The 55,800-nt window shown below is 72.6% G+C and carries 55 protein-coding genes (1 of these 55 only partly in view); 17 read left to right on the forward strand and 38 right to left on the reverse strand.

The features are described 5' to 3' along the window. Positions 1 to 75: 75 nt before the first annotated feature. The 7 genes from EBN88_RS00590 to EBN88_RS00620 form a co-directional block, all read right to left on the reverse strand. Positions 76 to 1,404 carry an ABC transporter substrate-binding protein gene (locus EBN88_RS00590; protein ID WP_122181771.1) on the reverse strand — a complete coding sequence of 443 codons (1,329 nt, stop codon included), beginning with the start codon at positions 1,402 to 1,404 and terminating at the stop codon, positions 76 to 78. 96 nt (positions 1,405 to 1,500) lie between these two features. Continuing rightward, positions 1,501 to 2,658 carry a Gfo/Idh/MocA family protein gene (locus EBN88_RS00595; protein WP_122181772.1) on the reverse strand — a complete coding sequence of 386 codons (1,158 nt, stop codon included), beginning with the start codon at positions 2,656 to 2,658 and terminating at the stop codon, positions 1,501 to 1,503. Beyond that, a complete protein-coding gene (locus EBN88_RS00600) occupies positions 2,655 to 3,548 on the reverse strand; it encodes a carbohydrate ABC transporter permease (RefSeq protein WP_122181773.1) in 894 nt (297 codons plus the stop codon). Before EBN88_RS00600 ends, EBN88_RS00595 begins: the two co-directional genes overlap by 4 nt. Continuing rightward, positions 3,545 to 4,471, reverse strand: a complete 927-nt coding sequence (locus EBN88_RS00605; RefSeq protein WP_122181774.1) for a carbohydrate ABC transporter permease — start codon at positions 4,469 to 4,471, stop codon at positions 3,545 to 3,547. The genes EBN88_RS00600 and EBN88_RS00605 overlap by 4 nt, the downstream gene beginning before the upstream one ends. 117 nt (positions 4,472 to 4,588) lie before the next feature. Further along, positions 4,589 to 6,409 carry an L-arabinonate dehydratase gene (gene araD, locus EBN88_RS00610; RefSeq protein WP_122181775.1) on the reverse strand — a complete coding sequence of 607 codons (1,821 nt, stop codon included), beginning with the start codon at positions 6,407 to 6,409 and terminating at the stop codon, positions 4,589 to 4,591. After that, positions 6,394 to 7,311, reverse strand: coding sequence for a dihydrodipicolinate synthase family protein (locus EBN88_RS00615; protein ID WP_122181776.1), 918 nt, complete (start codon positions 7,309 to 7,311; stop codon positions 6,394 to 6,396). Before EBN88_RS00615 ends, araD begins: the two co-directional genes overlap by 16 nt. Continuing rightward, on the reverse strand, positions 7,308 to 8,024 hold the full coding sequence (locus EBN88_RS00620) for a GntR family transcriptional regulator (RefSeq protein WP_122181777.1): 717 nt from the start codon (positions 8,022 to 8,024) through the stop codon (positions 7,308 to 7,310). Before EBN88_RS00620 ends, EBN88_RS00615 begins: the two co-directional genes overlap by 4 nt. Before the next feature lie 282 nt (positions 8,025 to 8,306). Here EBN88_RS00620 and EBN88_RS00625 point away from each other — a divergent pair, with 282 nt between their 5' ends. Further along, complete coding sequence (locus tag EBN88_RS00625) at positions 8,307 to 9,188, forward strand: sigma-70 family RNA polymerase sigma factor (protein ID WP_122181778.1); 882 nt, start codon at positions 8,307 to 8,309, stop codon at positions 9,186 to 9,188. Positions 9,189 to 9,283: 95 nt separating this feature from the next. Here the strand turns inward: EBN88_RS00625 and EBN88_RS00630 are convergent, their stop codons facing one another. Next, on the reverse strand, positions 9,284 to 10,252 hold the full coding sequence (locus EBN88_RS00630; RefSeq protein WP_233580354.1) for an aminoglycoside phosphotransferase family protein: 969 nt from the start codon (positions 10,250 to 10,252) through the stop codon (positions 9,284 to 9,286). Between the two features lie 240 nt (positions 10,253 to 10,492). Between EBN88_RS00630 and EBN88_RS00635 the strand changes: the two genes are divergently transcribed. Then, on the forward strand, positions 10,493 to 10,918 hold the full coding sequence (locus EBN88_RS00635; RefSeq protein ID WP_122181779.1) for an Hsp20/alpha crystallin family protein: 426 nt from the start codon (positions 10,493 to 10,495) through the stop codon (positions 10,916 to 10,918). A gap of 86 nt (positions 10,919 to 11,004) precedes the next feature. On the opposite strand, the gene EBN88_RS00640 is transcribed toward EBN88_RS00635, so the two are convergent. Next, complete coding sequence (locus EBN88_RS00640) at positions 11,005 to 11,643, reverse strand: SRPBCC family protein (protein WP_122181780.1); 639 nt, start codon at positions 11,641 to 11,643, stop codon at positions 11,005 to 11,007. Beyond that, on the reverse strand, positions 11,627 to 11,980 hold the full coding sequence (locus EBN88_RS00645; protein WP_122181781.1) for an ArsR/SmtB family transcription factor: 354 nt from the start codon (positions 11,978 to 11,980) through the stop codon (positions 11,627 to 11,629). The genes EBN88_RS00640 and EBN88_RS00645 overlap by 17 nt, the downstream gene beginning before the upstream one ends. A 396-nt stretch (positions 11,981 to 12,376) precedes the next feature. Between EBN88_RS00645 and EBN88_RS00655 the strand changes: the two genes are divergently transcribed. Next, positions 12,377 to 12,991: a TetR/AcrR family transcriptional regulator gene (locus EBN88_RS00655; RefSeq protein WP_122181783.1), complete on the forward strand. Its 615-nt coding sequence runs from the start codon at positions 12,377 to 12,379 to the stop codon at positions 12,989 to 12,991. A 90-nt stretch (positions 12,992 to 13,081) separates the two neighbouring features. On the opposite strand, the gene EBN88_RS00660 is transcribed toward EBN88_RS00655, so the two are convergent. Further along, positions 13,082 to 13,516, reverse strand: coding sequence for a MarR family winged helix-turn-helix transcriptional regulator (locus tag EBN88_RS00660; protein ID WP_122181784.1), 435 nt, complete (start codon positions 13,514 to 13,516; stop codon positions 13,082 to 13,084). A gap of 151 nt (positions 13,517 to 13,667) precedes the next feature. Between EBN88_RS00660 and EBN88_RS00665 the strand changes: the two genes are divergently transcribed. Further along, positions 13,668 to 14,219 carry a nitroreductase family deazaflavin-dependent oxidoreductase gene (locus EBN88_RS00665; RefSeq protein ID WP_122181785.1) on the forward strand — a complete coding sequence of 184 codons (552 nt, stop codon included), beginning with the start codon at positions 13,668 to 13,670 and terminating at the stop codon, positions 14,217 to 14,219. Here the strand turns inward: EBN88_RS00665 and EBN88_RS00670 are convergent. Continuing rightward, positions 14,179 to 15,066: an ArsR/SmtB family transcription factor gene (locus EBN88_RS00670; RefSeq protein ID WP_199742207.1), complete on the reverse strand. Its 888-nt coding sequence runs from the start codon at positions 15,064 to 15,066 to the stop codon at positions 14,179 to 14,181. The two genes, EBN88_RS00665 and EBN88_RS00670, sit on opposite strands and share 41 nt — an antisense overlap. A 294-nt stretch (positions 15,067 to 15,360) precedes the next feature. Then, positions 15,361 to 16,959 carry a hypothetical protein gene (locus EBN88_RS00675; protein WP_122181786.1) on the reverse strand — a complete coding sequence of 533 codons (1,599 nt, stop codon included), beginning with the start codon at positions 16,957 to 16,959 and terminating at the stop codon, positions 15,361 to 15,363. Between the two features lie 413 nt (positions 16,960 to 17,372). Here EBN88_RS00675 and EBN88_RS00680 point away from each other — a divergent pair, with 413 nt between their 5' ends. Then, complete coding sequence (locus EBN88_RS00680; RefSeq protein WP_407703358.1) at positions 17,373 to 19,247, forward strand: endonuclease/exonuclease/phosphatase family protein; 1,875 nt, start codon at positions 17,373 to 17,375, stop codon at positions 19,245 to 19,247. Between the two features lie 98 nt (positions 19,248 to 19,345). Then, a complete protein-coding gene (dapA, locus tag EBN88_RS00685) occupies positions 19,346 to 20,242 on the forward strand; it encodes a 4-hydroxy-tetrahydrodipicolinate synthase (protein ID WP_122181787.1) in 897 nt (298 codons plus the stop codon). A gap of 7 nt (positions 20,243 to 20,249) precedes the next feature. Here the strand turns inward: dapA and EBN88_RS00690 are convergent, their stop codons facing one another. Then, positions 20,250 to 21,374: a DNA polymerase III subunit beta family protein gene (locus EBN88_RS00690; RefSeq protein WP_122181788.1), complete on the reverse strand. Its 1,125-nt coding sequence runs from the start codon at positions 21,372 to 21,374 to the stop codon at positions 20,250 to 20,252. Between the two features lie 118 nt (positions 21,375 to 21,492). Here EBN88_RS00690 and EBN88_RS00695 point away from each other — a divergent pair, with 118 nt between their 5' ends. Next, on the forward strand, positions 21,493 to 22,857 hold the full coding sequence (locus tag EBN88_RS00695) for a serine/threonine-protein kinase (protein WP_122181789.1): 1,365 nt from the start codon (positions 21,493 to 21,495) through the stop codon (positions 22,855 to 22,857). 472 nt (positions 22,858 to 23,329) lie between these two features. Here the strand turns inward: EBN88_RS00695 and dapD are convergent, their stop codons facing one another. Genes dapD through EBN88_RS00710 form a run of 3 tightly spaced genes read right to left on the reverse strand, consistent with a single transcriptional unit; the run spans position 23,330 to position 25,243 of the window. Beyond that, on the reverse strand, positions 23,330 to 24,319 hold the full coding sequence (dapD, locus tag EBN88_RS00700; RefSeq protein ID WP_122181790.1) for a 2,3,4,5-tetrahydropyridine-2,6-dicarboxylate N-succinyltransferase: 990 nt from the start codon (positions 24,317 to 24,319) through the stop codon (positions 23,330 to 23,332). 10 nt (positions 24,320 to 24,329) lie between these two features. Continuing rightward, entirely contained in the window at positions 24,330 to 24,923 is a 594-nt protein-coding gene (locus EBN88_RS00705; RefSeq protein ID WP_122181791.1) for a TetR/AcrR family transcriptional regulator, read from the reverse strand. Further along, positions 24,923 to 25,243, reverse strand: a complete 321-nt coding sequence (locus EBN88_RS00710; protein ID WP_122181792.1) for a DMT family transporter — start codon at positions 25,241 to 25,243, stop codon at positions 24,923 to 24,925. Before EBN88_RS00710 ends, EBN88_RS00705 begins: the two co-directional genes overlap by 1 nt. Before the next feature lie 195 nt (positions 25,244 to 25,438). On the opposite strand from EBN88_RS00710, the gene EBN88_RS00715 reads away from it, so the two are divergent. Further along, entirely contained in the window at positions 25,439 to 25,675 is a 237-nt protein-coding gene (locus EBN88_RS00715) for a hypothetical protein (RefSeq protein ID WP_122181793.1), read from the forward strand. 123 nt (positions 25,676 to 25,798) lie between these two features. On the opposite strand, the gene EBN88_RS00720 is transcribed toward EBN88_RS00715, so the two are convergent. The 8 genes from EBN88_RS00720 to EBN88_RS00755 form a co-directional block, all read right to left on the reverse strand. Next, positions 25,799 to 26,134, reverse strand: coding sequence for a metal-sulfur cluster assembly factor (locus EBN88_RS00720; protein WP_122181794.1), 336 nt, complete (start codon positions 26,132 to 26,134; stop codon positions 25,799 to 25,801). A gap of 31 nt (positions 26,135 to 26,165) precedes the next feature. Further along, on the reverse strand, positions 26,166 to 26,636 hold the full coding sequence (sufU, locus tag EBN88_RS00725; protein ID WP_122181795.1) for a Fe-S cluster assembly sulfur transfer protein SufU: 471 nt from the start codon (positions 26,634 to 26,636) through the stop codon (positions 26,166 to 26,168). A gap of 48 nt (positions 26,637 to 26,684) precedes the next feature. Beyond that, the gene (locus EBN88_RS00730) at positions 26,685 to 27,941 is read right to left on the reverse strand and encodes a cysteine desulfurase (protein ID WP_122181852.1); all 1,257 of its coding nucleotides are present in this window, start codon (positions 27,939 to 27,941) and stop codon (positions 26,685 to 26,687) included. Between the two features lie 23 nt (positions 27,942 to 27,964). Continuing rightward, positions 27,965 to 28,726, reverse strand: a complete 762-nt coding sequence (gene sufC / locus EBN88_RS00735; protein ID WP_122181796.1) for a Fe-S cluster assembly ATPase SufC — start codon at positions 28,724 to 28,726, stop codon at positions 27,965 to 27,967. Between the two features lie 9 nt (positions 28,727 to 28,735). Then, complete coding sequence (locus tag EBN88_RS00740; protein WP_122181797.1) at positions 28,736 to 29,074, reverse strand: non-heme iron oxygenase ferredoxin subunit; 339 nt, start codon at positions 29,072 to 29,074, stop codon at positions 28,736 to 28,738. Then, positions 29,071 to 30,252 carry a Fe-S cluster assembly protein SufD gene (gene sufD, locus EBN88_RS00745; RefSeq protein ID WP_122181798.1) on the reverse strand — a complete coding sequence of 394 codons (1,182 nt, stop codon included), beginning with the start codon at positions 30,250 to 30,252 and terminating at the stop codon, positions 29,071 to 29,073. Before sufD ends, EBN88_RS00740 begins: the two co-directional genes overlap by 4 nt. Positions 30,253 to 30,348: 96 nt before the next feature. Continuing rightward, positions 30,349 to 31,770: a Fe-S cluster assembly protein SufB gene (gene sufB / locus EBN88_RS00750; protein WP_122181799.1), complete on the reverse strand. Its 1,422-nt coding sequence runs from the start codon at positions 31,768 to 31,770 to the stop codon at positions 30,349 to 30,351. Next, positions 31,767 to 32,648, reverse strand: a complete 882-nt coding sequence (locus EBN88_RS00755) for a helix-turn-helix transcriptional regulator (RefSeq protein ID WP_407703359.1) — start codon at positions 32,646 to 32,648, stop codon at positions 31,767 to 31,769. The genes sufB and EBN88_RS00755 overlap by 4 nt, the downstream gene beginning before the upstream one ends. 237 nt (positions 32,649 to 32,885) lie before the next feature. Here EBN88_RS00755 and EBN88_RS00760 point away from each other — a divergent pair, with 237 nt between their 5' ends. From EBN88_RS00760 to EBN88_RS00775, 4 genes are all read left to right on the forward strand, one after another. Then, positions 32,886 to 34,187, forward strand: coding sequence for a Gfo/Idh/MocA family oxidoreductase (locus EBN88_RS00760; protein WP_122181801.1), 1,302 nt, complete (start codon positions 32,886 to 32,888; stop codon positions 34,185 to 34,187). 78 nt (positions 34,188 to 34,265) lie between these two features. Next, positions 34,266 to 35,201, forward strand: coding sequence for an ABC transporter ATP-binding protein (locus EBN88_RS00765; protein WP_122181802.1), 936 nt, complete (start codon positions 34,266 to 34,268; stop codon positions 35,199 to 35,201). Beyond that, complete coding sequence (locus tag EBN88_RS00770; protein WP_122181803.1) at positions 35,198 to 35,971, forward strand: ABC transporter permease; 774 nt, start codon at positions 35,198 to 35,200, stop codon at positions 35,969 to 35,971. Before EBN88_RS00765 ends, EBN88_RS00770 begins: the two co-directional genes overlap by 4 nt. A gap of 86 nt (positions 35,972 to 36,057) precedes the next feature. Beyond that, a complete protein-coding gene (locus tag EBN88_RS00775) occupies positions 36,058 to 37,041 on the forward strand; it encodes a COX15/CtaA family protein (RefSeq protein WP_233580355.1) in 984 nt (327 codons plus the stop codon). A gap of 197 nt (positions 37,042 to 37,238) precedes the next feature. Here EBN88_RS00775 and EBN88_RS00780 read toward each other — a convergent pair whose 3' ends face one another. The 3 genes from EBN88_RS00780 to EBN88_RS00790 form a co-directional block, all read right to left on the reverse strand. Next, positions 37,239 to 37,619, reverse strand: a complete 381-nt coding sequence (locus EBN88_RS00780) for a glyoxalase superfamily protein (RefSeq protein WP_122181805.1) — start codon at positions 37,617 to 37,619, stop codon at positions 37,239 to 37,241. A gap of 46 nt (positions 37,620 to 37,665) precedes the next feature. Beyond that, positions 37,666 to 38,055 (reverse strand): hypothetical protein, encoded by a 390-nt coding sequence (locus EBN88_RS00785; protein WP_233580356.1) that lies wholly within the window; start codon positions 38,053 to 38,055, stop codon positions 37,666 to 37,668. A 74-nt stretch (positions 38,056 to 38,129) separates the two neighbouring features. Beyond that, positions 38,130 to 39,071 (reverse strand): heme o synthase, encoded by a 942-nt coding sequence (locus EBN88_RS00790; RefSeq protein ID WP_122181806.1) that lies wholly within the window; start codon positions 39,069 to 39,071, stop codon positions 38,130 to 38,132. A 384-nt stretch (positions 39,072 to 39,455) separates the two neighbouring features. On the opposite strand from EBN88_RS00790, the gene tkt reads away from it, so the two are divergent. From tkt to pgl, 5 genes are read left to right on the forward strand one after another with little or no spacing between them, the layout of a single operon-like run. Further along, positions 39,456 to 41,534 (forward strand): transketolase, encoded by a 2,079-nt coding sequence (gene tkt / locus EBN88_RS00795; protein WP_122181807.1) that lies wholly within the window; start codon positions 39,456 to 39,458, stop codon positions 41,532 to 41,534. 37 nt (positions 41,535 to 41,571) lie between these two features. Then, the gene (tal, locus tag EBN88_RS00800) at positions 41,572 to 42,690 is read left to right on the forward strand and encodes a transaldolase (protein ID WP_122181808.1); all 1,119 of its coding nucleotides are present in this window, start codon (positions 41,572 to 41,574) and stop codon (positions 42,688 to 42,690) included. A 16-nt stretch (positions 42,691 to 42,706) separates the two neighbouring features. Continuing rightward, positions 42,707 to 44,233, forward strand: coding sequence for a glucose-6-phosphate dehydrogenase (gene zwf / locus EBN88_RS00805; RefSeq protein ID WP_122181854.1), 1,527 nt, complete (start codon positions 42,707 to 42,709; stop codon positions 44,231 to 44,233). Further along, positions 44,230 to 45,252, forward strand: a complete 1,023-nt coding sequence (gene opcA / locus EBN88_RS00810; RefSeq protein ID WP_122181809.1) for a glucose-6-phosphate dehydrogenase assembly protein OpcA — start codon at positions 44,230 to 44,232, stop codon at positions 45,250 to 45,252. Before zwf ends, opcA begins: the two co-directional genes overlap by 4 nt. A 38-nt stretch (positions 45,253 to 45,290) precedes the next feature. Then, complete coding sequence (gene pgl, locus EBN88_RS00815) at positions 45,291 to 45,995, forward strand: 6-phosphogluconolactonase (protein ID WP_233580366.1); 705 nt, start codon at positions 45,291 to 45,293, stop codon at positions 45,993 to 45,995. 31 nt (positions 45,996 to 46,026) lie between these two features. Here pgl and pgi read toward each other — a convergent pair whose 3' ends face one another. The 10 genes from pgi to uvrC all read right to left on the reverse strand — a co-directional run. Beyond that, entirely contained in the window at positions 46,027 to 47,688 is a 1,662-nt protein-coding gene (pgi, locus tag EBN88_RS00820) for a glucose-6-phosphate isomerase (protein WP_122181811.1), read from the reverse strand. Positions 47,689 to 47,864: 176 nt separating this feature from the next. Beyond that, positions 47,865 to 48,200 (reverse strand): RNA polymerase-binding protein RbpA, encoded by a 336-nt coding sequence (locus EBN88_RS00825; RefSeq protein ID WP_122181812.1) that lies wholly within the window; start codon positions 48,198 to 48,200, stop codon positions 47,865 to 47,867. Positions 48,201 to 48,283: 83 nt separating this feature from the next. After that, positions 48,284 to 48,514 (reverse strand): preprotein translocase subunit SecG, encoded by a 231-nt coding sequence (gene secG, locus EBN88_RS00830; RefSeq protein ID WP_122181813.1) that lies wholly within the window; start codon positions 48,512 to 48,514, stop codon positions 48,284 to 48,286. Between the two features lie 139 nt (positions 48,515 to 48,653). Next, entirely contained in the window at positions 48,654 to 49,430 is a 777-nt protein-coding gene (gene tpiA / locus EBN88_RS00835; RefSeq protein WP_122181814.1) for a triose-phosphate isomerase, read from the reverse strand. A gap of 84 nt (positions 49,431 to 49,514) precedes the next feature. Next, entirely contained in the window at positions 49,515 to 50,717 is a 1,203-nt protein-coding gene (locus tag EBN88_RS00840; RefSeq protein ID WP_122181815.1) for a phosphoglycerate kinase, read from the reverse strand. A 158-nt stretch (positions 50,718 to 50,875) separates the two neighbouring features. Then, complete coding sequence (gene gap / locus EBN88_RS00845) at positions 50,876 to 51,880, reverse strand: type I glyceraldehyde-3-phosphate dehydrogenase (RefSeq protein WP_122181816.1); 1,005 nt, start codon at positions 51,878 to 51,880, stop codon at positions 50,876 to 50,878. A 162-nt stretch (positions 51,881 to 52,042) separates the two neighbouring features. After that, a complete protein-coding gene (gene whiA, locus EBN88_RS00850) occupies positions 52,043 to 53,020 on the reverse strand; it encodes a DNA-binding protein WhiA (protein ID WP_122181817.1) in 978 nt (325 codons plus the stop codon). After that, positions 53,011 to 54,093 (reverse strand): gluconeogenesis factor YvcK family protein, encoded by a 1,083-nt coding sequence (locus tag EBN88_RS00855; protein WP_122181818.1) that lies wholly within the window; start codon positions 54,091 to 54,093, stop codon positions 53,011 to 53,013. Before EBN88_RS00855 ends, whiA begins: the two co-directional genes overlap by 10 nt. A gap of 3 nt (positions 54,094 to 54,096) precedes the next feature. Then, entirely contained in the window at positions 54,097 to 55,017 is a 921-nt protein-coding gene (gene rapZ / locus EBN88_RS00860) for an RNase adapter RapZ (RefSeq protein WP_233580357.1), read from the reverse strand. Between the two features lie 66 nt (positions 55,018 to 55,083). After that, a protein-coding gene (gene uvrC, locus EBN88_RS00865; RefSeq protein WP_122181819.1) for an excinuclease ABC subunit UvrC crosses the window boundary here: on the reverse strand, positions 55,084 to 55,800 show its final stretch. 1,254 nt of this gene lie beyond the right edge of the window; only the last 717 of its 1,971 coding nucleotides appear in the window; its start codon lies beyond the right edge, outside the window; it ends in the stop codon at positions 55,084 to 55,086.

Raw genomic sequence — 55,800 nt, forward strand, 5'->3', positions numbered from 1 at the left:
CGGGGGGGGGGGGGGGGGGGTTGGGGGGGCCCGGCCCTGGAGCGGCCGGCCCCGGCGCCCCGCCCGTTCACGGGGTCAGCGCTGTTCCAGCCACTCCGCCTGCGCCTCGTTGAGCTGCTCGGCCAGGTCGTCGGCGAACTCCTGGGCGGTCATCTCGCCCAGCAACAGCCGCTGGAAGTTGGGCTCGCTGCCGGACTTGGTGATGTCGTTCCAGTCGGGCAGGTAGTAGGGCAGCTGCACGATGGTGGTGTTCTCGTCGTTGAGCGCCTCGACCGCGGCCTGGGTGGGCGGCGCCTCGGCGATCCACGGGTCGTCCAGCACGGCGGTGTTGGACGGTATCTGGCCGGCGGACTCGTTCCAGCGGCTGTTCATCTCGTGGGAGAGGGCGAACTCGATGAAGGTCCAGGCCGCCTCCTTGTTGTCGCTGGAGCGGAAGAGGCCCAGGCCGTCCACCGGGTTGGAGACGAAGGTGCGGCCGCCGCCCTCCTCGGAGGTCGGCATCGGCAGCCCGTCGACGACGCCCTCACCGAAGGCGGCGGTGTGGTCGCCGTAGGAGCCCAGGTTGTGCTGGAGCATCCCGACGGTGCCGCCGGTGAACGTGGCGACCATGTTGGTGAAGTCGCTGTTGAGGTCGGCCTCGGGCGTGACGCGGTTGTACAGGTCCACGTAGTTCTGCAACGCCTCGACGTTGGCCGGGTCGTTGACCGTGGTCTGGTCGCCGTCCCAGAAGCTGTCGATGCCGGACTGGGCGTACATCATGTCCAGGGCCTGGGCGATGGAGCCCTCGCCGCCCCTGAGGGTGAAGCCGAACGCGTTGTTGGCGCGGTCGGTCAGGGCCTCGGCGGCGGTGAAGAAGTTCTCCCAGGTGGTGGGGGGTTCCAGCCCGGCCTCGTCGAAGAGGTCGGTGCGGAACCAGATCACGCCCTGGTTGGCGGAGGTCGGCACGGAGTACGCCTCCTCGCCGTCGCCGACGGTGGAGCGCACGCTCTGGAGCATGTTGGGGATGAGCTGCTCCTCAAGTCCGCTCTCGGCGAGGCGGTCGTCCACCGGGTCGAGGGCGCCCTGGGCGACGAGGTTGGCCAGGTAGGAGGTGGAGACGCCGCCCACGTCGGGCAGCCCGTCGCCGCCGCCCTGGATGGCGGCGTCGTACTTGGACTGGACGTCGGCGATCGGGACGCCCACGTACTGCACCTCGATGTCGGGGTGCTCCTCGTGGAAGGCGTCGATGATCTCGTTCCAGATCTCGGTGCGGGCGCCGCCGTTGTTGTCCCAGAAGACGATCTTTCCGGTGCCGTCGCCCTCGGCTCCGGAGGAGGTGCCGTCGTCCCCGCACGCGGTCGCGGTCAGGGCCAGGACAAGCCCGGTGGCGGCGACGATGGCGCCCCGGGTCCGCTGTGTTCTCATCGGTGCTCCTCGGTGAAGGTGGTTGCGTGTGCGGTTGTTCATGGGGGTGCTTGCGGGGGTCTGGCGGCGGCCGGGAGGCGGCGCGGGCCGTCGTCCTCAGGTGGGGCGCGGGCGGCCGGGGGCGGCGGCCCAGGGGGCGCCCAACTCGGAGTAGAGGGCGAGCCGCTCGGCGCCCTCGGCGGTCAGCCGGTCGATGCCGCGCAGCACCCGGCGGACGCCGGCGGCGGTGCGTTCCTCGTGCCAGTGCGCGGGCGAGAGGGCCACCGGGTCGGGCGCGGTGCGCACCGCCTCGACCAGCCGCATGAAGCCGCCGGTGCGCTCGGGCGGCACCAACAGCTCGGCGCCTTCGCGGAGATGGGCGACCAGGTTGGCCAGCAGGTCGGTGCGGGGGTGCTCGGTGACCACCGGGTCGCGGCCCGGGCGCTCCAGCCGCACCCGGTCCTCCTTGTACCAGAACGTGATCCGGCCGGCCTCGCCGTGCACCACCACATAGGGCTCGCCCGGCCGTTCGGCGCAGAGCGTCACGGCGGTGACCAGCTCGGTGCCGTCGGCGGTGCGCAGCCGGGCGCAGGAGGTGTCGTCGGCGTCGATGGCGTTGACCCGGTACAGCTCCAGGTCGATCGCGGCCAGGTCCTCGGCGCGGTCGGCGCCCGCGATGCGCAGGGCGGTGGCGACGGCGTGCGCCAGCGGGTTGGTCAGCACGCCGTCCACCACGTCGCGCCCGTCGAGCCGGCGCAGCCCGCCCCACGGCGCGCGCCCCCAGTACGCCTCGTCGCGCACCCACGCGCCGGCGGCGCCCAGTCCGGTGACCCGGCCGATGACGCCGTCCCGCACCAGCTGCCTGATGTGCTCGATGGCGCCCGAGCCCAGCGACTGGAAGCCGATCTGGCAGGCGGTGCCGGCCCGTTGGATGCCGTCGGTCAGCTGCCGGAACGCGGCCAGCGAGGGGGTGGGCGGCTTCTCCAGCAGCAGGTGGACGCCCCGGGCGGCGGCGGCCAGGCCCAGCTCGGCGTGGGTGTGGATGGGGGTGCAGACGATGGCGACCTCGGCGCCGGTGCGCTCCAGCAGGGCGGGCAGGTCGGGTGACTGCTCGGGCTTCCCGAGGCCGGCCAGTTCCTCGTCGGCCAGCGGGGTCAGCTCGCAGACGCCGACCAGCCGCACCAGGCCGGCCGCCGTGAGCCGGCGAAGGTTGGCCAGGTGCCAGTGGCCGTGTCCCCTGGCCCCGGCCAGCACCACCGTGACGGGCTCGTTCATCCCTTGACCGCCCCCGCGCTGAAGCCGGTGATCAACCAGCGCTGGATGAACGCGAAGACGATCACCACCGGCACGGCGGCCACCACGCCGCCGGCCGCCAGCGCCCCCAGGTCCACGCTGTCGGAGCCGAGGAGGGTGTTGAGCCCGACCGGAATCGTCTGCCTGTCCTGGGAGTTGAGGAACATCAGCGCGAACAGGAAGTGGTTCCAGCTGTGCACGAAAGCGAACGAGCCGACGGCGACCAGCCCGGGGCGCAGCAGCGGCAGCACCACGGCGAGGAACGCCCGCAGCCGGGTGCAGCCGTCCACCCACGCCTGTTCCTCCAGGCTGGGTGGCACGTTCCTGATGAACCCGCTGATCAGGATCATCGACAGCGGCAGCTGGAAGACGGTCTCGGCGAGGATCACGGACCACAGCGAGTTGAGCAGCTGGAGTTCCCGGAAGATCTCGAAGAGCGGCACCAGCATCAGCGCCCCGGGAATGAACTGCGAGCAGAGCAGCGCCAGCATGAACGGCATCTTCAGCCGGAACCTGAACCGGGCCAGCGCATAGCCGCCGGAGAGCGCGACCAGCAGCGTCATCAGCATCGAGGCGATGCCCACATACATGCTGTTGACGAAGTAGGTGTCGAAGCCGCGTTCGTTCCACACCTTGGCGAAGTGCTCGCCGGTGATCGGCCAGGGCACCAGGGAGTCGGAGCCCGGCTCGCGGAGCGCGAACAGCAGCATCCAGTAGAAGGGGACCAGCGTGAACAGCAGGTACACGCCGAGCGGAACGTAGATCTGCCAGCGCGGCGGCTCGTCGTAGGAGCGGCGACGTTTCCTGGAGTCGCCGGGCGGTGCGGGGGGCGCGTCGAGCGCCGGCTGCGGCGTGGTGAGTGCGGCGGTCACTTGTCGTCGCCTCCGAACTTGCTCAGACGCAGATAGAGAATGGAGCAGAACAGCAGGATCACGAAGGCCACCGTGGTGAGCGCCGCCGCATAGCCGAACTCGTTTCCGTGGATTCCGGTCTGCGCGACATAGAGCGGCAGCGTGGTGGTCTGGCCGGCCGGGCCGCCGTTGGTCAACGTGTAGAGCAGGTCCACGTTGTTGAACTCCCAGACGGCGCGCAGCAGCGTGGAGAGCACGATGGCGTCGCGCAGGTGCGGCAGGGTGATGTGGAAGAACTGGCGCACCCGGCTGGCGCCGTCCACCGAGGCCGCCTCGTAGAGGTCCTTGGAGACGGACTGGAGGTCGGCGAGGATCAGAATCGCGAAGAACGGCACGCCGCGCCAGAGTTCGGCGATCACCGCGCCCCAGAAGACGGTTCCGGTGTTGGACAGCACCGACGTTCCGTACTCGCCTATTCCGGCGTCCGCGAGATAGCGGCTCAGACCGGTCGAGGGGTTGTAGAGCAGAATCCAGATGGTGCTGGTGAGCACCCCGGAGACCGCCCAGGGCGAGAAGACCAACGCGCGGGCGGCGGCCCTGCCGACAAAGGTCTGGTTGATGATCAGCGCCAGTGCCAGTCCGAAGACCAGCTGGAGCGAGACCTCGACAAAGACCCACTGGGCGCTGAAGGCCAGCGTCTCCCAGAAGAACGGGTCGTCGGTGAAGATCTCCCGGAAGTTCTCCAGGCCGGCGAAGCCGTTCCGCCAGGGTTTGGTGACGTTGTAGTCCTGGAGGCTGTAGTAGAGGACGCTGAACATGGGATACGCGATGAATCCCAGCATCAACAGCCCGGCGGGCGCGAGCAGCACATAGGGCAGCGAACGTGGGGAACGTCCGGCGCGGCGGCGCCTCGGCCGGGTCCGTTCCGTCGCGGCGTCGGCCATGACCGCTTCTCCGTTCTCGACGGGCGGGCGCGCGGTGTGGAAGCGCTCCCGCGAGGGGGTCGGTGGGACCCCTGGTCGGTTGGAAACTGGCGCGGATCGGGGCGATCCGGAGGCCACTCAGCCCGCGTGGGGCTCGGGGACCTCTCCCTCGCGGGAGAGGAAGGCGAAGTCGCAGCCGGTGTCGGCCTGGGTGATGTGCTCCTGGTAGAGCGCGCCGAAGCCTCGGCCGTAGCGCGGCTCGGGCGGGCGCCAGGCGGCGCGGCGGCGTTCCAGCTCGGCGTCGTCGACCTCGAGGCGCAGGGTGCGCGCGGCGACGTCGAGGGTGATCAGGTCGCCGTCGTTGACCAGCGCGAGGGGGCCGCCGACATGGGACTCGGGGGCGATGTGCAGCACGCAGGCGCCGTAGCTGGTGCCGCTCATCCGGGCGTCGGAGAGCCGCACCATGTCCGTGACGCCCTGCTTCAACAGGTAGTCGGGGATGGGCAGCATCCCGTACTCGGGCATCCCGGGGCCGCCCAGCGGGCCGGCGCCGCGCAGCACCAGCACGCTGTCCGGGGTGATCTCCAGGGCCGGCTCGTTGATGGTGGCCTGCATGGTGCGGTAGTCGTCGAAGACCACGGCCGGGCCGGTGTGCTTGAGCAGCCTGGGCTCGGCCGAGATGTGCTTGATCACCGCGCCGTCGGGCGCCAGGTTGCCCCGCAGGACCGCCAACCCGCCCTGTTCGGCGAGGGGTTGGTCCAGGGTGCGGATGACCTCGGTGTCGTGGGTGGCCGCGCCGGCCAGCTGCTCGCGGAGCGTGGCGTGCGCCACGGTCGGCCGGTCCAGGTGGAGATGGTCCTCGCCGAGCCGGGCCAGCAGCGCGGGCAGGCCACCGGCGTAGTAGAAGTCCTCCATCAGGAACCGGCCGCCCGGCCTGATGTCGGCGAGCACCGGCACCTCGCGGGCGATCCGGTCGAAGTCCGCCAGCTCCAGCGGCACCCGGGAGCGGCCGGCCATCGCGATCAGATGGATGACGGCGTTGGTCGAGCCGCCCAGCGCCAGCACGGTCGCCACCGCGTCCCGGTAGGCGTCGGCGGTCAGGAAGCGGGACAACCGGGCGTCGGTCCACACCAGTTCGACGATCCGCCGGCCGGCGGCGGCCGCCATCCTGCTGTGCGAGGAGTCCACGGCGGGGATGGCCGCCGCGCCCGGCATGGTCACGCCGAGCACCTCGGCCACCGAGGCCATGGTGGAGGCGGTGCCCATGGTCATGCAGGTGCCGGGGGAACGCGCCAGGCCGCACTCCAGTTCGGCCAGCTCCGCGTCGCCGATCCGTCCGGCGCGCCGCTCGTCCCAGTACTTCCACATGTCGGTGCCTGAGCCCAGGGTCTCCCCGCGCCAGTGGCCGCGCAGCATCGGCCCGGCCGGAACGAGGACCGCCGGCAGGTCGGCGCTGGCCGCGCCCATCAGCAGCGCCGGCGTCGTCTTGTCGCAGCCGCCCAACAGCACCGCGCCGTCCACCGGATAGGACCGCAGGAGTTCCTCGGTCTCCATCGACAGCAGGTTGCGGTAGAGCATCGGGGTCGGCTTCTGGAACGTCTCGGAGAGCGTCGCGACCGGGAACTCCAACGGGAAGCCGCCGGCCTGCCACACCCCGCGCTTGACGGCCTCGGCCCGTTCGCGGAGGTGCTGGTGGCAGGGGTTGATATCGGACCAGGTGTTCACGATCGCGATCACCGGCTTGCCGAGGTGCTCCTCGGGGAGATAGCCGAGCTGCCGGGTGCGCGCCCGGTGGCTGAACGAGCGCAGGCCCTCGGTGCCCCACCAGCGGTGGCTGCGCAACTCCTCGCTCGTCAGCCGCCGTTCGGCCGTCCCGTCCTGGTCGGCCGCCCGGTCCCGCCCGGTGGTCGGCTCCGGCGCGGAGCCCGTCGGGTGTTTCTCGGTCACGGCAGCTCCCATCCCTTCACCATCGTCGCGACGCGCTCCCGTTCGGCCGGCGGCAGCACCGTGCTGGGCGGGCGGATGTCGCGGCGGCACAGGCCCAGCGCGGCCAGCGCCTCCTTGACCACGGTCACGTTGTTGGCCGACTGCCGCTCGGCGCGCAGTTCCTCGAACGGGCGGATCAGCTCCCACACCCGCATCGCGGCCGGGTGGTCGCCGGCGCGCAGCGCGTCCCGCATGGCCAGGGAGACCTCGGGCGCCACGTTGACCAGCCCCGAGGTGAAGCCGGTGGCGCCCGAGGCGAAGTAGCTCGGCGCCCACAGCTCCGCCAGCCCGGCCACCCACACGAAGCGGTCGAGGCCGGCGTCCCTGGCCACGGAGGCGAAGCGCACGACGTCGGGCACCGCGTACTTGACGCCGATCACATTGGGGCAGGCGGCGCCCAGCCGGGCGATGGCGGCGCCGTCGATCGCGGGATTCCGCAGATAGGGCACCACGCCCAGGTCGGGGACGGCCTCGGCGATCGCGCGGTGGTAGTCCACCCAGCCGTCCAACGACACATAGGGGTGGACCGGTTGGTGCACCATCACCATCCGCGCCCCGGCGGCGCGCGCCTCCAGCGCCGAGGCGACGGCCGACGGCACGTCCTGGCCGACCCCGACGAGGATCTGGGCGTCGGAGCCGGCGGCGCCGACCTCGGCGAGCGTCAACTCGACCTCGATCCGCCGCTCCTCGGGGGTGAGGGCGTAGAACTCGCTGGTGTTGCCGTTGGGGGTAAGCGCTTGCACGCCGGACACGAGAAGACGACGGATCAGCGTGCGGTAACTCTCCTGATCCAGTTGGTCATTCTCGGTAAACGGGGTGACCGGAATCGCCACCACATCCGCCAACGCCGCTCGCTGCGGCGCGAAGTCGGTCATGCCGACGCCTTCCTCTCGCCCGTGTCGGTGGTCTCGTCGCCGGTTTCCGCGCCCTCGACGGTCTCCCCCGCAGGGAACGCCCGCTCGACGAAGCCCCTGATGTGCGCGGCCAGCAGCTCCCCCGCCCGGTCGGCCTCGCCGCCCTCGGCGGCGGCCAGGATCAGCCGGTGCTCCTCGGCCTCCCGCTCCCAGCTGGGCAGGGTCTGCCAGACGAACGACGACACCAGCGCGGCCTGGTCCCGCAGGTCGTCCAGCATCCGCACCAACAGCGGGTTGCCGCACGGCAGATAGAGCGCGCGGTGGAAGTCCCGGTTCGCCAGGGAGCGTTCCGCGCTGTCCTCGGCCTCGTCGGCCCGGCCCAGCGCGGTGTGCGCGGCGGCCAGCGCGGCGCCGTCCCGCACGGTGCGCCGCAGCGCCTCCGGCTCCAGGAGCAGCCGCACGTCGTAGACGGCGCGCGCCATGTCGGCGTCCACGGCCCGGACGGCCGCGCCCCGGTACTCGCTCATCACCACCAGCCCACGACCGGCCAGCGTCTTGAGCGCCTCCCTCACCGGGGTCTTCGACACCCCGAACCGCGCGGCCAGTTCGGTCTCGACCAGCGCGGTCCCCGGCGCCAGCCCACCGGTCAGGATCGCGTGCGTCAGATGCTCCAGGACGAACTGCGTCCGGGAGGGAATGGGCACCGGGGCGGCGCCGGACAGTGGTGCTTTCATGCGGGTTTGGCCCTCGGTTCTCGGGTCTCATCTCGGGGTTCGACGCTCGCATATGGCATCTCGTATATGACATATGGCGTACGACGCGCGGTCCGACGAACGGTAGGACCCGACCGGGCCGGCGTCAACGGATCGGACGGAACGAGGAGTTCGGAACCGGTTCCGGGTGCCGCCGGCGGGACGCCCAGGCGGGTCGGGCCGCCCTGTCGTCCCGGCGTGTCACATCGGGACGCCCCGGTGCGTCATCTCTGTGACCCCCGTCGAGCGAGAGAAAAGTCGCCCATGAACGAACGCGAGTATCTGGCCGAGCGTTTCGAGGAGCACCGACCCCGACTGCGGGCCGTGGCCTACCGGATGTTGGGCTCCCTGAGCGAGGCGGACGACGCCGTGCAGGAGGCGTGGCTGAAGCTCAGCCGCACCGGGCGGGAGGGCGTGGACAACCTCGGCGGCTGGCTGACCACGGTCGTCGGGCGGGTCTGCCTCACCATGCTGCGCTCGCGGACGCGGCGCGGCGAGCAGCCGCTCGACGGCCATGTGCCGGACCCCGTGGTGGACGGGCCCGACGGGATGGGCACCGGCGATCCCGAGGAACGGGCGCTGCTGGCCGACTCGGTCAGCCTCGCCCTGATGGTCGTGCTGGAGACGCTCAACCCGGCCGAGCGGCTGGCGTTCGTCCTGCACGACCTGTTCTCGCTGCCCTTCGACGACATCGCCCCGCTCATCGGCCGCGGCGTTCCGGCGACCCGGCAGCTCGCCAGCCGGGCCAGGCGGCGGGTCCGGGGCGCCGCGCCGCCCTCGGACACCGACCTGCCCACCCAACGCCGCGTCGTGGACGCCTTTCTGACCGCCGCCGCCGGCGGGGACCTGGAGGGGCTGATGGCGGTGTTGGACCCGGAGGTGGTGCTCAGGTCGGACGACGGCCCGGGGCGGCCCGGCACCGTGCTGCGCGGGGCGCGCGCGGTGGCCGGCGGGGCGTTGGCCTTCGCCCGGATGACCAGCGGCAGCCGTTCGCTGCTGGTCAACGGCGGCCCCGGCGCGATCGGCGTGACCGGGGGCCGGGTGACCTCCGTCGCGTCGTTCACCGTGTCCGGCGGCCGGATCGTGGCGATGACCGTCCTGGCCGACCCCGAGCGGATCGACGCCCTGGGACTGCGGCCGGTCTAGGGTGGCGCGCGGAGGGACGGCGGGAGGAACGCGGGGCCGCGCCGGGACGCCTCCGGCGCTGGAGGCCCCGCCGCACCACGGCGTCCGCCGCCGCGTCACGCGGGGTGCCGGTGCTCGTCAACGACCGCCTCGATCACCCCCCTTGTGCCGGCGGCGGCGCGCTCGTCGCCCCCGGCGAGCGCCGAGGCGTGGTCGACGAGCGCCTTCCACAGGGCCCAGCCGCGCCCCCGCGCCCAGGCGCCCTCGGCGACGGCGCCCCCGAGCCGCGCGCGGAAGGCGGCGCGTGAGTCCCCGGAGAACAGGGTCCAGGCGATCGCCAGATCGCAGGCCGGGTCCCCGACGCCGCAGGTGCCGAAGTCGATCACGCCGGCGAGCGCGCCGCCCTCCACCAGCAGGTTCCCCGGGGCGACATCGCCGTGGAACCAGGCGGGCCGCCCGTCCCAGGCGGCGTCGAGCGCCGCCCGCCAGATCCGCTCCGCCTCCCCGACGTCCAACCACCCGCCGGTCGGCCGCCCCTCCAGGGCGCGGAGGGCGTCCCGCACCTGACCGTCGTAGGTGGTCAACGGGCCGCCCCGGAACCAGTTGTGCCGCCCCGGGGCCGGCCCTCCGGCCGGATCGACCTCGCGCAGCGCCGCCAGGAAGGCGGCGAGATCGACGGCGAACCGCGTCGGGTCCGCCGGCGCGGAGCGGCTCGCCGGCTCCCCCGGCAGCCAGCGGTAGACCGACCACGGGTGCGGATATCCCTCGCCAGGACCGCCCCCGGCGAGCGGGACGGGCACCGGCTGCGGCAGCCGTCGCGCCAGCACCGGCAGCCAGCGGTGCTCCTTGGCGACGGCGAGCGCATAGGGCGCGGCGCTCGGCAGCCGCACCACCAGCTCCTCACCCAGCCGGAACGTGCGGTTGTCCCAGCCCTCGTCCGCCACCCGGCGCACCGGCAGCGCCGCCCACGCGGGGAACTGGGCGGCCAGCAGCCGCCGCACCAGCCCCTCGTCGGCGGGGAAACGCTCGGGCACCGGCCCGATCCCGGCCCCCTCGCCGCCCGCCCCGCCGTTCGTCCCGGTCAACTGCCGCTCCCCTCCCTGTCGTTCCCGGCCGGACCGCCCGCCCGTCCGGCCCGCCCCCACCGTCAGCCCACACCCTAGAGGCCGCCACTGACAGACACCCTCCACGACTCTCGGCGCCCACTCGCCCGCCACCTCTCCCCTCGGTCAGGAAAGTTGAGCCGAGACTTGGCAACTTTGCTGCCGATCGGCTATATAAGAAGAGACGCGACACACACCCTGTCGACACGGGAGGAGTGACCGATGATGCTCATGCGTACCGATCCCTTCCGGGAGTTGGACCGGCTCACGCAGCAGGTGTTCGGGACGGCGGCCAAGCCGGCGGCGATGCCGATGGACGCGTACCGCGACGGAGACACCTTCGTCGTCGAGCTGGACCTGCCGGGAGTCGAGCCGGAGTCCATCGACCTCGACATCGAGCGCAATGTGCTGACCGTCAGGGCCGAGCGGCGCCCCAGCGCCGGCGAGGGCACCGAGCCGGTGATCGCCGAGCGCCCGGTGGGCACGTTCAGCAGGCAGCTGTTCCTCGGCGAGACCCTGGACACCGACCGGATCGACGCCAGCTATGACAGCGGCGTGCTGCGCCTCCGCATCCCGGTGGCCGAGCAGGCCAAGCCCCGCAAGATCGCCATCTCCGGCGGGAAGCGCCCCAAGGCCCTGCGCGGCTGACCCCACACGGGCGGGCCGGCCCCCGGCGGCCGGCCCGCCGAGGCCCGGGACCGCGCCCGCCCAACGGGCCAGCGCAGCGGGCGCGTTCAGCCCTCCGGCGCGAAGAAGGCCGCCGTCGCCGCGGCGGCCCGCTCCGCCGCCTCGGCCGGCGCGCCCGAGGCGACATGCGCCGCGCGCCAACGCTGACTGACATCCGTCACAAAGCCTCGCCCCTCGGGCGCGGTGTGGAACTTCTCCTTGTCGGGCAGCGGCTCGCCGGCCAGATGGAGGGCGAGCCCCAGCAGGGACAGGTCCCAGCCGATGCCGGTGGCCCCGGGCCCGTACCGTTCCCAGAACTCCGGGTCGCCGACCGACGCGTGCTCCAGCGTCAGCCGGGTCGCCCCGTAGTCCTCGGCCGACAGTTTGAGGGTGACCTCGGAGACGTCGGCCTCCGTCACGTTCTCGCCGTAGACCCAGGTCACCCTGAGCAGGTGCGGGCGTTCGCAGGCGAGGATCTTGCCGCCGGCGTTCCCCTCCAGCTGGTAGCTGCCGCCCTCGCGGAGGTCCCCGGTGACCGGCGCCAGCCAGCGCGCCAGGCGTTCCGGGGTGGTGCAGGCGTTCCAGACGTCCTCCAGGGTGGCCTCGTAGCGGCGGCTGAGCACCACCGTGTGGCCGTCCCCGGCGGGGATGCGGCGCCGGCCCACCTCGCGGTGGACGGCGTTGATGTCGTCAATGAAGTCCGCCATCGTCGGCCTTCCTTCTCGCGTCTCGCTTGCCTCGGGCCAGCTCGGTGCCCAGCGCGTCCAGCCGTTGCTCCCAGAACCGGCCGAAGCGTTCCAGCCAGGCGTCCACCTCGCGGAACCGGTCGGGCGCCACCGCGTAGAGCCGGCGCGCGCCCTCGGGGCGAACGGTGGCGAAGCCCGACTCGCGCAGGACGCGGAGGTGTTGGGAGACGGCCGGCTGGGAGATGCCGAACTCGGCCCGGACGACCTCGGTGACGGCGCCGGCGGGTCGCTCGCCCTCGGCGAGGAGTTCGAGTATCCGCCGCCGGACCGGGTCGCCCAGCACATCCAGAGCGTGCATGGCGACCACCCTACAAGTTCTGCTTATATAAGCCAGAACTTAGGCGAGGTCGGAACGAGGACAGAGAGAACGGGGCCGCCCCCGGCCGGGGGCGGCCCCGTGGGTCACCGCGCACGGGCCTCAGGCGTCAACCGAAGCGGCGACCTCACCACTCCGCTCGACCCGGGACGACGACACGGCCACCGACCCCGCGCCCGGGGCCGGCCGACCCCTGCCGGGCGACCGGGAGACACCGTGCCGGATGCCGTGCCCGGCGTGCACCCCCTCCGCGAAATCCCTGAACGACCTGGGCAGTTGCCCTATGACGCGACGCATCACGGCCTCCTCCTATACTGGTCTGTAAAGCTGGATCCAGAGTAGGTATACAGATCTGTAAATGCAAGGGGATTACACGCCATGCCGACGGACTCATCCGAGGTGGACCCGCTGGAGCTGACACCGGGCGCGCAGCGCATCCTGGAGGTGGCCTCCGAGCTGTTCTACCGGCGCGGAATCCACGCCGTCGGGGTGGACACCATCGCCGCCGAGTCGGGCGTCACCAAGCGCACGCTCTACAACCGCTTCGGCTCCAAGGACAACCTGCTGCGCATCTACCTGGAGACCAGGGACCGCCGATGGCGTGAACTCATCGCCGACCGCCTGGCCAAGGAGGACAAGGAGGAAGGGGACCCGCTGCGGCGGGTGTTGACGCCGTTCGCCGTCCTGCCCGAGTGGCTGACCGAGTCCGACCGGGGATGCAGCTTCGTGAACGCCTTCGCCGAGCTGCCCGAGCGCGACCACCCGGGGAACCAGGTGATCAGGACCGAGAAGAAGTGGCTGCGGGAGTTCTTCCACGACCGGATCGTCGAGGCCGGGATCGCCGAGCCGACCGCGCGGACGCTCTCCGTCCAGCTGCTGGCCCTCCACGAGGGCGCCATCGTCAGCAACGCCATCGCGGAGGAGTCGGGCGCGGCCCGGGCCGTGACGGAGGCGGCCAGCGCGCTGGTCGGCGCCGCGCTCCCGGCTCGGTAGCCGACGCTCCCGCTCGTAGCCGCGCCCCCGGCGCGCCGGCCCGAGAACGCGCCTGGCGCGCCACCTCCCGGCGCGCGCCCGGCGCGGGCTTCAGCGCGCCTCGTCGAGGCCGGCCACCACCCGGCCGAGCGACTCGTGGAGCGCCCGCCGTTCCTCCTCCGGCAGGGCGAGGACCGGCGCGATGCCGGACCGATAGCTCTCGCCCAGCTCGGCCCTGCGGCGGCAGCCCTCATCGGTCAGCGCCACCAGCTTGACCCTGCGGTCCTTCGGGGCGGCGCGCCGTTCGACCAGGCCGCGCCGCTCCAGGCCGTCCACGATCCCGGTCACATGGGAGGCGTCGCAGGACAGCACCTCGGCCAGCGAGCGCATCGGCGTCGGCTCCTCCAGCCTGGCCAGCAACGCCGCCTGGGCGACGGGCAGTTCGAGGCGGCCGGCGGCCCGCCGGAACTCGGCCCGCAGCCGGTCGGCGACCTGTAGAACCAGCCGCGCCAGCTCGGGCGTCAGCGGATCGCTCTCCTGGCTCATGGCCTCATGCTAGCCCCTTACTTCACCAACTCAACCGTTGAGGAACTCAAGCTTTTGATCTAGTCTCACCCCAACTACTTGACTCACTCAACCTTCGATAGTGCCAAGGGCCCGGGACGAGCACGGGCCCGAGCACCGAGGAGCGCGCACCATGACCTCTGGACAGACCTCCGAACAGCACCCCGAGCGGACCTCCGAACGCCCCCTCGACCCCGCCGCCGAGCCGGTCAGCGACAGCCCCGTCGGCTGGGTCGCCAACCATGTGCGCGGCTATCTCGCCACGGACGGCCGGAAGGGCCACCGTTACCAGGGCTGGAACACCCTGCTGCTGACCACCCGGGGTCGCCGCTCAAGCCTGCTGCGCAGGACCGCGCTGATCTACGGGGAGCACGAGGGCCGCTATCTGCTCGTCGCCTCCAACGGCGGCTCCCCCCGCCACCCCGCCTGGTACCTCAACCTCGTCGCCCACCCCGAGGTCGGCGTCCAGGTCGGCGCCGAACGCTTCACCGCCCTCGCGCGCACCGCCGACCGACGGGAGAAGGCCCCGCTCTGGGCGCTGATGACGGAGATCTTCCCGCTCTACGACACCTACCAGAACGCCACCGAACGCCCGCTCCCGCTGGTCGTCCTGGAGCGCCGGGAACCCGGCGGGCTCAACGGGCTCAACGGGCTCGGCGAGACGGGCCCAGCTCCGGCTCCCTGACCCAGCCGCGCTCGGCGAGCGCGGCGCCCATCGGCGTGCGGGTGTGGAACGCGGTGCGGCCGCGCCGCACGGTGCGCACCAGCCCCGCCCTGCGCAGCACGCCCAGGTGCTGGCTCGCCGACGAGGGCAACACCCCGACGCGGTGGGCCAGTTCGCCGGTCGTCCCGTTCACCTCCAGCGCCTGGAGCACGGCGGCCCTGGTGTGCCCGAGCAGCGCGGCCAGCGACACCCGGTGGCACTCCTCCTCGCCCTCCGGCACCGCGAGGTCGTCCGGCGGCCGGTGCTCCACCGGGTAGACCAGCGTCGGGGCGTGGTGCTCGTTCAGCAGCGTGATCCCGGTCTCCAGGCAGAAGAACGAGGGCACGAGCAGCAGCCCCCGGCCGCCCAACACCAGGTCCTGGTCGACCGGATAGTCCACCTCAAGGGCCGGCGGGCGCCAGCGCAGCGCGGGCGGCAGCGTGCGCAGCAGCCCCTCCACGCCGTCGGCGAGCAACGCCGAGGCCCGCCGGGAACGGTCGCCTGCCGTCTGCGCCTCGATCCGTTCCCAGGACGGGGCGATCGCCGCCGCGTGGTAGGCGGTCAGCGCGGTGCCGAGCCGTTCGGCGGCGCCGGGCGCGCCCCGCCAGAGCGCCTGCGCGAACGGCGCCCGCGCCCGGCGCGCGTCGAGCGGTTCGAGATCCCGCCGCAGCTCCCGGCGCGGCGTCCCGGCCACCCGCTCGACGGCCGCCCGGACGTCGCGGTCGGGAACGGAGGGGGTCAGGAAGTCGGGGAAGTACCCCCGGGGCGGCACCAGCGTCGCCAACAGCCGCCAGTCGGGCGGCAGTCGGCCCGCACCCGACGCCGCCACGAGCGCACCAACGGGCCGCCGTCCCGCCGTTGGAAGCGGTGGAGGCTCAACACCGTCTCCCACAGCGGCGACGCCTCGGCCAGGCGGGTCCGCCCCAGATCCTCGCCCGTGAAATGGACACGCAGCACTGCACACCCCCCGATGCGCGACACTCACGGGCACCCAGTGAAGCACAAATCCGTCGATCCCCCCAGGGGCCGGACAGGCCCCCACCAGAGGGACCTTCCCCCCGGAACGGCAACGGGAGCGGGCCGGCCGGAACGGGAACGGCGCGACGGGAACGGACGCGGCGGCTCAGGCCCGGGAGCGCGCCTTGAACGCCGCCTTGCGGGCCTGCTTGGCCAGCTGCCGGTCCGGGTGCATCCGCCCCACGGCCTCCAACACCTCGGCGGTGGCCGGGTGTTCGGTGCGCCAGGCGCGGTCGAGGAAGGCGCTGTGCTGGTCCACCAGGCCGGTGACCAGCTCCCGCAGCTCCGGAACGCTCTCCTCGTCGGCCACGGTGCCGAGTTGGGCGGCGAGGGTGTCGATGGTCAGCCAGAAGACCATCTCCTCCGGCGGCGGCGGCACGTCCGCCGCGCTCCGCTCCACCAGCCAGACGCGGGCGAGGCCGCCCAACTCCGCGTCGTCCAGCACCTCGCGCAGCGCCGGCTCCGCCTCGGCGCCCAGCAGCGCCAAGGCCAGCTGGCAGCCGAGCCTGCGGGCCGGGCCCGCCGGGTCGTCGCCCCGCGCGGCCACCAGCAACTCCCGTGCGGCGGCGACCGGTTCGCGCTCGCCCAGCCACAGCTGGGCCTCCTCGGTCGCGTCCGACGGCGCGCGTTCGGTGAGGGCGTCGAGCAGCGCGCCGGCCGGCGCCCCGGCCAGGTCGCCGACCGCCGGCACCGCGACGCCGGCCGCCGCCATCCGGCCGCGCACACCGTGGAAGCCCAGCGGGGTCAACCGCACCTGGCCGTAGCGGGCCAGGTCGTCCACGTCGGCGTCGCCGATGTCCTCGAAGCCCTCGGGCGCCCCGTCCTCCCCGTCGTCGCCCAGCACCTCGTCATCGATCGGCCGGTACTCCACGATCCCGGTCCCGGCCAGCACTGGGAACCACTCGTCCAGCCGGACGACCAGCGCGGAGACGTCGGCCAGCGCCTCGTCGGTCAACTCCTCGGTCTCGTCGGGCAACAGCACGGCGGCGGCCAGCATGGGCAGCGGCAACGGGGTGACGCCCTGGCCCTCCTCGTCGGTGACGCCCAGCAGATAGAGGTGGCCCAGCACGCTGTCCAGCAGCCCGGACTCGGCCTCCGCGTCCCACTCCAGGGCGTCCAGGTCGATGGCGTCGGGGGCGAGTTGGCCGTTCTCGTCGAAGAGCCCGGCGAGATCCTCGCCCAGCAGCTCCTCGAAGCTGGGCGTGGCCACGTCGGCGAGCACGGCCTCAAGGCCCTCGCCCCACACGTCGAGGATCTCCTCGGGGTGGCCCTCGGCCAGGTCGGCCAACTCCGGGGCGCGCGCCGCGAGGCCGACGGCCGCGTCGTCCCCGATCGCCAGGGGCTCGTCGTCGTCGGCCTCGGCGCGGTCATCGGAGTCGGCCCCGCCGTCCTCGGCGAGTTCCTCGTCGTCCTCGGTCTCGGTGACGGTGACCAGGCCGGAGTCCACCGCGAAGTTCCACGCCTCGACGGTCTCCGCCTCGCCCTCCGGGGCGTCGCCCAGGCCGAGTTCCTCGATCGCCTCGGCGAGGCGGGGGCTCAGCAACTCGCCGCCGGCGCCCACCGGAACGCCCTCGCCGGCCCAGCCGGCGAGCCGCAGGGCGCGGGAGAACAGCGGCGAGGCGAGCGCCTGCCGGGCCAACTCGGCCTCGGACGGCAGCCGTACGGGCGGCATCATGGGACGGTCGTCCTTGGGGTCGAGCGACATGGTGAAACAGACTCCTCGGGCGGGTGGCTTCCCGCCGGCGGTCGGGGCGGTCGGGCAGGTCACCAGCGTAGACGGGATCGGCGGCCGGCCGTGGCGCATCCCGCGAGTTCCGCTCCTCGTGCCTCGCTCGTTCTCCCGGACGTTCACCTGGACGTTCCCCCGCACGTTTCTCTCCGGCGCCGGAACGGAGCCGCTCGGCCACGCGAACGGGAACGGGGCGGGGCGTCGACGTCACCGTGCCGGCACCGTGCTCACCCGTGGGTTAACAGTTGGTTGACGTGTGGCGGAAGCCCTGCCCAGCACGGCGTTACCCGCGTAGCGTTGGCGTGCCGCCGGGCCGCTCCCGGCCGTTGCGCGCCGCCGCCGCCCGTCCCGTCGCGGCGGCCCATGCCGTCTCCCCAGGAGGGTGTCCCGTGAAGTCCACTCGACCAGCCGACCGCGACCGTCCGTTCCGCCAACCGCCGCGCGGGGCCGTCGTGTTGGCCGCCGCCGTGGCGGGCGGGCTGTGCGTTCCGCTGCTGGCCTGGCCGAGTTCGGCGGCCGGGTCCGACGGGGTGCGGGTGGCCGAGATCCAGGGCGACACCCGGCTCTCGCCGCTGGTCGGCGAGCGGGTCACCGGGGTGACGGGCGTGGTCACCGGGGTGCGGGCCTTCGGCTCGCGGGGCTTCTGGATACAGGACCCGGTGGGCGACGGCAACCCGGCGACCAGCGAGGGTCTCTTCGTCTACACCGGCGAGGCGCCGACGGTCGCGGTCGGCGACGCGGTGGAGGTCGCCGGCACCGTCGGCGAGTACTACCCGGGCGGCGCCGAACGCGGCGGGCAGTCGGTCACCCAGCTGACCGGGCCCGAGGTGACGGTGGTCTCCTCGGGCAACGAGCTGCCGGCGCCGGTGGAGTTGACGGGCGACACGCTGCCGCGCCGCTATGCGCCGGCCGGTGAGGAGGCGGCCGGAGGCAGCATCGAGGGGCTGCCGCTGAACCCGCGCCGCCATGTGCTGGACCTCTACGAGTCGCTTGAGGGCATGGCGGTCTCGGTCGCCGACGCGCCGGTCGTGGGCCCGAGCACCGCGTACGGCGAACTGTGGGTGACGCTGCGGCCGCAGGACCACCCGACGCCGCGCGGCGGCACCCGCTACGCCTCCTACGAGGCGCACAACCCGGGGCGCCTGAAGGTCGAGTCACTGATCCCGTTCGCCGAGCGGCCGTTCCCCGAGGCCAACGTGGGCGACCTGCTCGGCGGGCGCACCACGGGCCCGCTGGACTACGACGAGTTCGGCGGATACACCCTGGCCGCACGGGAGTTGGGCGAGGTCGTCGACGGCGGCCTGGAGCGGGAGTCGACCAGGCCCCAGCGGCGCGGGGAGCTGGCGGTGGCGGCGTACAACGTCGAGAATCTCAACCCCGGTGACCCGGCCGAGAAGTTCGAGCGGCTGGCGACGGCCGTGGTCGACAACCTCGCGGCGCCCGACATCCTCGCCGTCGAGGAGATCCAGGACGACAGCGGGCCGACGGACGACGGGACGGTGTCCGCCGGGGAGACGCTGCGCCTGTTCACCGAGGCCGTGGTCGCCGCCGGCGGGCCGGCCTACGAGTGGCGCGGAATCGACCCCGTCGACGGCGCCGACGGCGGGCAGCCCGGCGGCAACATCCGCACGGTGCTGCTCTTCAACCCGGAACGGGTCTCCTTCGTCGACCGCCCGGGCGGGGACGCGACGACGGCGACCGAGGTGGTGGCGCGGCGCGGGGAGGCCACGTTGAGCCACTCCCCCGGGCGGATCGCGCCGGACGACGCGGCCTGGACGGACAGCCGCAAGCCGCTGGTCGGGGAGTTCACCTTCCGGGGCGAGACGGTGCTGGTGGTGGCCAACCACTTCGCGTCCAAGGGCGGCGATCAGCCGACGCACGGCCGTTTTCAGCCGCCGAACCGCAGTTCGGAGCGGCAGCGCGTGGCGCAGGCGCGGGCGGTCGCGGACTTCGTCCGGGAGACCCGCGACGCCCGGGGCGTGCGGCGGCCGGCGAACGTGGTGGTGCTGGGCGACCTCAACGACTTCACGTTCTCGGCGACGGCCGAGGCGCTGACCGCCGACGGGCTGCTGGAGAACGCGCTCAACTCGCTGCCGGCGCGGGAGCGTTACACCTATGTCTTCGACGGGCAGTCGCAGGTGTTGGACCAGACGCTGGTCTCGCCGGCGATCCGCCGCTACGAGTTGGACATCGTGCACATCAACGCCGAGTTCGCCGACCAGGCCAGCGACCACGACCCGCAGGTGCTGCGCTTCCGCCCCTGAGGCCGCCCGCCCCTCCGCCACCGGTAAGCAACGCTGAACGATGCCGCGCAGAACATCGAAGTGGACCGGAGGGGCCCCGGGGGCTCAGACTCCGTGCCATGCGTTCGGGACCCCTGGGCCGCTGTGCGGCGGCGATGATCACACCCTTCACCGAGGACGGCGCCCTCGACCCGGCGGGCGCCGAGAGGCTGGCCGCCCACCTGGTCCGCCGGGGCGGCTGCGACGCGCTGGTGGTCAACGGCACCACCGGCGAGTCGCCGACCACCAGCGACGCCGAGAAGGCGACCCTGCTCCGGGCGGTCAGGGGCGCGGTCGGCGGCGACGCGCTGGTGGTCGCCGGCGTCGGAACGGCCGACACCCGGCACACGATCGAACTGGCGCGCTCCGCCCAACAGGCCGGCGCGGACGGCCTGTTGGTGGTCACGCCCTACTACTCGCGGCCCACCCAGGAGGCGATCGCCCGGCATCTGCTGACCGTCGCCGACGCCACCGAGCTGCCGGTGATGCTCTACGACATCCCCGCGCGGACCGGCGAGGGCACCGCGTTGACCCTCGACACCCTGCGCCGGCTGGCCGAGCACCCCCGGATCGTCGCCGTCAAGGACTGCTCCTTCGACCTCCTCAAGGCCGGCCGGGCGCTCGCCGAGACGGACCTCGCCTACTACGCGGGCAGCGACGAGCTGAACCTGCCGCTGCTGTCGATCGGCGCCAGCGGGGTGGTCAGCACGGCGGCCAACGTGGTGGGCACGCAGGTCAGGGCGGTGCTGGACGCGTGCGCCGCCGGCGAGTTGGAGACGGCCGGCCGCCGCCACCGGGCGCTGCTGCCGCTGGTCGCGGCGCTGACCGGGCACGGGCCCGGCACGGTCGCGGTCAAGGCCCTCTTCCGGGCCGCCGGCCTCCCCGGCGGCCCGGTCCGCCCCCCGCTGCTGCCGGCCGACCCCGCGTTGACCACCCTCCTGGCCGGCGCGCTCCGCGCGGCGGTCGCCGAGGAGTGACCCGGCGTCAGTCGAGGCCCTCCAACGCCACGGGCATCAACAGCGACATCCGCTCGGCGCGGCCGCCCCCCGGGCCCGTGCTTTCAGGGCGGAACGTCAGCGGCGCGCTGGGGCCCGCGATCTCCACCTCCGCCCGGTCCGAGGCCAGCGCGGCCAGCGCCTCGGTGAGGAACTCCCGGTCCACGGCTACCCGTTGCCCCTCGCCCTCGCCCGGCCGCAGCGCGCCGTCCGCCGTGAGGGTGAGCACGCTCACCGCGCGGCGCGCGCCGTCCGTTCCGCGCCGCTCCTCCCGCACCGGGCCGGCCGCCACCTCGGCGCGCAGCGCCGCCGCGTCCACGACCACCCTGCGGCCGGCGGCCCCGCCGACCAGCCGGCGGTAGTCGGGATACGTCTCGTCGACGGCGGGGCCCGACGCCACCCGGCCACCGACCTCCAGCGCGACATCCACGGGCCGCACCGTCAGCCGCGCCGGCCAGGCGGCCCCCGTGAGCAGCGCCCGCATCGCGTCCACCACCGGCGTCGCCACCAGCGCCCGCGCCCGGTCGCCGCGCGCCGACAGCGGCACCCCGGCCACGGCCAGCCGGTAGCGGTCGGTGGCGACCAGCCGCAGCGTGCCGTCCTCGACGTCGAACAACACCCCGGCGAGCGCCGGGAGTTCCGGGTCGTGCCCGACGGCGAACCGCACCGCGTCCAAGGCGGCGGCCAGTTCCGCCCCCGCCAGCGTCAGCGTCACCACTCGGGACTCACTCGTGGTCATGGCGTTCTCCTTCTTCCCGGTGTGCTCGTTCTTCTCGACGGTGCCGCGCAGTCGGGAGAGTTCGGACCTGGCCTCGGCCACGCCCCGTTCCAGGCGGCGGACATGAGCCGCGAGCAGCCGCACCGGCAGCGTCGGGTCTCCACCGGCCCGGCCGGCCAGAGCCAGCCTGATGTCCGCCAGCGGCATCCCCACCCGGCGCAACACCGCCACCAGCCGCGCCTCGGCCACCTGCTCCCGGTCGTAACGCCGGTAGCCGGTCCCCCGGTCGACCACCGCCGGCACCAACACGCCGGCCCCGTCGTAGAACCGCAGCGCGCTCACCGGCAACCCACTCGCCCTGGCGACCTCGCCGATGCCCAACCGTTCGCTCTCCACGCCGCTCACTCTGCGCCCTGAAGCAGGTCGAGGGTCAAGCCACAGCGCCCGGCGGGGACCGCCGCGCTTCGGGTAGGGTCCAGGCCGCCAGACGCGACGCGGGGGAACGGTGAACGTCATGCGGGGTGCGGAGTTCGGCGAGGTCGGCGAGCCGCTGGGGCCGGACGACCCGACGACGGTGGGCGGGTACCGGCTGGCCGCGCGGCTCGGCTCGGGCGGGATGGGGCGGGTGTACCTCTCCCACACGCCGGGCGGTCGGCCGGTGGCGGTCAAGGTGATCCGCGCGGAGTTCGCGGAGGACCCGGCGTTCCGGGCCCGGTTCCGGCACGAGGTGGCGGCGGCCCGGCGCGTGCCGGCGCTGTGCACGGCGCCGGTCCTCGACGGCGACCCCGAGGCGGCGACGCCCTGGCTGGCGACGGCCTATGTCCCGGGTACCTCGCTGGCCGACGTTGTGAACCGACACGGCGGACTCCCGTTCCCCCCACTGCTGTTGCTGGTGGCCGGGGTGGCGGAGGCGCTGGGCGCGATCCACGGCGCGGGGGTCGTGCACCGCGACCTCAAGCCGGCCAACGTCCTGCTGTCCGCCGACGGGCCCCGCGTCATCGACTTCGGGATCGCCAGGGCCGCCGACGCCACGGCGCTGACACGCGGCGGTTCGGTGGTCGGCACCCCCACCTTCATGGCGCCCGAACAGGCGTTGGGCAGGCCGGTGGTGGCGGCCAGCGACATCTTCTCGCTCGGCCAGCTGACGGTCTTCGCGGCCACGGGGCGACCGGCGTTCGGGGAGGGCACCGCGCACGGGGTGCTCTACCGGATCGTTCACGAACAGCCGTCCCTGGACGGCGTTCCCGAACCGCTGCTGCCCCTGGTCGAACGCTGCCTGGCCAAGGACCCGACGGCCCGCCCCACACCCGCCGAGGTCATCGCCGCCTGCCAGGAACTCGCGCCGGGAACGGGCCCCCTGAGCCGGAGCCCCGACTGGCTGCCACCGACCCCACCCACCCCGCGCCGCCCCCGCCGCCGCCAACTCGCCCTGCTCGCCGGCGCGCTGGCCCTCCTCGCCTCGGGCGGCCACCTCCTCCTCCCGAACGACGAGCGGCCCCCGGCCGGCGAGGAGTACGGCACGATCGAACTCCCCGCCGGCGACCACCTCTTCCTCGGCGAGGACCCCGTGACGCCCCGCGCGTCGAACGCCTCCAACGCGCACCAGATCGACCTGCGCTACTTCACCGGCGGCGAAGAGCCCCTGCTCCGCACCGCCGAGGGCAACGAACTGGTCCGACTCCCCGCGAACGCCGCCCCCACGGCGGAGTCCTGCCGCGCGCAGGACTCCCCCACGGTGGCGCTGCCGCTGAACTCCTTCACCCCAGGCGACCGCCTCTGCGTCCGCACCCGCGCCGGCCACGTGGCCCTCATCACCCTCACCCACCCCGCCCCCGGCCCCCACATCACCCTCACCCTGACCCTCTGGCGCGCCCCCTGACCACCGAAGCCGCTGGCCCTGGGGGGCCAGCGGCAACGCCCCCCTGGCGGGTTCAGGCCGGACATCCCCTGCGGGCAGAACGGGTGGTACGCGGCAGCGCCACCCCCACGCGCAAAGCGAACCGAGGCCGGGGAGCGGCTTCGCTGGTGCGGGGTGCAAGCTGGGCGGCCGGAGCCGGACGAGCAGACCGTGGGGACATCCCCGCGCCCGCGGGGAGCAGCGCTTCTTGACGCTGGCGATGGCGCGCCAGCGGGGAACACCCCCGCGCCTGCGGGGACCACGGTTCGTGACCTGCGGTTCTTTCAACGACCGAGCCGGATTTTCCTCACTTCGCCAGACTTGCCAGACACTCCCTCCTCCACCAACCCCCAACCCGCACCACCCCACCCCGCGCCCCGCGCCCCGCGCCCGGTGGGCGGCCCGGGCGGCGCCGCCACCCGGGCGCGGGGCGCCTCCGGAACCCAGCGGAGCGTCAGTTGTGGGAGTGCAGCGCCGCGTTCAACCCGCCCCAGCTGCCGGTGCGGGTCAGCGCCTGGACCGTGCCGGTCGTCGAGTGGCGCCGGAACAGCAGGTTGTGCGCGCCGGACAGTTCCAGCGCCTTGACCACGTCCCCGTCGGGCAGCGTGACCCGGGTGCCGGCCGTGAGGTACAGCCCCGCCTCCACGATGCAGTCGTTCCCCAACGAGATGCCGAGGCCGGCCTGCGCGCCCAGCAGGCAGCGTTCCCCGATGGAGATGGTCTGCTTGCCGCCGCCGGAGAGGGTGCCCATGATCGAGGCGCCACCGCCGATGTCGGAGCCGTCGCCGACGACGACGCCCGCGCTGATCCGGCCCTCCACCATGGAGGTGCCGAGGGTGCCGGCGTTGAAGTTGCAGAAGCCCTCGTGCATCACCGTGGTGCCGGCGGCCAGGTGGGCGCCGAGCCGCACCCGGTCGGCGTCGCCGATGCGGACCCCGGTGGGCACCACGTAGTCGGTCATCCGGGGGAACTTGTCGACGCTGGTCACGGAGAACGTCTGCCCGGCGGCCCGAGCGGCGAGCTGCGCGCGGCCGACCTCGGCGGCCGGGACCGGGCCGATGGTGGTCCAGGCGACGTTGGCCAACAGGGCGAAGATCCCGTCCAGGTTGAGGCCGTGCGGCCGGACCAGCCGGTGGCTGAGCAGGTGGAGCCGCAGGTAGACGTCGTGGGCGTCGAGCGGCTTGTCGTCGATCGAGGAGATGACCGTGCGCACCGCGATCACCTCGACGTTCCGGCGCGGGTCGGGGCCCAGCGCCTCGGGGGTGTCGGGGCCGAGCAGCACGGCGGCGCGCTCGGGGGTGAGGCGTTCGGTGCCGGCGGGGCCGGGCTCCTCGGTCAGCTCGGGGTTGGGGAACCAGGTGTCGAGCACGGTGCCGTCGGCGGCCAGGGTGGCGAGCCCGGCGGCGACGGCGCCGGTTGCGGTGCGAGGGGTCTCGTCGGTCATGGTTCCGACGCTAACCGGTACCGGGGTCCGGCTGCGAACCCGTCTCGACCAGCAGGCGCGCGAGCGCGGCCCTGGTCTCCTCCGGGCGGTGTGGCCGGCCGGTGAGCAGCAGTTGGATGAGCAGCCCGTCGAGCAGCGCGACGGCCGCCCGCGCGGTGGCGGCGTCGCCGGTCAACGGCCGTGCCAGCCGCACCATTTCGTCGAGGCAGTGGGCGGCCAGCGGGCGGAGCACGGGGCGGTCGAGGCCGGCGAGGTAGAGCCCGTAGACGAGTTCGGTCACCGCCCTGCGGGGGCCGAGCCACTCGTCGACCAGTTCCACCACCCGGTCGCCGAGCGAGGCCGCCCCACCGCCCGAGCCGGACCCCGAGCCGGCCGACGCGACCCAGTCCCGGAACGCGGCGAGCCACTGGTCGTTCACCCGCTCCAGCGCCGCGACCAGCAGCGCGTCCCCGCTGTCGAAGTGGTACGTCGTGGAGCCGAGCGGAACGTCGGCCTCGGCGGCCACGGCGCGGTGGGTCAGCCCGTTGACCCCGCGTCGTTCCAGCACCCGCACGGCGGCGGCCACGATCCGCTCCCGCCGCTCGGGGTCGTGGCGGCGCGCCATCAGTGGGCCCCGCCGACGTTCAGCACCACCACGCCGGCGACCACCAGCAGCACCCCGGCGATCCTGGCGAGCGTCGGCGGCTCGTCGAGGAAGACCATGCCGATGGTCGCGACCAGCGCGGTCCCGACGCCGGCCCAGATCGCGTAGGCGGTGCCCACGTCGAGGGTCTTCAGCGCCTGGGCGAGCAGCGCGAACGCCAGGACGTAGCCGGTCAACGAGCCGACCGTGGGCCACAGCCTGGTGTAGCCGTCGCTGAGCTTCATCAGGGTGGTCGCCGCGATCTCCAGCAGGATCGCGCCGGCCAGGATCAGATAGGCCATATGGACGAGCGTACACAGCGTTCTGGACACCTGTACACATCGGCGGGATCGACATCCGGCGGGCCCCTGGCCGGCTTCGAGCGGCTCCGGACGGGTGAGCCGGGCCGCCCGCCCGGGGAGCCGTGGGCCGCCGGGACGCCGCTGCGGCGAGGGTGATCCGGACGGCTTGTCGGACAAGCGAGAGGAAGCAACGAGATGGCTCAGTGTGAGGTCTGCGGCAACGACTACCGCATGGCCTTCGAGGTGCGGGCCGCCGGCCAGGTTCACGTCTTCGACAGCCTGGAGTGCGCGGCCCAGCGCATGGCCCCGATCTGCGAGAACTGTCAGTGCCGCATCCTGGGCCACGGGCTGGAGACCGAGGAGGGCCAGTTCTACTGCTGCGCCCACTGCGCCCGCACCCAGGGGCACGCCCAACTGGTCGACCACGCCTGACCGTTCACCGGCCACGGCGCGGCGACCGTTCACCGAACCCTCGGGAAGGCGGACAGCGGAAAGGGGGCGCCCACACCGGGCGCCCCCTGCCACGGGACCGTCGGCCCCTCGCGACGGGAACCGTCAGACGTTGAACCCCAGCGCGCGCAGCTGGTCGCGCCCGTCGTCCGTGATCTTGTCGGGGCCCCACGGCGGCATCCAGACCCAGTTGATCTTCAGCTCGCTCACCAGCCCCTCGGTCGCCGACTTCGCCTGGTCCTCGATGACATCCGTCAGCGGGCAGGCCGCCGAGGTCAGCGTCATGTCGACGGTCGCCACATTGCTCTCGTCAACGTGCACGCCGTAGATCAGCCCCAGATTGACCACGTCGATCCCCAGCTCGGGGTCGACCACGTCCATCATGGCCTCGCGGATCTCCTCCTCGCTCGCCGGGCTGGCGACCGTCTCGGTCTCGCTCATGCGACAGCACCTCTCTCGTTCGCCTCGCCTGTCATGACTGCTCGCCCCGCGCCGTGGCCTCGTCGCCCAACGCCTGCGCCGTGGCGTCCTTCCACGCCATCCAGCTCAGCAGGGCGCACTTGACCCGCGCCGGGTACTTGGAGACGCCGGCGAACGCCACCGCGTCCTGGAGCAGCTCCTCCATCGCGTCGTCCGGGGTGATCTGGCCGCGCGACTGCATCAGCTCCAGGAAGGTCCGCTGGATCTCCAGGGCCTCGGGCAACTCCCTGTCCACCAGCAGCTCGTTGAGCACCGAGGCGCTGGCCTGGCTGATCGAGCAGCCCTGCCCCTCGTAGGAGACGTCCGCGATCCGCTCCCCGTCGTACCGCACCCGCAGGGTGATCTCGTCACCGCAGGTCGGATTGACGTGGTGGACCTCGGCGTCGCCCGCGCGCAGGCCGTGGCCGTGCGGGTTCTTGTAGTGGTCCAGGATCACTTCCTGGTACATCGATTGCAGCTGCACACCCTCGTCCGTTCCGTCTCACCCGTCGCCGTCGTCATCCCCGGCCGGTCACCCGAAGAAGCCACGCACGTACTCCAGCCCGTCGGCCAGGGCGTCCACCTCGGCCGGCGTGGAGTACAGATAGAACGACGCCCGCGTGGTCGCCGGAATTCCGTACCGCAGACAGACCGGCCGCGCGCAGTGGTGGCCGACCCGGACCGCGATGCCCTGCTCGTCCAGCACCTGGCCCACGTCGTGCGGGTGTATGTCGCCGAGCGTGAACGAGATCGTCGCGCCCCGGTCCTCCGGGGTCACCGGGCCGATGATCCGCAGCCCCTCCACCCGGGAGAGCCGCTCCAGCGCATAGCCCGTGATCGCCCGCTCGTGGGCGGCGATCCGCTCCATGCCGATGGCGGTGAGATAGTCCACGGCCGCGCCGAGGCCGACCGCCTGGGCGATCGGCGGGGTGCCGGCCTCGAACTTGTGCGGGGCCGGCGCATAGGTGGACGAACTCATGGTGACGGTCTCGATCATCTCGCCACCGCCAAGGAACGGCGGGAGGTCCTCCAGCAGCTCCTGCCGGCCCCAGAGCACGCCGATCCCGGTCGGGCCGCACATCTTGTGGCCGGTGAACGCAACGAAGTCGGCCTGCAACGACTGCACGTCCATCGGCATGTGCGGCGCCGCCTGCGAGGCGTCGATCAGCACCAGCGCGCCGACCTCCTGGGCGCGGCGCACGATGGCCTCGACCGGGTTGTGCGTGCCGAGCACGTTGGAGACCAGGACGAACGACACGATCTTGGTGCGCTCGGTGATCACCTCGTCGATCCGGGACAGGTCGAGCCGGCCCTCGTCGGTGAGCCCGAACCACTTCAGCTTCGCGCCGGTGCGCTGCGCCAGCAACTGCCAGGGCACGATGTTGGAGTGGTGCTCCATCTCCGTGATGACGATCTCGGTCCCGGAGTCCACCCGGTAGGGCTCGTCGGCCAGGCCCAGCATGTTGGCGACCAGGTTGAGCGACTCCGAGGCGTTCTTGGTGAAGACCACCTCGTCCCGGCTGGGCGCGTTGATGAACGCCGCGACCTTGTCCCTGGCGCCCTCGTAGAGCGCGGTGGCCTCCTCGGCCAGGACGTGGACGCCCCGGTGGACGTTGGCGTGGTGGCGCTCGTAGTAGTCGGCGAGCGCGTCCAGCACCTGCCGGGGCTTCTGCGAGCTGGCCGCGTTGTCCAGGTAGACCAGCGGCCTGCCCTCGTGGACGGTGCGGTCCAGGATCGGGAAGTCCTTGCGGATGGCTTCGGTGTCCAACAGGCCCGGCAGGCCGGACACGTCGGACACCGGGTGCCCTTCGGTCATGAGGCAGCCCCCTTGGTGTACTGCTCGTAGCCCTCGGCCTCCAGCTTGTCGGCCAGCTCGGCGCCGCCGGACTCGACGATCCGGCCGCCGGCGAAGACATGCACGTGGTCGGGCTTGATGTAGCGCAGGATGCGCGTGTAGTGGGTGATCAGCAGGGTGCCGACCTCGCCGGTCTCCCGGACGCGGTTGACGCCGGAGGAGACGATCCGCAGCGCGTCGATGTCCAGGCCCGAGTCGGTCTCGTCGAGGATCGCGATCTTGGGGCGGAGCAGCTCCAGCTGGAGGATCTCGTGGCGCTTCTTCTCGCCGCCGGAGAAGCCCTCGTTGACGTTGCGGTCGGCGAAGGACGGGTCCATCTCCAGCCGTTCCATCGCCTCCTTGACCTCCTTGACCCAGGTACGCAGGCGCGGCGCCTCGCCCCTGATCGCGGTGGCCGAGGTGCGCAGGAAGTTGGAGACGGAGACGCCGGGGACCTCCACCGGGTACTGCATGGCGAGGAAGACGCCGGCCCTGGCCCGCTCGTCGACGGACATCTCCAGGACGTCCTCGCCGTCGAGCGTCACGGTGCCGCCGGTGACGGTGTACTTGGGGTGGCCGGCGAGCGAGTAGGCGAGGGTGGACTTGCCGGAGCCGTTGGGGCCCATGATGGCGTGCGTCTCGCCCTGCTTCACGGTCAGGTCGACACCGCGCAGGATCTCGGTGGAGCCGGTCTCGGTCTCGACGGAGACGTGCAGGTCGTGGATCTCAAGCGTTGCCATGGGGATGCCTCAGGACTCCTGGGTGAGGGAGACGAGCACGGTCGCCGCCGGGCCCTCTCCTTCGATCTTGACGGGGTAGGTGGGGATGGGACGGGTGGCCGGCGGGCCCGAGGGCTTGCCGGTGCGCAGGTCGAAGCTGGAGCCGTGCAGCCAGCACTCGATCTGGCAGTTGTCGACCTCGCCCTCGGAGAGCGAGACGTTCGCGTGCGAGCAGATGTCGTTGACGGCGAACACCTCGCCCTCGGTGCGGACCACGGCGACCGGGGTGCCGTCGATCTCGACCCGGTGCGGGGTGTCCTCGGACAGGTCGCCCAGCGTGCAGGCCGGCTGGTAGGTCGCGCCGCTCATGCGATGGACTCCGCCAGCTCGGCCTCCAGCTTGGCCAGCAGCCGCTCCTCGACGTCCTTGACGCCGATCTGCTGGACCAGTTCGGCGAAGAAGCCGCGCACCACGAGGCGGCGGGCCTCCTCGGCCGGGATGCCCCTGGCCATCAGGTAGAACAGCTGCTCGTCCTCGAAGCGGCCGGTCGCCGAGGCGTGGCCGGCGCCCTGGATCTCGCCGGTCTCGATCTCCAGGTTCGGCACCGAGTGGACCCGGGCGCCATCGGTGAGGACCAGGTTCCGGTTCAGCTCGTAGGTGTCGGTCCCGGTGGCCTGGGCGCGGATCACCACGTCGCCGATCCACACCGCGCGGGCCGTCTCGCCCTGGAGCGCGCCCTTGTAGGCGACGTTGCTGCGGCAGTTGGGGGCGTTGTGGTCGACGAGCAGCCGGTGCTCGTGGTGCTGGCCCTCGTCGGTGAAGTACAGCCCGTACAGTTCGGCCTCGCCGCCGGGGCCCGCGTAGCTGACCCGGGGGTGCACGCGGACCACGTCGCCACCGAAGGTGACGACGATCGACTTGACCGAGGCGTCCCGGCCGACCAGCACGTTGTGCTGGGTGACATGGACGGCCGTGTCGTCCCAGTCCTGGACCGAGACCACGGTGAGCTTGGCGCCGTCGCCGACCAGGAACTCGACGTTGGCGCCCCGGACGGTGTCGCCGGTGTGGTCCAGCACGAGGACCGCCTCGGCGAAGGCGCCGATGTCGAAGATCGTGTGCCCGAAGGTGACGCCGCCCTCGCCGTGCAGGCTCAGCCGCACCGGCTCGGGCAGCACCGCGTCCCTGGGCACCGCGACCACGGTGGCCTTCTCCACCGAGCTGAACGCCTGCGCCGCGACCCGGTCCACCGGCGTGCCGGCGCGGCCGACCCTGGGGTCGTCCAGGCCGACGGTCTCGACGGTGACGCCCTCGGGCGCGGACAGCTCGACCTTCATCGAGCCGTTCGCCGTCGCCGTGCCGTCGTGCAGGCCGCGCAGCCGGTCGAGCGGGGTGAACCGCCACTCCTCCTCGCGGCCGTGCGGCACCGGGAAGTCCGCCACGTCGAACGACGGCGGGGCGCTGGTGCGGGTGACCACGGAGGACTCGACGGCCGCCGCGACCGCCTCCCCCGCACTGTCGGCGCCGGGCATACTCTGGGCCTCAGCCATGGGTCTCGTCGTGCTCGCTCTCTTGGGTTCAGGGCCGGGGCCGTGGAAGACGCACGACACCAGGCCACGTCGGGTGGCTCGGTCGGGGGCGGGCGGTCAGCCGACCGCGCCCTCCATCTGAAGCTCGATCAGCCGGTTCAGCTCCAGGGCGTACTCCATCGGCAGCTCCTTGGCGATCGGCTCGACGAAGCCGCGCACGATCATCGCCATCGCCTCGTCCTCCGACAGGCCCCGGCTCATCAGGTAGAACAGCTGGTCGTCGCTGACCTTGGAGACCGTCGCCTCGTGGCCCATGGTCACGTCGTCCTCGCGGACGTCCGTGTACGGGTAGGTGTCGGAACGGGAGATCGTGTCGACGAGCAGCGCGTCGCACAGCACGTTGGACTTCGAGCCCTCGGCGCCCTCGGCGATCTCGATCAGGCCACGGTAGGAGGTCCGACCGCCGCCCCTGGCCACCGACTTGGAGACGATGTTGGACGAGGTCCTGGGCGCCATGTGCACCATCTTGGCGCCGGCGTCCTGGTGCTGGCCCTCGCCGGCGAAGGCGATGGAGAGCGTCTCGCCCTTGGCGTGCTCGCCCATCAGGTAGATCGCCGGGTACTTCATGGTGACCTTGGAGCCGATGTTGCCGTCGACCCACTCCATGGTGGCGCCCTCGTGCGCGACGGCGCGCTTGGTCACCAGGTTGTACACGTTGTTCGACCAGTTCTGGATGGTCGTGTAGCGGCAGCGGCCGCCCTTCTTGACGATGATCTCCACGACCGCCGAGTGCAGCGAGTCCGACTGGTAGATCGGCGCGGTGCAGCCCTCGACGTAGTGCACGTAGGCGTTCTCGTCGACGATGATCAGCGTCCGCTCGAACTGGCCCATGTTCTCCGTGTTGATCCGGAAGTAGGCCTGGAGCGGGATGTCGACGTGCACGCCCGGCGGGACGTAGATGAACGATCCGCCGGACCAGACGGCCGTGTTGAGCGCGGCGAACTTGTTGTCGCCGGCCGGGATCACGGTGCCGAAGTGCTCCTGGAAGATCTCCGGGTGCTCGCGCAGCGCGGTGTCCGTGTCCAGGAAGATCACGCCCTGCTTCTCCAGGTCCTCACGGATCTGGTGGTACACGACCTCCGACTCGTACTGCGCGGCCACGCCCGCGACCAGCCGCTGCTTCTCCGCCTCGGGGATGCCCAGCTTGTCGTAGGTGTTCTTGATGTCCTCCGGCAGGTCCTCCCAGCTCTGGGCCTGCTTCTCGGTGGAGCGCACGAAGTACTTGATGTTGTCGAAGTCGATGCCGCTGAGGTCGGAGCCCCAGGTGGGCATGGGCTTCTTGCCGAAGAGCTTGAGCGCCTTCAGCCGCATCCGCAGCATCCACTCGGGCTCGGACTTCTTGGCCGAGATGTCGCGGACGACCTCCTCGGACAGGCCACGCCTGGCGGCGGCGCCGGCGGCGTCCGGGTCGGCCCAGCCGTACTCGTAGGTGCCCAGGCCATCCAGCTCGGGGTGGGCGGTCTCCGTAGGGGACGTCATGCGGGGTTCCTCCCGGCGGTGCGTGCGTGTGCGGTGGTCTTGGGGGGTGTGACGGTGCTGCGGTGGGTGCCGTCGGCCGGTGTGCCTCGGGGCCGGGGCCCGCCGGCCGGCCGCCGGCTCTCCGCCCCACCGTCCGCCGGGGCGGCGGCCGAGGTGTCGGGGACGAAGGTGGTGCAGACGCCATCGCCGTGCGCGATGGTCGCCAGCCGCTGTACGTGGCTGCCCAGCAGCTCGGAGAAGACCTCGGTCTCCGCCTCGCAGAGCTGGGGAAAGGACGCCGCCGCGTGCGCGACCGGACAGTGGTGCTGGCAGAGCTGCTGCCCGGCGGGCGCCGCGACACCGCGCGTGGCGGCGGCGTAGCCGTCCCGCGACAGCGCCTCGGCCAGCGCCCTGGCCCGCTCCTCGGGGGGCACCCGCTCCACCAGCGAACGATACCGCTCGGCCTGGGAGGCGGCCCGCGCCCTGGCGAAGGCCAGCACGGCGGCGGCGCCGCGCTCCCCGCCGCCGGCGGCGCGCTCGATCCAGCGCAGCGCCTCGACGGCCAGCTCGTCGTACGCCTGGTCGAAGGCGTCCCGGCCGAGGTCGGTGATCGCGAAGACCTTGGCGGGCCGGCCCCGGCCGCGCGAGCCATAGACCCGCTTCTCGCGGGGCTCCACCAGCGCGTCGGCCACCAGCGCGTCCAGATGGCGCCGGACGGCGGCCTGCGTCAGGCCCAGCCGGTCGGCCAGCTGCGCGGCCGTGGAGGGGCCGTGGTCGAGGATGGAACGGGCGACCCGACGGCGCGTGTTCGACTGCTCGTCGGGGGCGTGCGGCAGGGCGGACACACCGGTGGCCCGATGGGCCGTCGGTGTCTCGTTCCGGTCGCTCCCGTTTTTCACAACGTCATTGTTGCGTAATTCCGGCGAGCCGAGCAAGCCGCGTTCTGACCAGCCGGGATGCAGTACATCACGTAAGGCGAACCTAACCTCGCGCCGGGGCTCCCGCTCGCGGCCGACCACCCCTTGACGCGCGTCAGGCGACGGGAAAGGGTGGACCAGGCGCCGGGGGTAAGCGCTTTCTCTGAGCGGTGGTCCCGCGCGCCCGCACGGCCCCGCCCCCTCTCGGGAGAAGCTTCCATGACACGCCGCTACGCCCTGGTCGGCCTCGGCAGCCGCGCCCACCTCTACGCGGACGCGCTGCTCGGCGACTGGCGCGACGCAGGAGAGATCATCGCCCTCTGCGACACCAACCGGACCCGGATGAACCACCACAACGCGCGGATCGAGGCCGCCGGCCTGCCGCCCGTTCCCACCTTCCACCCGGACGCGTTCGACCGGGTGCTCGCGCTGGCCGACGCCGTGATCGTCACCACCGTGGACGCCACCCACGCCCGCTATGTGGTGGCCGCGCTCCAGGCCGGCCGCGACGTGGTGGTCGAGAAGCCGATGACCACCGACGCCGCCGGCTGCGCCGCCATCGCCGAGGCCGCCGAGCGCGGCCCAGGACGGCTGGTCGTGACCTTCAACTACCGCTACTCGCCCCGCAACTCGGCCGTCCGCCGGGTGCTCGCCGAGGGCGCCATCGGGCGGGTGACCGCCGTGCACTTCGAGTGGGCGCTCGACACCCTGCACGGCGCCGACTACTTCCGCCGCTGGCACCGCGAGGCGCGCAACTCCGGCGGGCTGCTGGTCCACAAGTCCACCCACCACTTCGACCTGGTCAACTGGTGGCTGGACGCCGGCCCCGAGCTGGTCTTCGCCCAGCAGGGACTCCGCTTCTACGGGGACGCCAACCCGCCGGCCGCCGAACTCGGCCCCCGCCCGGAGCGCGGGCGGGGCGCGCCGGGCCTGGGCAGCGACCCGTTCCTGCTGGACCTGGCCGCCGACCCCACCCTCAAGGCGCTCTACCTGGACGCCGAGCACGAGGACGGCTACCTGCGGGACCGGGACGTCTTCGGCCCCGGCATCGACATCGCCGACACCATGTCGCTGCTGGTCCGCTACGACAACGGGGTCCAACTCACCTACGCGCTGCACGCCTACGCCCCCTGGGAGGGGTACCGGGTGGTCTTCAACGGCACCGGCGGGCGGCTGGAGCTGGCGGTGACCGAACGGGCCTGGGCGTCCAGGGAGGCGGCGATCGACCCCAGCGCCAAGGGACACGGCGACGACGACGGCTACGCGGAGCGCCTCACCCTGCACCGGCACTGGCAGCCGCCCGAGGATGTGCCCATCGAGCAGGGCACCGGCGGGCACGGCGGCGGCGACCGACTGCTGCTGGACGACGTCTTCCGGGGCGCGAGCGAGGACCCGCTGCGCCGGCAGGCCGGGTATCTGGCCGGCATCCGCAGCGTGCTGACCGGGGTCGCCGGCAACGAGTCGGCCCGCACCGGGCAGCCGGTGCGGCTCCTCGACGGGGGCACCAGGCTGGCCGACTGAACGGGGCCGGGCCCGGGCGCGGGTCGGCCGGCGCACCCGGGCGGCGGCCCGGCGCGCCGGCCGACCTAGACTCGCCCCATGCGCAGCGCGGGGGTTCCACCGGCGGTCGAGGCGGCCGGCCTGGTCAAGCGGTACGGCGAACGGATCGCCGTGGACAACCTCGACCTCACCGTTCCCGCGCACCAGGTGACCGCCGTGCTCGGGCCCAACGGCGCGGGCAAGACCACCACCATCGAGGCGTGCGAGGGCTACCGCCGGATGGACGCCGGGCGGCTTCGGGTGCTCGGGCTCGACCCGGTCGCGGACGGCCGACGGCTCCGATCGCGGATCGGTGTGATGTTGCAGGAGGGGGGCGTGTACCCGGGCGCGCGCGCCGGGGAGATGCTCCGCCATGTCGCGAGCCTCTACGCGCACCCCCTCGACGTGGCCGCGCTCGGCGAGCGGCTGGGGCTCGGCTCCTGCGGGCGGACGCCCTACCGGCGGCTCTCCGGCGGGCAGCGGCAGCGGCTGGCCCTCGCCATGGCCGTGGTGGGCCGGCCCGAGCTGGTCTTCCTCGACGAGCCGACCGCCGGGCTCGACCCACAGGCCCGCCAGGCGACCTGGGAACTGGTGCGGGAGCTGCGGAACGACGGGGTCACCGTCGTGCTGAGCACCCATCTGATGGACGAGGCCGAGGAGTTGGCGGACCGGGTCGCCATCCTGGACGGCGGTCGGGTGATCGCCGACGGCAGCCCGGCCGAGCTGTGCCGGGGCGGCGGGGCCGACGTGCTGCGCTTCGCCGGGCGGCCCGGGCTCGACCTGGCCTCGCTGCGCGCCGCGCTGCCCGCCGACGCCGAGGTCACGGAGCCGACGCCGGGGAACTACCGGATCACCGGCGACGTGGGCCCCAGGCTGCTGGCGACGGTGACCGCCTGGTGCGCCCAACACGGCGTGCTGGCCGACCGGATCACCACCCGGCGGCACACGCTGGAGGACGTCTTCCTCGAACTGACGGGCAGGGAACTTCGCGCATGACCGCCGCCACCGGCCGCTACTCCCCCGCCCCCGGCGCCGCCCCGCTGCCGCGTATGATCCTGGCGCAGACCGCGCTTGAGGCGCGGATGCTGTTGCGGCACGGGGAGCAGCTGCTGCTCACCATGATCATCCCGGCGCTGCTGCTGGCCCTCTTCAGCTCGGTCGACCTGATCGACACCGGCCCGGGCGAGCGGGTCGACTTCCTGGCGCCGGGAGTGCTGGCGCTGGCCGTGCTCTCCACCGCGTTCACCGGGCAGGCCATCGCCACCGGCTACGAGCGGCGGTACGGGGTGCTCAAGCGGCTGGGCGTCTCGCCGTTGCCACGCTGGGCGCTGCTGGTGGGGAAGACAGGCGCGGTGCTGGTCACGCTCGTGTTCCAGACCCTGCTGCTGGTGGTGGTCGCGCTGGCGCTGGGCTGGTCGCCGAGGGGGAACCCGCTCGCCGTCGCCGGGCTGATGCTGCTGGGCACGGCCGCGCTCTCCGGTCTCGGGCTGCTGATGGCCGGCACCCTGCGGGCCGAGGCGACGCTGGCCGCCGCCAACCTGGTCTTCGTGCTGCTGCTGTTCTTCGGCGGGGTGATCGTGCCGCTGACCGAGTATCCGGACGGGGTGCGCTCGGTGTTGGAGCTGCTGCCGGTGCCGGCCCTGGCGGACGGGCTGCGGGAGGTGCTGCGCGAGGGCGGCTGGCCGGCGGCCTCGGACGTGGCGGTGCTGGCCGGCTGGTCGGTGGCGGGCCTGGGCCTGGCGGCGCGCTTCTTCCGCTGGGAGTGACGCGCTCCGCCGGGAGTGACGCGCCGCACGGCCCGTCGGGCGGGGGCTCGTGAATCCGCGCACAAGCCGGGGCCTACGATGAGCGGGTGCTCAAGGAAGTCGTGCGAAACCCCCTCGCCTCCGTCGCCGCCCGCTGGACGCCCCGGCCCGAGACCGTGCGGCGCGCGGCGCTGGCCGCCCTGGTGATGAGCGTGGTCATCGTGGTGACCGGGGGCGCGGTCCGGCTGACCGGCTCGGGCCTCGGCTGCGACACCTGGCCCAAGTGCAGCGACGAGAGCCTCGTCGCCACCACGGAGATGGGCTTCCACGGCGCCATAGAGTTCGGCAACCGGCTGATGACCTATGTGGTCTCGGCGGCCGTCGGCTGGTTCATCGTCGCGGCCAGGTCGGCCAAGCCCCGGCGCCGCTCGCTGACCAGGCTGGGCTGGGCCCAGTTCTGGGTGATCGCCTTCAACGGGGTGCTCGGCGGGATCACCGTGCTCACCGAGCTGAACCCGTTCATCGTCGCCGCCCACTTCCTCGCCGCCACGGCGCTGGTGACCGTGACCACGGTGAGCTGGGTGCGCGCCCGCGAAGGCGACGGGCCGCCCCGCCCGCTGGTGGGCGTCCCGGTCCGCCGCGCGGTCGCCGGGCTGACGGTGCTGGCCGCCGCGCTGGTGGTCGTGGGCACCGGGGTGACCGGCTCGGGCAAGCACGCGGGGGACGACAGCGAGATCGAGCGGATGCCGTTCGACTGGGACACCATCACCCGGGTCCACTCGGCCCTGGCCTGGCTGGTGGTGCTGGGCACCCTGGCCATCTGGCTGGGCCTGCGGGTGGTGGACGCCCCGCCGGCGGTGCTGGCCAGGGCGCGGGAGCTGCTGCTGGTGCTGCTCGCCCAGGGCGTGATCGGCTATGTCCAGTACTTCCTCGACGAGCCGGAACTCCTCGTCGGAATCCACCTGTTGGGCGCCACCCTGGTCTGGATCGCCACGCTGCGGCTGCTGCTGTCCACCCGCGAGCGCGAAGGCGCGCCCCCCACGGACGAGCCGCCGGCCCGCGCGACCCCGCCGCTGACCACGGTCTCCTGACCGGGCCAGCCCCGGCGCCCAGCCGTAGGCCGGCTCCCGAGGGGCGCCCGGCGACCTCCCGCACCGGCCGAGCCCGCCCGGTCTTCCGCCGATCCCGGCGGGCCGCCGCCCCGGAAGCCCTGCGGCTCGAAACTCCCGGCTCGCCCCGGGGAACGAGCGGCCCCGGACGCCCGGAGGTCCCTCGGGGAGACCCCCGGTCACGCCTGCGGGCGGGCTCCCTCCCCGGCCCCCTCGGAGAGGGCGTCCGATATCCGCAGGCGGTTGCCGTCGGGGTCGGTCAGCTCGATCTCCCGGCCCCAGGGCTCGTCCCTCGGCACGACCCCGAACTCCTCGGCCACCGCGTCCAGATCGGCCAGCCGCAGATACACCAGCCCGCCGGGGCGGGCGTCCCCCTCGTGCTCGGAGAGAAAGAGGCGCAGGGCACCCCGCGCGACCTCGGCGAAGACAGGGAAGCCCGGCTCGAAGCGGTGCTCCCAGCGCAGCCCGAACCCCAGCCGCAGGTACCAGCCGAGCGCGGCGGCCACCTCCCGCACCCGCAGGATCGGGATGGCCTCCTCGACGGCGACGTTCTCGTTCATGCCCGCATGATGGCCCATGCCACTGACAGTCGGCCGAAGCCGCAGGTCAACGGCCGTTCGACGGGCCCCCGTTCGACGGGCCGCCGATCTGGAGGCCGGCCATCCGGGACCACTCGTAGGGCCCGGTGCGCACCCGGGCCGCCAACTCCCCGTCGAAGGACTCCCGCAGCGTGATCCCGGCCCGCTCCGCCGCCCGGACGAGGATCTCCCGCCCCGGCGCGACCTGGTCCCCGAAGGCGCCGTCCCGACCGACCAGCACCAGCCGGTAGCCGCGCTCCCCCAGATAGCTGATCTGCCCCTCGGTCTCCGCCCCGTGGCGGGCGACGAAGCCGCGCAGCCGACGGGTCACCCGCGCGGTCCGGCGCTCGGTCGCGCGGTCCGGGACGACTTCCTCGGGGACCGAGCCGTTCTCGGCGTTCTCTGCGGTGTCAGTCATGCCCCGTATGCTACCCGCCGGTAAGCCTCGGAAGCCGGGAGAGCCGGCGGCCCGGGGAAGAGGCCCGGCGGGCCTCAGCGGAGGAAGGGATCGATGGCCACCGCGAGGAAGAGCAACGAGACATAGGTGATGGACCAGTGGAAGAGCCGCATCTCCTTCAGCTTGGCCCCGGTCACCCCGGCCCGGGCGCGCGCGTGCAGCGCGTGCGCCTCCCAGAGCCACCAGCCGCCGGCCAGCACGGCCACCACGGGGTAGAACCAGCCGGTGTAGCCCAGCGGCCACAGCAGCAGCGAGATCGCGACCATCACCCAGCTGTAGACGACGATCTGCCGGGCCACCGCGCGGTTCCCCGCGACAACGGGCAGCATCGGCACGCCGACCCGGGCGTAGTCGTCCTTGACCTTCATCGACAGCGGCCAGTAGTGCGGCGGCGTCCAGAAGAACATCACCAGGAAGAGGATCACGGCCGCCCAGGAGACCTCGCCCGTCACCGAGGACCAGCCGATCAGCACCGGCATACAGCCGGCGATGCCGCCCCAGACGATGTTCTGCCTGGTCCGCCGCTTCAACAGCATCGTGTAGACCAGCACATAGAACAGCAGCGCCCCCAACGCCAGCCAGGCGGAGACCCAGTTGACGGTCACGCCGAGCCACGCGGTGGAGACCACGGCCAGCACCAGACCGAAGGTGAGGCACTCCCCCGGCGAGACGATCCCCGTCACCAGCGGGCGGTTGCGGGTGCGCTCCATCAGGGCGTCGATGTCCCGGTCGAACCACATGTTCAACGCGTTGGCGCCGCCGGCCGAGAGATACCCGCCAACGCAGGTCGCCAGGACCAGCCACAGGTCCGGCACGTCGCCGGCCGCGAGGAACATCACCGGGACCGTGGTGATCAGCAGCAGCTCGATGATGCGGGGCTTCGTCAGTGCGATGAACGCCTTGACCCGGTCTCCCGCCGACCAAGGGTCGGAGCCCGAAGCGGACCCTGCCACAGGGCGGGAATCAACGGCCGTCACGGGCACCTCTGGATGTGCGACATCAGCGATCGAAGGGCGTCCGCCCACCCGTGGGGGCAGGTGGAGCCGGGGGCGGGCTGGGCGGACCCCGGTCGGCGTCGGGCCGGATGGTGAGGTCCGCACATACCCCGCCACTGTAGTCGCCCGTCTCCCGCCACCCGCCCCGGGGGGTGCCGTGTTGGCGCCGGCGCCCCTCCCGGCCCCGACGCGGGGCGCCCACGGCGGCGGCCCACGTCCAGAAGCTGTCAGTCGGATGCTGTCAGCGCCCGGAGGCGGCCCCTTGGCCAGAGGTAGGCTCGACTCGGCCGGGTGAGCCGACTCCGCCGCCAGGCGGAAACGTCATGTCACCAGCTACACATTGCCGGAGAGGAGCCCTGACGCAGGGTGAGCAGCAAGCCGACGACCTCAGATCTCGAATGGACCGAACTGGACCAACGGGCCGTTGACACCGCCCGCGTCCTGGCCATGGACTCCGTGCAGAAGGTCGGCAACGGCCATCCCGGCACGGCCATGAGCCTGGCCCCCGCCGCCTATCTGCTCTTCCAGAAGCTGATGCGGCACGACCCGTCCACCCCCGACTGGGCCGGCAGGGACCGCTTCGTGCTGTCCGTCGGCCACTCCAGCCTGACCCTCTACATCCAGCTGTACCTTGCCGGTTACGGGTTGGAGCTGGACGACCTGAAGGCGTTCCGCACCTGGGGCTCGCGCACCCCCGGCCACCCCGAGTACGGGCACACGGTCGGCGTGGAGACCACCACCGGTCCGCTGGGCCAGGGCGTGGCGAATGCCGTGGGCATGGCGATGGCCGTCCGTTACGAGCGGGGCCTCTTCGACCCCGAGGCGGCCCCCGGCACCTCCCCGTTCGACCACACGATCTGGGCCATCGCCGGCGACGGCTGCCTCCAGGAGGGCGTGGCCGCCGAGGCCGCCTCGCTGGCCGGGCACCAGAAGCTGGGGAACCTGGTCCTGCTCTACGACGACAACCACATCTCCATCGAGGGCGACACCCAGACCGCGTTCTCCGAGGACGTGCTGGCCCGCTTCGAGTCCTACGGCTGGCACGTCCAGCGGGTCGCGCCCCGGGAGAACGGCGACCTGGACCCGGCGGCGCTGCACGAGGCGTTCCTCGCGGCGCGGGCCGTCGCCGACCGGCCGTCGATCATCGCGGCCCGTTCGATCATCGCCTGGCCGGCGCCCAACGCGCAGAACACCGAGGCCGCGCACGGCTCGGCGCTCGGCGCCGACGAGGTCGCCGCCACGAAGAGGGTGCTGGGCTTCGACCCCGAGGCGCACTTCGCCGTGGAGCCCGAGGTGCTCGCCCACGCCAGGGCGGCCGTCGAGCGCGGTCAGACCGCGCGCGCCGACTGGGAGAAGCGGCTGGTCGACTGGCGCGAGGCCAACCCGGAGCGGGCCGCGCTCTTCGACCGGGTCAGCGCGGGCGAGCTGCCCGAGGGCTGGGAGGACGCGCTGCCCACCTTCGAGGCGGGCACCGACGTCGCCACCCGCAAGGCGTCCGGCCAGGTGCTCAAGCGCCTCGGCGGCGTGCTGCCCGAGCTGTGGGGCGGCTCCGCCGACCTGGCCGGCTCCAACAACACGACGATCGACGCCACCTCGTCGTTCCTGCCGGCGGACAACCCGCTGAGCGAGGCCCAACCCTACGGCCGCACCGTGCACTTCGGCATCCGCGAGCACGCGATGGGCTCGGCGATGAACGGTGTGGCGCTGCACGGCAACACCCGGATCTACGGCGGCACCTTCCTGGTCTTCTCGGACTACATGCGCCCGGCCGTGCGGCTGGCCGCCCTGATGAGGCTGCCCGTCACCTACGTCTGGACGCACGACTCGATCGGCCTGGGCGAGGACGGGCCGACCCACCAGCCGGTGGAGCACCTGGCGGCGCTGCGCGCCATCCCCGGGCTCAACATCGTGCGCCCGGCCGACGCCAACGAGACCAGCATCGCCTGGCGGGAGATCCTGCGCCGCCACGGCAGCGCGCCCGCGCCGCACGGCCTGGCCCTGACCCGGCAGAACGTGCCGACCTACGCGCCCAACGAGGAGGCCGCCAGGGGCGGCTACGTCCACACCGAGGCCGAGGGCGGGGCGCCCCGGGTGATCCTGATCGCCACCGGCTCCGAGGTGCACCTCGCGGTCGCCGCCCGCGAGGCCCTCCAGGCCGAGGGGGTGCCCACTCGGGTGGTGTCGATGCCGTGCGCCGAGTGGTTCGAGGAGCAGGACCAGGCGTACCGGGATCATGTGCTGTTGCCCGGCGTGCACGCCAGGGTCGCGGTCGAGGCGGGTGTCGGCCTCACCTGGCACCGCTACGTCGGGCAGGCGGGCCGGGTGGTCTCACTTGAGCACTTCGGTGCCTCGGCCGACTACCAGACCCTCTACCGGGAGTTCGGCATCACCCCGGAGGCCGTCGCCCGGGCGGCCCGGGAATCCCTGGCCGCCGCCGAGCGCTGACACCGACACACACGAAACGCAGGAGACGCGAAATTCCATGACTGACGCACTGAAGCGCCTCTCCGAGGAGGGTGTCGCGATCTGGCTGGACGACCTGTCCCGCAAGCGGATCTCGTCCGGCGACCTCGCCGAGTTGCTCGACCAGCAGCATGTGGTGGGCGTGACGACCAACCCGACCATCTTCCAGAAGGCCATCTCCCAGGGCGACGGCTACGAGGAGCAGTTGGCCGACCTGGCGGCCCGCCGGGTGACGGTCGAGGAGGCGGTGCGCATGATCACCACCGCCGACGTGCGGGACGCGGCCGACGTGCTGCGCCCGGTGCACGAGGCGACCGGCGGCCGGGACGGCCGGGTGTCGATCGAGGTGGACCCGCGCCTGGCGCACAACACCCGCGCGACCATCGCCGAGGCCAAGCAGCTGGCCTGGCTGGTCGACCGGCCCAACACGTTCATCAAGATCCCGGCGACCAGGGCCGGGCTGCCGGCCATCACCGAGACGATCGGGCGGGGCATCAGCGTCAACGTGACGCTGATCTTCTCGCTGGAGCGCTACCGCGAGGTGATGGACGCCTACCAGAAGGGTCTTGAGCAGGCGAAGGCCAGGGGCCTTGAGCTGGACAAGATCTACTCGGTGGCCTCGTTCTTCGTCTCCCGGGTGGACACCGAGATCGACAAGCGGCTGGACGCCATCGGCACCGACGAGGCCCGCGAGCTGCGCGGCAGGGCGGCTCTCGCCAACGCGCGGCTGGCGTTCCAGGCGTTCGAGGAGGTCATCGCCGCCGACCGCTGGCAGACGCTGGAGCGCGCCGGGGCCAATGTGCAGCGTCCGCTGTGGGCCTCGACCGGCGTGAAGGACCCGAACCTGCCGGACACGCTCTACGTCACCGAGCTGGTCGCCCCCGGCACCGTCAACACCATGCCGGAGGCCACCCTGAGGGCGACCGAGGACCACGGCGAGATCACCGGGAACACCGTCGCCGGCACCTACGAGCAGGCGCGCGCCGACCTGGACGCGCTGGCCAAGGTCGGCGTGGACTACGACGACGTCGTCCAGGTGCTGGAGGACGAGGGCGTGGAGAAGTTCGAGACCGCCTGGGTCGGTCTTCTTGAGTCCACCAAGGCGGAGCTGGAGCGCCTGGTGGGCGAGGAGGGTTGAGACCCCGGTGAGCGGTATCGGGAACCAGACAAACCCGCTACGCGACGCCCAGGACCGCCGGCTGCCCCGCATCGCGGGGCCGTCGGGCCTGGTCATCTTCGGGGTTACCGGCGACCTCTCCCGCAAGAAGCTGATGCCGGCCGTCTACGACCTGTCCAACCGCGGGCTGCTGCCGCCGGGTTTCTCCCTGGTGGGCTTCGCCCGCAGGGACTGGGCGGACGAGGACTTCGCCCGGGTGGTGCACGACTCGGTCAAGCAGCACGCCAGGACGCCGTTCCGCGAGGAGGTCTGGCGGCAGCTGTCCGAGGGGATGCGCTTCGTCCAGGGCACCTTCGACGACGATGACGCGTTCGTCCGACTGCGGGGCACCATCGATGAGTTGGACAAGGCGCGGGGCACCGGGGGGAACTTCGCGTTCTACCTGTCGGTGCCGCCGAAGTTCTTCCCCACCGTGGTGCGGCAGTTGAAGAAGCACCAGCTCTCCGAGGGCTCGGGCGACAGCTGGCGGCGGGCGGTGATCGAGAAGCCCTTCGGGCACGACCTGGCCTCGGCGCGCGAGCTGAACCGGGTGGTGCACGACGTCTTCCCGGCGCACGAGGTGTTCCGGATCGACCACTACCTGGGCAAGGAGACGGTCCAGAACATTCTGGCGCTGCGCTTCGCCAACACCATGTTCGAGCCGCTGTGGAACCGCTCGTTCGTGGACCATGTCCAGATCACGATGGCCGAGGACATCGGCATCGGCGGCCGGGCCGGGTACTACGACGGGATCGGCTCGGCCAGGGACGTCATCCAGAACCACCTGCTCCAACTCCTCGCGCTGACGGCCATGGAGGAGCCCTCCTCGTTCGACGCCGACACCCTGGTCACCGAGAAGCTCAAGGTGTTGAACGCCGTGAAGCTGCCGGCCGACCTGGGCGCCCACACGGTGCGCGGGCAGTACGCGGCGGGCTGGCAGGGCGGCGAGAAGGTCGCCGGCTATCTGGAGGAGGACGGGATCGACCCGGCCTCGGTCACCGACACCTACGCGGCCATAAAGCTGGAGATCGACAACCGCCGCTGGGCCGGCGTCCCGTTCTACCTGCGGACCGGCAAGCGGCTCGGCCGGCGGGTCACGGAGATCGCGGTGGTCTTCCAGCGCGCCCCCTACTCGCCGTTCAACACCACGGACACCCAGGAGTTGGGCCACAACGCCCTGGTGATCCGGGTGCAGCCGGACGAGGGGATCACGGTCCGCTTCGGCTCCAAGGTGCCCGGCACCCAGATGGAGATCCGGGACGTGACGATGGACTTCGCCTACGGCGAGTCCTTCACGGAGTCCAGCCCGGAGGCGTACGAGCGGCTCCTGCTGGACCTGCTGCTCGGCGACGCCAACCTCTTCCCCCGGCACCAGGAGGTCGAGCGCTCCTGGGAGATCCTCGACCCGGTCGAGGAGTTCTGGGCGAGCCACGGCAAGCCGGAGCCGTACACCGCCGGCACCTGGGGCCCCAAGGCGGCGGACGACATGCTGGCGCGCGACGGACGGAGCTGGCGGCGGCCATGAACATCGATCTCACGGACACCACGTCGAGCCAGATCAACTCCACGCTGATCAGGGCCCGCAGGACCACCGGCTCGCCGGCGGTCGGCATGGTGCTGACCATGGTCATCGTGACCGACGAGGGCAACCACTACGACGCGCTCAAGGCCGCCAACGAGGCGTCCAAGGAGCACCCCTCGCGCACCCTGGTCGTCATCGCGCGGCCGGGCCGTTCCCCGCGCGAGCGGGCCTCGGCCCGGCTGGACGCCGAGGTGCGGGTCGGCGGGGACACCGGCATCGGGGAGACGGTGCTGCTGCGGCTGCACGGCGAGTTGGCCGGGCACGCGCACAGCGCGGTCCTGCCGCTGCTGCTCCCGGACGCCCCGGTGGTGGTGTGGTGGCCCGAGGAGGCGCCGGCGCACCCCTCGGACGACCCGCTGGGCGCGCTGGCGCAGCGGCGGATCACCGACGCGGCCGCCGCCGAGGACCCGACGGCCGAGCTGGCCCGCCGCGCCAAGGTCTACTCGCCGGGCGACACGGACCTGGCCTGGACCAGGATCACGCCGTGGCGCAGCGTGCTGGCGGCGGCGCTGGACCAGAAGCACACGCCGATCACCGGCGCCGAGGTCGAGGGCGAGGAACACAACCCGAGCACCGAGCTGTTGGCGCTCTGGCTGGGCAGTCGGCTCGGCGTCCCCGTCACCCGGATCGCGACCCAGGGCCCGGGGATCACCGCCGTGCGGCTGACCGTCGAGGACGGGCAGATCTGCCTGGACCGGCCCGACGGCTCGCTGGCGACCCTGGCCGTGCCGGGCCAGCCCGACCGGCATGTGGCGCTCAACCGGCGCGCCACCTCGGAGCTGCTCGCCGAGGAGCTGCGCCGTCTCGACCCGGACGAGGCGTACGCGCAGGCCGTGCGCGCCCCGCGCGAGGCGGCCACCGCCGGGGAACGGGCCAACGCCGGCGCCTCGGAGGGGAGTTCGGGGAACGGGGGCCGGTCCAGGGGCAAGAAGGCGGGCGCTTCGGCCAAGGCCGCCTCGTGACCGCGCCGAGGCTGCTGGTCCACCGGGACCAGCGGCTGATGGCCGAGGCCACGGCGGCGCGGCTGATCACCACGATCCAGGACGCCCAGGCCACCCGTGGCTCCGCGTCCGTGGTGCTGACCGGGGGGCGGAACGGCAACGGCCTGCTGGCCGCGCTGGCCGCCGCCCCGGCCAGGGAGGCCGTCGACTGGTCGCGGCTGGACCTGTGGTGGGGCGACGAGCGGTTCCTGCCGGCGGGCGACCCGGACCGCAACCACACCCAGGCCGGCCAGGCCCTGCTGGACGCGGTGCCGGTCGAGCCGGGACGGGTCCATGTGATGCCGGCGTCCGACGGGCCCTACGGCGAGGACGCGGAGGCGGCGGCCGAGGCGTACGCCGCCGAACTGGCCGGGGCCACCGACCCGTTCGACGTGGTGCTGCTGGGCGTCGGTCCTGACGGGCATGTGGCGTCGCTCTTCCCCGGGCTGCCGGGGGTGAGCGAGCGGTCGGCGACGGTGGTGGCGGTGCGCGAGGCACCCAAGCCGCCGCCCACCCGGCTGAGCCTGACCCTGCCCGCGATCAACGCGGCCCGCCAGGTCTGGCTGTTGGCGGCCGGCGCCGACAAGGCGAAGGCGGCGGCAGCCGCCCTGGCCGCCACCGACCCGGTCGAGACCCCGGCCGCCGGCGCCCGGGGCACCGACCGGACCCTGCTGCTCGTCGACCAGGCTGCCGCCGTCGAGCTGCCCCCGGCGGCGGCCGGCTGACGCACGACCGAAGACCGCCGGGGGCCGTCGCTCACCTGCCGCGCAGCGCGCGGTAACGGGCGACCAGCCCGGCGGTCGAGGCGTCGAGACCCGGCACCTCGGCGCCCTCGGTCAGCGCCGGCTCGACCCGCTTGGCGAGCACCTTGCCCAGCTCGACGCCCCACTGGTCGAACGAGTCGATGTCCCACACGGCGCCCTGCACGAAGACCTTGTGCTCGTAGAGCGCCACCAGCTGGCCCAGCACGGACGGCGACAGCTCCTCGGCCAGGATGGTGGTCGTCGGCCGGTTCCCGGGGAACGTCCGGTGCGGCACCAGCTCCTCGGCGACGCCCTCGGCCCGCACCTCGTCCGGCGTCTTGCCGAACGCCAACGCCTGGCCCTGCGCGAACAGGTTGGCCATCAACAGGTCGTGCTGCTCGGCGAGTTCAGGCGCCAGCTCCGCCACCGGGCGGGCGAAGCCGATCAGGTCGGCCGGGATCAGCCTGGTGCCCTGGTGGAGCAGCTGGTAGTACGCGTGCTGCCCGTTGGTGCCGGGGGTGCCCCAGACCACCGGCCCGGTCTGCCAGGTGACGGGCACTCCGCTCCGGTCGACGCGCTTGCCGTTGGACTCCATGTCCAACTGCTGGAGGTAGGCGGTGAACTGCGAGAGGTAGTGGCTGTAGGGCAGCACCGCGTGCGCCTGGGCGTCGAAGAACGCGCCGTACCAGATGCCCAACAGGCCCAGCAGCAGGGGCGCGTTCTCCTCGGCGGGCGCCGTGCGGAAGTGCTCGTCCATCAACCGGAACCCGTCGAGCATCTCCCGGAACCGCTCGGGTCCGATGGCGATCAGCAGCGAGAGGCCGATGGCCGAGTCGTAGGAGTACCGGCCGCCGACCCAGTCCCAGAACTCGAACATGTTGGCCGTGTCGATGCCGAAGGCCGCGACCTTCTCGGCGTTGGTCGACACGGCGACGAAGTGCCGGGCGACGGCCGAGGCGTCGCCGCCGAGCCCGTCGAGCAGCCACTTCCGGGCCGAGGTGGCGTTGGTGATGGTCTCGATGGTGGTGAACGTCTTGGAGGCGACGATGAACAGCGTCGTCGCCGGGTCCAGCCCGCGCAGCGCCTCGTGCAGGTCGGCGCCGTCCACGTTGGAGACGAAACGGAAGTCCAACTCCCGCGCGGTGTACGGCAGCAGTGCCTCGTACGCCATCGCGGGGCCCAGGTCGGAGCCGCCAATGCCGATGTTGACGACCGTCTCGATGCGCCGGCCCGTGTGCCCGCGCCAGTCGCCGGAGCGCACCCGCTCGGCGAAGTCCGACAGCCGCGCCAACACCGCGTGCACGGCCGGCACCACATTCTCGCGGACTTCGCCGTCCACCTCGATCACCGCGTCGGCCGGCGCCCGCAGCGCGGTGTGCAGCACCGCGCGGTCCTCGGTGACATTGATCCGCTTGCCCCCGAACATCGCGTCGCGCAGCCCGGCCACGTCCGTGGCGACGGCCAACTCCCGCAGCAGGCGGAGGGTTTCGTCGGTCACCAGCTGCTTGGAGTAGTCCAGGAAGAGCCCGCCCACGGTCAGCCCGAACCGTTCGGCCCGCTTCGGGTCCCCGTCGAACAGCTCCCGCAGGCTCACCTCGCCCAGTTCGGCGCGGTGCTGTGCCAGCGCCTTCCACTCGGGCAGTTGATCGAGCCTGACCCGGCCACCTTCAGTCATGTTCGCCTCGGCTATCCCTTGTGCTTGCGTCGAGGCACACGCTAGTCGATCAGCGATCGCGGCCCGGCCAGGGGCCGCACCCCGGACAGGCCACGGGCCCGGCCCCGGCCTGTTCGGCCGAGTCCGGGCCCGTGCACCGAGGGACCGTTCTCGCTGGGATGTACTCGGTTGTTCTCTCAGATCTCACCGCGCAGCTTGGCCAGCGCCTCGGCGAGGATGGCCTCGCCGTCCGCGTCGCTGCGCCGCTCACGCACATAGGCCAGATGCGTCTTGTAGGGCTCGGTGCGCGGTGGGTCGGGCGGATCGTCCCGCTCGGTGCCTGCCGGGAAACCACAACGAGGACAGTCCCAGGTCTCCGGGATCTGTGCGTCGCTGGCGAAGCTGGGCTGTGTCTCGTGCCCGTTCGCGCACCAGAAGGAGACCCTCAGCCGGGGCGCGGTCTCACCACGCTCGGCCTCACCCATGGGCCCCGCCCCGACCCGGCTGCCCCGGATCGCGTTGCCACCTGCCACGGTCGTTACTCCCTGCCTGCCATCCTGCGAAGTCCTCAGTCTATGCAAGGCTCAACGCACGTCCAGTGCTGGGAGTTACTGACTTATGACTTCATCAGCAGACCGAGAACCACCACGATCCCGGCCCAGACCAGGCCCACGACGACGGTGATCCGGTCCAGGTTCCGCTCGGCGACGGACGAGCCGCCGACGGAGGACTGCATACCCCCGCCGAACATGTCGGAGAGGCCGCCGCCCTTGCCCTTGTGCATCAGCACGAGAAGCGCCAGCAGGGCGCTGAAGACGATCAGGGCGATCTGGAACGCCGTTTCCACGACTGGACCAACTCTCTGCAACGACGGACAACGGATGACATTCCGGGCGTGAATCCGGGAGCCGACCCGCCCCGGCGCGAGGCGCCGGCGGCCGACTCCCGGACAGGGTACCGGCTGGGACCCCGGATGGCCCCAGGGCCTACTGGTCGCGGAACCTGATGATCTTGACGAACTCCTCGGCGTCCAGTGCGGCCCCGCCGACCAGCGCGCCGTCCACGTCGGGCTGCGCCATGATCGCGGCGACGTTGCCCGACTTGACCGAGCCGCCGTACTGGATGCGGACCCCGTCGGCCAGCTGCCCGTCGTACAGCTCGGCCAGGCGCGCGCGGATCGCGGCGCAGACCTCCTGCGCGTCGTCGGGGGTGGCCACCTCGCCGGTGCCGATGGCCCACACCGGCTCGTAGGCGATCACGATGCTGGCCGCGCTCTCGGCGGGCAGCCCGTCGAGCGCGCCGTCGAGCTGCGCCAGGGTGTGCGGCACCTGACCGCCGGCCCTGCGGACCTCCAGCGGCTCGCCCACGCAGAGGATCGGGGTGATGCCGTGCCGGTAGGCCGCCTTGACCTTGGCGTTGCAGATCTCCTCGTTCTCCCCGTGGTACTGCCGGCGCTCGGAGTGGCCGACGACCGCGTAGGAGCAGTTCAGCTTGGCCAGCATCGGGCCCGAGATCTCGCCGGTGTAGGCGCCGGAGTCGAAGGCGGAGATGTCCTGCGCCCCGTACCTGATCTTGAGCTTGTCGCCGTCGACCAGCGTCTGCACCGAGCGCAGGTCGGTGAACGGTGGCAGCACGGCCACCTCGACCTCGTCGAAGTCCTTGTCCGCGAGGCCGAAGGCGAGCTTCTGGACGTGGGCGATGGCCTCAAGGTGGTTGAGGTTCATCTTCCAGTTGCCCGCCATCAGCGGAGTGCGCTGACTCACGCGCCCGCCCCTTTCCTGTCTGCTGTGGTGGCTGCGCCGGACGCGCGCTCGCGCCCGGGAGTGGTGTCGCGGCGCCGGGACATCTCAGTCCTCCAGCGCGGCCAAGCCCGGGAGGGTCTTGCCCTCCAGGTACTCCAGGCTGGCGCCGCCGCCGGTGGAGATGTGCCCGAAGCCGTTCTCGTCCAGGCCCAGGAGCCGGACGGCGGCCGCCGAGTCCCCACCGCCGACCACGGTGAAGGCGGGGCTGTCGATCAGGGCCTGGGCCACGGCCCGGGTGCCCTCGGCGAAGTCGGGGTGCTCGAAGACGCCCATCGGCCCGTTCCAGAAGACGGTCGCCGCGTCGGCGACCTTGGCCGCGAACAGCTCCTGGGTGCGCGGGCCGATGTCCAGGCCCTGGAGGCCGGCCGGGATGGCGTCGGCCGCGACCTCGACCGGGCCGGCCGGCGCCTTGGTGCGCAGGTCGGGGAACTCCTTGGCGGCGATCACGTCCACCGGGAGCACGAACTCCACGCCCTTCTCCTCGGCGCGGCGCAGGTACTCGCGCACGGCCGGGATCTGGTCGGACTGGAGCAGCGAGTCGCCGACCTCGTGGCCCTGGGCCGCGAGGAAGGTGTAGGCCATGCCGCCGCCGATCAGGATGCGGTCGGCGCGTTCCAGCAGGTGGTCGATGACGCCCAGCTTGTCGGAGACCTTGGCGCCGCCGAGGACCACCGCGTAGGGGCGGGCGACGTCCTCGGTGAGCTGCTTCAGGACGCCGACCTCGGTGGCGATCAACCCGCCGGCGGCGTGCGGCAGTCGGGCGGGCAGGTCGAAGACGGAGGCGTGCTTGCGGTGCACGGCGCCGAAGCCGTCGCCGACGTAGGCGTGGGCCAGGGCGGCCAGTTGGTCGGCGAACGCGCCGCGCTCGGCGTCGTCCTTGCTGGTCTCCCCCGCGTTGAACCGGAGGTTCTCCAGCAGCGCCAGCTGCCCGTCGGCCAGCCCGGCGACCGTCTCGCGGGCGCTGTCGCCCACGGTGTCGGCGGCGAACGCGACGTCCTGGCCGAGGAGTTCGCCGAGCCGGCGGGCGACGGGGGCCAGCGAGTACGCCGGGTCGGGCGCGCCCTTGGGGCGGCCGAGGTGCGAGGCGACGACGACCCGGGCGCCCGCGTCGAGCAGCCCGCGGATGGTCGGCACGGCGGCCCTGATGCGGCCGTCGTCGGTGATGGTCCCGTCGGCGAGCGGGACGTTGAGGTCGGCGCGGACGAACACCCGCCGCCCGGCGACCGTCAGATCGTCAGTGGTCTTCATGGTTGTCTGGACTCCTAGAGGCTCTCGGATGACCCGCTCCTGTCCGCGAGGCGAGGACGCGCCGGCCACGCGCGAGGGCCCGCCGAGCGCGGTGCGCGCTCCACGGGCCCTTTGACCTGCCATTCCGGCGGCCGGTCGGCGCCGCGCTCAGCGGAGCGTCAGAGCCGCTCGCCGACGTAGACGGTGAGGTCCACCAGACGGTTGGAGTAGCCCCACTCGTTGTCGTACCAGCCGACGATCTTGACCTGCTTGCCCTGGCTCATGGTGAGCGAGGAGTCGAAGGTGCAGGAGGCCGGCCAGTTGACGATGTCCGAGGAGACGATCGGGTCCTCGGTGTACTCCAGGATGCCCTTGAGCTGGCTCTCGGCGGCGGTCTTGAACGCCGCGTTGACCTCTTCCTTGGTGACCTCGCGGTCCAGCTCGACCACCAGGTCGGTCACCGAGCCGGTGGGCACGGGGACGCGCATCGCGATGCCGTCCAGCTTGCCCTTGAGCTGCGGGAGCACCAGCGCGGTGGCCTTGGCGGCACCGGTGGTGGTGGGGATGATGTTCTCGGCGGCGGCCCGGGCGCGGCGCAGGTCCTTGTGCGGGAAGTCGAGGATGCGCTGGTCGTTGGTGTAGGCGTGGACCGTGGTCATCATGCCCTTGACGATGCCGAAGCTCTCGTCGAGGACCTTGGCCATCGGGGCCACACAGTTGGTGGTGCACGAGGCGTTGGAGATGACGTCGTGCGCGGCCGGGTCGTACTGGTCCTGGTTGACCCCGACGACGATGGTGATGTCCTCGTTCTTCGCCGGGGCGGAGATGATGACCTTCTTGGCGCCGGCGGCGAGGTGCTTGGCGGCGTCCTCGCGCTTGGTGAAGATGCCGGTCGACTCGATCACGATGTCGGCGCCCAGCTCGGCCCAGGGCAGCTTCGCCGGGTCGCGCTCGGCGAGCGTCCTGAAGGTCTGGTTGCCGACCGTGATGGTGTCCTCGGTGTGGCTGACCGGCTCCTTGAGGCGGCCGAGGATGCTGTCGTACTTCAGCAGATGCACCAGGGTGGCGTTGTCGGTCAGGTCGTTGACACCGACGATCTGGACATCCGCCCCCTGTTCAAGGAGCGCGCGGAAGTAGTTGCGACCGATACGGCCAAAGCCGTTGATTCCTACGCGGATCGTCACGAACCGATCTCCTCGTTGGTACGCCGGTGAAACAGACACCGACGATGCTGTATTGGGATGTCCCCGACCGCTCCCGACCCTACCGCGCCCGAGTCCTCCCGGTGACATCGGCCAGGCGTGTTCGGGCCGTGGTCAACGGGCCCCGCCCGGGGGCGCGGGCGTTCAGCCGACCATCTCCTCGGTGAGGTTCGACTCCGTGCCGGGAATGCCCAGGTCCTGCGCCCGCTTGTCGGCCATCGCCAACAGCCGCCTGATGCGGCCGGCCACGGCGTCCTTGGTGAGCGGCGGGTCGGCGAGCGCGCCCAACTCCTCCAACGAGGCCTGCTTGTGCTCCATCCGGAGCCTCCCGGCCGCCGCCAGGTGGTCGGGGACCTCCTCGCCGAGGATCTCCAACGCGCGTTGCACGCGGGCGCCGGCGGCCACGGCGGCCCTGGCGGAGCGGCGGAGGTTGGCGTCGTCGAAGTTGGCCAGGCGGTTGGCGGTGGCCCGCACCTCGCGGCGCATCCGCCGCTCCTCCCAGGCCAGCACCGACTCGTGCGCGCCGAGACGCGTCAACAGCGCGCCGATCGCGTCACCGTCCCTGACCACGACCCGGTCAACGCTGCGCACCTCGCGCGCCTTGGCCCCGATCTGGAGCCGGCGGGCGGCGCCGACCAGGGCGAGGGCGGCCTCGGGGCCCGGGCACGTGACCTCCAGGGAGGAGGAACGTCCCGGCTCGGTGAGCGAGCCGTGCGCCAGGAACGCCCCGCGCCAGGCGGCCTCCGCGTCGCAGGTGGCCCCCGAGACCACCTGGGGCGGCAGGCCCCTGATGGGACGCCCCCGGCCGTCGACCAGCCCGGTCTGCCGGGCCAGCTGGTCACCGCCGGCGACCACCCTGACCACGTAGCGGCTGCCTCGGCGCAGCCCGCCGGGGGCCATCACCACGAGGTCGGAGGAGTGCCCGAAGATCTCCAGAATGTCCCGGCGCAGCCGCCGGGCGGCGATGCCGGTGTCCAGCTCCGCCTCGATCACGATCCGCCCGCTGACCAGGTGGAGACCACCCGCGAAGCGCAGGATCGACGACACCTCCGACTTGCGGCAGCAGGTGCGGGTGACGGGAAGACGGGAGATCTCGTCCTTCACCGCGGCCGTCATCGCCATGGGCCGATCCTTCCATGCATCCGAAAAACACGGTCATACGCGGCGGCCAGAAGCTCGGGATCGTGCCGGGCCGAGCTGGCGCCGGGACCCGAACCACCGTTCGCGGCCACCGGGGCCAGCACCACCTCGGCCCCCAGTCGCTCGGCGGCGGCCCTGCTCAGGCTCTCTCCGTCCGGGACGGCGGCCCGATCGGCCAGCACCACGTCAAAGGCGAGTTTAGGGGCGTGTTGTACCAAAACCTCCACATGACGCTGCGGTGAGAAGCCATCAGTTTCGCCGGGTTGGGGCGCGAGGTTCAGCGACAGGACCCTGCGGGCCTTCGTGCTGACCAGGGCGTCGAGCAACTCGGGCACCAGCAGATGGGGGATGACGGAGGAGAACCACGAACCCGGGCCCAGAACCACCCAGTCGGCGTCGAGCACGGCGGCCACCGCCTCCGGCACGGCCGGCGGGTCGCTGGGCACCAGCATCACCTCACGCACCTCGCCCGGGGTCAACGCCACCGCCGCCTGCCCGCGCACCCGCGCCAACTCGCCCGGCCTGGCCGGGTCATGACCGAGCACCAGCGCCTCAAGGGCCAGCGGCACGGCGGACATCGGCAGCACCCTGCCGTGCGCGCCCAACAGCTTGCCCACCAGGTCGAGCGCGCCGACGTGGTCGCCCAACTGCTCCCAGAGCGCGACGATCAGGAGATTTCCCACGGCGTGGTCGTGGAGGGCGCCCTCGCTCTGGAAGCGGTGCTGGATCACCTCCGACCAGGTGCGCCCCCACTCGTCGTCGCCGCAGAGCGCGGCCAGCGCCTTGCGCAGGTCGCCGGGCGGCAGGACGCCCAACTCGTCGCGGAGCCGGCCGCTGGACCCCCCGTCGTCGGCGACGGTGACGACGGCGGTGAGGTCGCCGGTGATCCGCCGCAGCGCGGTGAGCGAGGCGGACAGGCCCATGCCGCCGCCCAGCGCCACCACCTTCGGCTGCGCGCCCCGCCGGACGCCGCGCACCGTGCGGCCGACGCGGCGGCCCAGCACGGGGGACCCGCCGCCGGCCGCCCGCCGCTGTCTCGCACCCTTCCGTGGCATCGGCTACTCGCGTCCCATGTCCCGGTGGACGATCACGGTCTCCACTCCCTCCGCCGCCAGCCGGCGGGCCAGCCGCTCGGACATGGCCACGCTGCGGTGCTTGCCGCCGGTGCAGCCGACGGCGATGGTCACATAGCGCTTGCCCTCGCGCCGGTACCCGGCCGCCACCAGCTGGAGCAGCTCCGCGTACCGGTCGAGGAACTCCTTGGCGCCGGGCTGGTTGAAGACGTACCCGGCGACCTCGTCGCTGGTGCCCGTGTAGGGACGCAGCTCGGGCACCCAGTGCGGGTTGGGCAGGAAGCGGCAGTCCACGACGTGGTCGGCGTCCACCGGGAGCCCGTACTTGTAGCCGAAGGACATCACGGTGGCCCGCAGCTCCGGCTCGTCGCCTCCGGCGAACTGGGCGTCCATCTTGGCGCGCAGCTCGTGGACGTTGAGGTTGGAGGTGTCGATCACCAGGTCGGCGTCGCCGCGCAGCTCCCGCAGCAGGTCGCGTTCGGCGGCGATGCCGTCCACGATCCGTCCGTCGCCCTGGAGCGGGTGCGGGCGGCGGACCGACTCGAACCGCTGGACCAGCGCGTTGTCCGACGCCTCCAGGAAGACGATGCGCCGGGTGACGCCCTTGGTCTCCAGATCGGTCAGGGACTCCCGCAGGTTGTCGAAGAAGCCGCGCCCGCGCACGTCGACCACCACGGCGATCCTGGCCACGTTGCCCTGGGAGCGGGCGCCGAGGTCGACCATGGTGGGGATCAGGGCCGGGGGGAGGTTGTCCACCACGAACCAGCCGAGATCCTCCAGGCACTTGGCCGCCGTGGACCGGCCGGCGCCCGACATCCCGGAGATGATCACCAGCTCGGGAGTGGTCGCGGCCTCCTCCCCGCCGGGCGGGGTGGTCGGTTCCTCGTCTCTGCCGTGTTCGCTCATCTCGCTCAATCCCCCGCCTGTCCTTCGGTGATGTGGGGCGTTGTCAGTGGCCTCTTCCGCGCTCGCTCAGTCCTCGACGATCTCGCCGGTGGCCGTGTTGACCGTGGGGGTGGTCGTGGCCTGACCGGAGAGGGCCGCCGCGACCGTCTCGGCGGTCCTGCGGCCTATGCCGGGCACCTCGCTGATCTCCTCGACGGTGGCCGCGCGGAGTCGCTTGACCGAGCCGAAGTGCTTGAGCAGCGCCTTCTTGCGGGTCTCCCCAAGGCCAGGGATGGCGTCGAGGGGACCCTTTCTTATCGATTGTGACCGCTTTCCGCGCTGATAGCGGATCGCGAAGCGGTGCGCCTCGTCCCGGACCCGCTGGAGCAGGTAGAGCCCCTCGCTGGTGCGCGGCAGGATCACCGGGTCGTCCTCGCCGGGGAGCCAGACCTCCTCCAGGCGTTTGGCCAGACCACACACGGCGACGTCGTCGATGCCCAGCTCGTCCATCGCCCGGCGGGCGGCGGCCACCTGTGGCTGGCCACCGTCCACCACGACCAGCTGCGGCGGGTAGGCGAACCGCTTCGGCCGGCCGTTCTCCTCGGTGGGGGCCGCGTACTCCTCGGTGCCCTCCTCGACCGCCCACTCGCCGGTGCGCTCGCGCTCCCGCAGATAGCGGCGGAAGCGGCGGGAGACCACCTCGTGCATGGCCCGCACATCGTCCTGGCCGGCGAAGCTCTTGATCTGGAAGCGGCGGTACTCGCTCTTCCTCGCGAGGCCGTCCTCGAAGACGACCATGGAGGC

The sequence above is a fragment of the Streptomyces triticirhizae genome (assembly GCF_003696235.1).
GTDB lineage: Bacteria > Actinomycetota > Actinomycetes > Streptomycetales > Streptomycetaceae > Streptomyces > Streptomyces triticirhizae.

Bases quoted from the DNA above. Each gene is read 5' to 3' on its own strand.
- araD (WP_122181775.1), bottom strand. From the start codon at position 6,409: ATGGGAGCTGCCGTGACCGAGAAACACCCGACGGGCTCCGCGCCGGAG.
- EBN88_RS00640 (WP_122181780.1), bottom strand. From the start codon at position 11,643: ATGGCGGACTTCATTGACGACATCAACGCCGTCCACCGCGAGGTGGGC.
- EBN88_RS00720 (WP_122181794.1), bottom strand. From the start codon at position 26,134: ATGAGCGAGACCGAGACGGTCGCCAGCCCGGCGAGCGAGGAGGAGATC.
- EBN88_RS00715 (WP_122181793.1), top strand. From the start codon at position 25,439: ATGGCTCAGTGTGAGGTCTGCGGCAACGACTACCGCATGGCCTTCGAG.
- EBN88_RS00590 (WP_122181771.1), bottom strand. From the start codon at position 1,404: ATGAGAACACAGCGGACCCGGGGCGCCATCGTCGCCGCCACCGGGCTT.
- dapD (WP_122181790.1), bottom strand. From the start codon at position 24,319: ATGACCGACGAGACCCCTCGCACCGCAACCGGCGCCGTCGCCGCCGGG.
- EBN88_RS00635 (WP_122181779.1), top strand. From the start codon at position 10,493: ATGATGCTCATGCGTACCGATCCCTTCCGGGAGTTGGACCGGCTCACG.
- opcA (WP_122181809.1), top strand. From the start codon at position 44,230: ATGAACATCGATCTCACGGACACCACGTCGAGCCAGATCAACTCCACG.
- sufD (WP_122181798.1), bottom strand. From the start codon at position 30,252: ATGGCTGAGGCCCAGAGTATGCCCGGCGCCGACAGTGCGGGGGAGGCG.
- EBN88_RS00665 (WP_122181785.1), top strand. From the start codon at position 13,668: ATGACCTCTGGACAGACCTCCGAACAGCACCCCGAGCGGACCTCCGAA.
- EBN88_RS00765 (WP_122181802.1), top strand. From the start codon at position 34,266: ATGCGCAGCGCGGGGGTTCCACCGGCGGTCGAGGCGGCCGGCCTGGTC.
- tal (WP_122181808.1), top strand. From the start codon at position 41,572: ATGACTGACGCACTGAAGCGCCTCTCCGAGGAGGGTGTCGCGATCTGG.
- EBN88_RS00780 (WP_122181805.1), bottom strand. From the start codon at position 37,619: ATGAACGAGAACGTCGCCGTCGAGGAGGCCATCCCGATCCTGCGGGTG.
- EBN88_RS00705 (WP_122181791.1), bottom strand. From the start codon at position 24,923: ATGGCGCGCCGCCACGACCCCGAGCGGCGGGAGCGGATCGTGGCCGCC.
- EBN88_RS00645 (WP_122181781.1), bottom strand. From the start codon at position 11,980: ATGCACGCTCTGGATGTGCTGGGCGACCCGGTCCGGCGGCGGATACTC.
- EBN88_RS00760 (WP_122181801.1), top strand. From the start codon at position 32,886: ATGACACGCCGCTACGCCCTGGTCGGCCTCGGCAGCCGCGCCCACCTC.
- EBN88_RS00625 (WP_122181778.1), top strand. From the start codon at position 8,307: ATGAACGAACGCGAGTATCTGGCCGAGCGTTTCGAGGAGCACCGACCC.
- EBN88_RS00710 (WP_122181792.1), bottom strand. From the start codon at position 25,243: ATGGCCTATCTGATCCTGGCCGGCGCGATCCTGCTGGAGATCGCGGCG.
- pgl (WP_233580366.1), top strand. From the start codon at position 45,291: ATGGCCGAGGCCACGGCGGCGCGGCTGATCACCACGATCCAGGACGCC.
- EBN88_RS00855 (WP_122181818.1), bottom strand. From the start codon at position 54,093: ATGCCACGGAAGGGTGCGAGACAGCGGCGGGCGGCCGGCGGCGGGTCC.
- EBN88_RS00785 (WP_233580356.1), bottom strand. From the start codon at position 38,055: ATGACTGACACCGCAGAGAACGCCGAGAACGGCTCGGTCCCCGAGGAA.
- sufC (WP_122181796.1), bottom strand. From the start codon at position 28,726: ATGGCAACGCTTGAGATCCACGACCTGCACGTCTCCGTCGAGACCGAG.
- EBN88_RS00740 (WP_122181797.1), bottom strand. From the start codon at position 29,074: ATGAGCGGCGCGACCTACCAGCCGGCCTGCACGCTGGGCGACCTGTCC.
- EBN88_RS00675 (WP_122181786.1), bottom strand. From the start codon at position 16,959: ATGTCGCTCGACCCCAAGGACGACCGTCCCATGATGCCGCCCGTACGG.
- rapZ (WP_233580357.1), bottom strand. From the start codon at position 55,017: ATGAGCGAACACGGCAGAGACGAGGAACCGACCACCCCGCCCGGCGGG.
- pgi (WP_122181811.1), bottom strand. From the start codon at position 47,688: ATGACTGAAGGTGGCCGGGTCAGGCTCGATCAACTGCCCGAGTGGAAG.
- sufB (WP_122181799.1), bottom strand. From the start codon at position 31,770: ATGACGTCCCCTACGGAGACCGCCCACCCCGAGCTGGATGGCCTGGGC.
- EBN88_RS00595 (WP_122181772.1), bottom strand. From the start codon at position 2,658: ATGAACGAGCCCGTCACGGTGGTGCTGGCCGGGGCCAGGGGACACGGC.
- EBN88_RS00660 (WP_122181784.1), bottom strand. From the start codon at position 13,516: ATGAGCCAGGAGAGCGATCCGCTGACGCCCGAGCTGGCGCGGCTGGTT.
- EBN88_RS00605 (WP_122181774.1), bottom strand. From the start codon at position 4,471: ATGGCCGACGCCGCGACGGAACGGACCCGGCCGAGGCGCCGCCGCGCC.
- EBN88_RS00770 (WP_122181803.1), top strand. From the start codon at position 35,198: ATGACCGCCGCCACCGGCCGCTACTCCCCCGCCCCCGGCGCCGCCCCG.
- whiA (WP_122181817.1), bottom strand. From the start codon at position 53,020: ATGGCGATGACGGCCGCGGTGAAGGACGAGATCTCCCGTCTTCCCGTC.
- EBN88_RS00655 (WP_122181783.1), top strand. From the start codon at position 12,377: ATGCCGACGGACTCATCCGAGGTGGACCCGCTGGAGCTGACACCGGGC.
- dapA (WP_122181787.1), top strand. From the start codon at position 19,346: ATGCGTTCGGGACCCCTGGGCCGCTGTGCGGCGGCGATGATCACACCC.
- EBN88_RS00840 (WP_122181815.1), bottom strand. From the start codon at position 50,717: ATGAAGACCACTGACGATCTGACGGTCGCCGGGCGGCGGGTGTTCGTC.
- EBN88_RS00620 (WP_122181777.1), bottom strand. From the start codon at position 8,024: ATGAAAGCACCACTGTCCGGCGCCGCCCCGGTGCCCATTCCCTCCCGG.
- EBN88_RS00695 (WP_122181789.1), top strand. From the start codon at position 21,493: ATGCGGGGTGCGGAGTTCGGCGAGGTCGGCGAGCCGCTGGGGCCGGAC.
- EBN88_RS00615 (WP_122181776.1), bottom strand. From the start codon at position 7,311: ATGACCGACTTCGCGCCGCAGCGAGCGGCGTTGGCGGATGTGGTGGCG.